At 40.9% G+C, this 57,671-nt stretch carries 54 protein-coding genes and 1 pseudogene (1 of these 55 running past the window's edge); 6 read left to right on the top strand and 49 right to left on the bottom strand.

Features of this window, described 5'->3' with window-relative positions; genetic code table 11:
- From ACTFWY_RS05150 to ACTFWY_RS05125, 6 genes are all read right to left on the bottom strand, one after another.
- Window positions 1-241: the beginning of an ROK family protein gene (locus ACTFWY_RS05150; RefSeq protein ID WP_311828168.1), read on the bottom strand. The gene continues 629 nt to the left of window position 1, outside the view; 241 of the gene's 870 nt are visible here — the first part of the coding sequence; the start codon lies at window positions 239-241; its stop codon lies beyond the left edge, outside the window.
- Window positions 242-253: 12 nt separating this feature from the next.
- Window positions 254-1,543 (bottom strand): glycoside hydrolase family 125 protein, encoded by a 1,290-nt coding sequence (locus ACTFWY_RS05145; RefSeq protein WP_311828150.1) that lies wholly within the window; start codon window positions 1,541-1,543, stop codon window positions 254-256.
- 207 nt (window positions 1,544-1,750) lie between these two features.
- Window positions 1,751-2,794, bottom strand: coding sequence for a glycoside hydrolase family 76 protein (locus ACTFWY_RS05140; RefSeq protein ID WP_311828149.1), 1,044 nt, complete (start codon window positions 2,792-2,794; stop codon window positions 1,751-1,753).
- Complete coding sequence (locus ACTFWY_RS05135; RefSeq protein WP_155853066.1) at window positions 2,791-4,050, bottom strand: ABC transporter substrate-binding protein; 1,260 nt, start codon at window positions 4,048-4,050, stop codon at window positions 2,791-2,793. The genes ACTFWY_RS05140 and ACTFWY_RS05135 overlap by 4 nt, the downstream gene beginning before the upstream one ends.
- 18 nt (window positions 4,051-4,068) lie before the next feature.
- Window positions 4,069-4,935: a carbohydrate ABC transporter permease gene (locus ACTFWY_RS05130; RefSeq protein ID WP_003125605.1), complete on the bottom strand. Its 867-nt coding sequence runs from the start codon at window positions 4,933-4,935 to the stop codon at window positions 4,069-4,071.
- 13 nt (window positions 4,936-4,948) lie between these two features.
- Window positions 4,949-5,836, bottom strand: a complete 888-nt coding sequence (locus ACTFWY_RS05125; protein ID WP_103300226.1) for a carbohydrate ABC transporter permease — start codon at window positions 5,834-5,836, stop codon at window positions 4,949-4,951.
- 200 nt (window positions 5,837-6,036) lie between these two features.
- Here ACTFWY_RS05125 and ACTFWY_RS05120 point away from each other — a divergent pair, with 200 nt between their 5' ends.
- Window positions 6,037-7,128: a GntR family transcriptional regulator gene (locus ACTFWY_RS05120; RefSeq protein ID WP_096710731.1), complete on the top strand. Its 1,092-nt coding sequence runs from the start codon at window positions 6,037-6,039 to the stop codon at window positions 7,126-7,128.
- A gap of 148 nt (window positions 7,129-7,276) precedes the next feature.
- Here the strand turns inward: ACTFWY_RS05120 and rbsK are convergent, their stop codons facing one another.
- From rbsK to xylB, 8 genes are all read right to left on the bottom strand, one after another.
- Window positions 7,277-8,188, bottom strand: coding sequence for a ribokinase (gene rbsK / locus ACTFWY_RS05115; RefSeq protein WP_113849332.1), 912 nt, complete (start codon window positions 8,186-8,188; stop codon window positions 7,277-7,279).
- 4 nt (window positions 8,189-8,192) lie between these two features.
- Window positions 8,193-8,693 (bottom strand): GNAT family N-acetyltransferase, encoded by a 501-nt coding sequence (locus tag ACTFWY_RS05110; protein WP_311828147.1) that lies wholly within the window; start codon window positions 8,691-8,693, stop codon window positions 8,193-8,195.
- A gap of 4 nt (window positions 8,694-8,697) precedes the next feature.
- Window positions 8,698-10,068, bottom strand: a complete 1,371-nt coding sequence (gene dcuC / locus ACTFWY_RS05105; protein WP_003125600.1) for a C4-dicarboxylate transporter DcuC — start codon at window positions 10,066-10,068, stop codon at window positions 8,698-8,700.
- Between the two features lie 11 nt (window positions 10,069-10,079).
- Window positions 10,080-10,997: a ribonucleoside hydrolase RihC gene (rihC, locus tag ACTFWY_RS05100; protein WP_113849331.1), complete on the bottom strand. Its 918-nt coding sequence runs from the start codon at window positions 10,995-10,997 to the stop codon at window positions 10,080-10,082.
- 233 nt (window positions 10,998-11,230) lie between these two features.
- Window positions 11,231-12,256, bottom strand: a complete 1,026-nt coding sequence (locus tag ACTFWY_RS05095; RefSeq protein ID WP_081131946.1) for a LacI family DNA-binding transcriptional regulator — start codon at window positions 12,254-12,256, stop codon at window positions 11,231-11,233.
- Window positions 12,257-12,552: 296 nt separating this feature from the next.
- On the bottom strand, window positions 12,553-13,359 hold the full coding sequence (locus ACTFWY_RS05090; RefSeq protein ID WP_135172073.1) for an alpha/beta hydrolase: 807 nt from the start codon (window positions 13,357-13,359) through the stop codon (window positions 12,553-12,555).
- A gap of 531 nt (window positions 13,360-13,890) precedes the next feature.
- Window positions 13,891-15,198, bottom strand: coding sequence for a xylose isomerase (gene xylA, locus ACTFWY_RS05085; protein WP_003125594.1), 1,308 nt, complete (start codon window positions 15,196-15,198; stop codon window positions 13,891-13,893).
- A gap of 96 nt (window positions 15,199-15,294) precedes the next feature.
- Complete coding sequence (gene xylB, locus ACTFWY_RS05080) at window positions 15,295-16,791, bottom strand: xylulokinase (RefSeq protein ID WP_103300222.1); 1,497 nt, start codon at window positions 16,789-16,791, stop codon at window positions 15,295-15,297.
- A gap of 250 nt (window positions 16,792-17,041) precedes the next feature.
- Here xylB and ACTFWY_RS05075 point away from each other — a divergent pair, with 250 nt between their 5' ends.
- Complete coding sequence (locus tag ACTFWY_RS05075; RefSeq protein ID WP_155853074.1) at window positions 17,042-18,208, top strand: ROK family transcriptional regulator; 1,167 nt, start codon at window positions 17,042-17,044, stop codon at window positions 18,206-18,208.
- 425 nt (window positions 18,209-18,633) lie between these two features.
- On the opposite strand, the gene ACTFWY_RS05070 is transcribed toward ACTFWY_RS05075, so the two are convergent.
- From ACTFWY_RS05070 to gnd, 15 genes are all read right to left on the bottom strand, one after another.
- On the bottom strand, window positions 18,634-19,557 hold the full coding sequence (locus ACTFWY_RS05070) for a DMT family transporter (RefSeq protein WP_003125591.1): 924 nt from the start codon (window positions 19,555-19,557) through the stop codon (window positions 18,634-18,636).
- A complete protein-coding gene (locus tag ACTFWY_RS05065; protein ID WP_003125590.1) occupies window positions 19,554-20,357 on the bottom strand; it encodes an AraC family transcriptional regulator in 804 nt (267 codons plus the stop codon). Before ACTFWY_RS05065 ends, ACTFWY_RS05070 begins: the two co-directional genes overlap by 4 nt.
- Window positions 20,358-20,600: 243 nt before the next feature.
- Window positions 20,601-21,995: a glycoside hydrolase family 1 protein gene (locus tag ACTFWY_RS05060; RefSeq protein ID WP_096710735.1), complete on the bottom strand. Its 1,395-nt coding sequence runs from the start codon at window positions 21,993-21,995 to the stop codon at window positions 20,601-20,603.
- The gene (locus tag ACTFWY_RS05055) at window positions 21,992-22,975 is read right to left on the bottom strand and encodes a LacI family DNA-binding transcriptional regulator (RefSeq protein WP_029486451.1); all 984 of its coding nucleotides are present in this window, start codon (window positions 22,973-22,975) and stop codon (window positions 21,992-21,994) included. Before ACTFWY_RS05055 ends, ACTFWY_RS05060 begins: the two co-directional genes overlap by 4 nt.
- Before the next feature lie 235 nt (window positions 22,976-23,210).
- The gene (locus ACTFWY_RS05050) at window positions 23,211-23,927 is read right to left on the bottom strand and encodes an HAD family hydrolase (RefSeq protein WP_138371153.1); all 717 of its coding nucleotides are present in this window, start codon (window positions 23,925-23,927) and stop codon (window positions 23,211-23,213) included.
- Window positions 23,928-24,001: 74 nt separating this feature from the next.
- On the bottom strand, window positions 24,002-24,634 hold the full coding sequence (locus tag ACTFWY_RS05045) for a bifunctional 4-hydroxy-2-oxoglutarate aldolase/2-dehydro-3-deoxy-phosphogluconate aldolase (RefSeq protein WP_103300216.1): 633 nt from the start codon (window positions 24,632-24,634) through the stop codon (window positions 24,002-24,004).
- 1 nt (window position 24,635) lies between these two features.
- Window positions 24,636-25,730 (bottom strand): mannonate dehydratase, encoded by a 1,095-nt coding sequence (uxuA, locus tag ACTFWY_RS05040; RefSeq protein ID WP_003125584.1) that lies wholly within the window; start codon window positions 25,728-25,730, stop codon window positions 24,636-24,638.
- 15 nt (window positions 25,731-25,745) lie between these two features.
- Window positions 25,746-26,201 (bottom strand): PTS sugar transporter subunit IIA, encoded by a 456-nt coding sequence (locus ACTFWY_RS05035; RefSeq protein ID WP_003125583.1) that lies wholly within the window; start codon window positions 26,199-26,201, stop codon window positions 25,746-25,748.
- Window positions 26,202-26,247: 46 nt separating this feature from the next.
- On the bottom strand, window positions 26,248-27,120 hold the full coding sequence (locus ACTFWY_RS05030) for a hypothetical protein (protein ID WP_325825458.1): 873 nt from the start codon (window positions 27,118-27,120) through the stop codon (window positions 26,248-26,250).
- Between the two features lie 123 nt (window positions 27,121-27,243).
- Window positions 27,244-27,750, bottom strand: coding sequence for a PTS system mannose/fructose/N-acetylgalactosamine-transporter subunit IIB (locus ACTFWY_RS05025; protein ID WP_138371155.1), 507 nt, complete (start codon window positions 27,748-27,750; stop codon window positions 27,244-27,246).
- A gap of 18 nt (window positions 27,751-27,768) precedes the next feature.
- A complete protein-coding gene (locus ACTFWY_RS05020; protein ID WP_003125580.1) occupies window positions 27,769-28,626 on the bottom strand; it encodes a PTS system mannose/fructose/sorbose family transporter subunit IID in 858 nt (285 codons plus the stop codon).
- Window positions 28,627-28,647: 21 nt separating this feature from the next.
- Window positions 28,648-29,478 (bottom strand): PTS mannose/fructose/sorbose/N-acetylgalactosamine transporter subunit IIC, encoded by an 831-nt coding sequence (locus ACTFWY_RS05015; protein WP_003125578.1) that lies wholly within the window; start codon window positions 29,476-29,478, stop codon window positions 28,648-28,650.
- A gap of 11 nt (window positions 29,479-29,489) precedes the next feature.
- Window positions 29,490-30,593, bottom strand: coding sequence for an iron-containing alcohol dehydrogenase family protein (locus ACTFWY_RS05010; protein ID WP_311828144.1), 1,104 nt, complete (start codon window positions 30,591-30,593; stop codon window positions 29,490-29,492).
- Between the two features lie 12 nt (window positions 30,594-30,605).
- Complete coding sequence (locus tag ACTFWY_RS05005; RefSeq protein ID WP_103300213.1) at window positions 30,606-31,610, bottom strand: D-isomer specific 2-hydroxyacid dehydrogenase family protein; 1,005 nt, start codon at window positions 31,608-31,610, stop codon at window positions 30,606-30,608.
- Window positions 31,611-31,626: 16 nt separating this feature from the next.
- Window positions 31,627-32,529 carry a phosphogluconate dehydrogenase (NAD(+)-dependent, decarboxylating) gene (gnd, locus tag ACTFWY_RS05000; RefSeq protein WP_103300212.1) on the bottom strand — a complete coding sequence of 301 codons (903 nt, stop codon included), beginning with the start codon at window positions 32,527-32,529 and terminating at the stop codon, window positions 31,627-31,629.
- Window positions 32,530-32,680: 151 nt separating this feature from the next.
- Here gnd and ACTFWY_RS04995 point away from each other — a divergent pair, with 151 nt between their 5' ends.
- Window positions 32,681-33,529 (top strand): MurR/RpiR family transcriptional regulator, encoded by an 849-nt coding sequence (locus ACTFWY_RS04995; RefSeq protein WP_003125570.1) that lies wholly within the window; start codon window positions 32,681-32,683, stop codon window positions 33,527-33,529.
- Window positions 33,530-33,790: 261 nt separating this feature from the next.
- Here the strand turns inward: ACTFWY_RS04995 and ACTFWY_RS04990 are convergent, their stop codons facing one another.
- From ACTFWY_RS04990 to kdpA, 5 genes and pseudogenes are all read right to left on the bottom strand, one after another.
- Window positions 33,791-34,477: a response regulator transcription factor gene (locus ACTFWY_RS04990; protein WP_021150372.1), complete on the bottom strand. Its 687-nt coding sequence runs from the start codon at window positions 34,475-34,477 to the stop codon at window positions 33,791-33,793.
- Between the two features lie 15 nt (window positions 34,478-34,492).
- Window positions 34,493-37,069: a sensor histidine kinase gene (locus tag ACTFWY_RS04985; RefSeq protein WP_081131958.1), complete on the bottom strand. Its 2,577-nt coding sequence runs from the start codon at window positions 37,067-37,069 to the stop codon at window positions 34,493-34,495.
- Between the two features lie 25 nt (window positions 37,070-37,094).
- Window positions 37,095-37,616 (bottom strand): potassium-transporting ATPase subunit C, encoded by a 522-nt coding sequence (locus tag ACTFWY_RS04980; protein WP_003125567.1) that lies wholly within the window; start codon window positions 37,614-37,616, stop codon window positions 37,095-37,097.
- A 24-nt stretch (window positions 37,617-37,640) separates the two neighbouring features.
- Window positions 37,641-39,677, bottom strand: a pseudogene (gene kdpB, locus ACTFWY_RS04975) (potassium-transporting ATPase subunit KdpB); the annotation flags it as partial.
- 10 nt (window positions 39,678-39,687) lie between these two features.
- Window positions 39,688-41,364, bottom strand: a complete 1,677-nt coding sequence (kdpA, locus tag ACTFWY_RS04970; protein ID WP_138371160.1) for a potassium-transporting ATPase subunit KdpA — start codon at window positions 41,362-41,364, stop codon at window positions 39,688-39,690.
- 280 nt (window positions 41,365-41,644) lie between these two features.
- Here kdpA and ACTFWY_RS04965 point away from each other — a divergent pair, with 280 nt between their 5' ends.
- A complete protein-coding gene (locus ACTFWY_RS04965; protein ID WP_231609092.1) occupies window positions 41,645-42,184 on the top strand; it encodes a VanZ family protein in 540 nt (179 codons plus the stop codon).
- Window positions 42,185-42,315: 131 nt separating this feature from the next.
- On the opposite strand, the gene ACTFWY_RS04960 is transcribed toward ACTFWY_RS04965, so the two are convergent.
- Complete coding sequence (locus ACTFWY_RS04960; RefSeq protein ID WP_003125563.1) at window positions 42,316-42,687, bottom strand: YccF domain-containing protein; 372 nt, start codon at window positions 42,685-42,687, stop codon at window positions 42,316-42,318.
- A 102-nt stretch (window positions 42,688-42,789) separates the two neighbouring features.
- Complete coding sequence (locus ACTFWY_RS04955) at window positions 42,790-43,830, bottom strand: DUF1002 domain-containing protein (RefSeq protein ID WP_156247722.1); 1,041 nt, start codon at window positions 43,828-43,830, stop codon at window positions 42,790-42,792.
- A gap of 242 nt (window positions 43,831-44,072) precedes the next feature.
- Between ACTFWY_RS04955 and ACTFWY_RS04950 the strand changes: the two genes are divergently transcribed.
- Window positions 44,073-44,804 (top strand): MerR family transcriptional regulator, encoded by a 732-nt coding sequence (locus ACTFWY_RS04950; protein WP_103300208.1) that lies wholly within the window; start codon window positions 44,073-44,075, stop codon window positions 44,802-44,804.
- Between the two features lie 16 nt (window positions 44,805-44,820).
- Complete coding sequence (locus ACTFWY_RS04945) at window positions 44,821-45,147, top strand: YbjQ family protein (RefSeq protein WP_029486440.1); 327 nt, start codon at window positions 44,821-44,823, stop codon at window positions 45,145-45,147.
- Between the two features lie 514 nt (window positions 45,148-45,661).
- Here the strand turns inward: ACTFWY_RS04945 and ACTFWY_RS04940 are convergent.
- The 13 genes from ACTFWY_RS04940 to ACTFWY_RS04880 all read right to left on the bottom strand — a co-directional run.
- On the bottom strand, window positions 45,662-46,666 hold the full coding sequence (locus ACTFWY_RS04940; protein WP_171917288.1) for an SIS domain-containing protein: 1,005 nt from the start codon (window positions 46,664-46,666) through the stop codon (window positions 45,662-45,664).
- 10 nt (window positions 46,667-46,676) lie between these two features.
- Entirely contained in the window at window positions 46,677-47,726 is a 1,050-nt protein-coding gene (locus tag ACTFWY_RS04935) for an SIS domain-containing protein (RefSeq protein ID WP_060813775.1), read from the bottom strand.
- A 12-nt stretch (window positions 47,727-47,738) separates the two neighbouring features.
- Window positions 47,739-48,560 carry a PTS system mannose/fructose/sorbose family transporter subunit IID gene (locus ACTFWY_RS04930; protein WP_156247855.1) on the bottom strand — a complete coding sequence of 274 codons (822 nt, stop codon included), beginning with the start codon at window positions 48,558-48,560 and terminating at the stop codon, window positions 47,739-47,741.
- On the bottom strand, window positions 48,544-49,329 hold the full coding sequence (locus ACTFWY_RS04925; RefSeq protein WP_311828142.1) for a PTS mannose/fructose/sorbose/N-acetylgalactosamine transporter subunit IIC: 786 nt from the start codon (window positions 49,327-49,329) through the stop codon (window positions 48,544-48,546). Before ACTFWY_RS04925 ends, ACTFWY_RS04930 begins: the two co-directional genes overlap by 17 nt.
- Before the next feature lie 17 nt (window positions 49,330-49,346).
- Window positions 49,347-49,817, bottom strand: coding sequence for a PTS sugar transporter subunit IIB (locus tag ACTFWY_RS04920; protein ID WP_029486434.1), 471 nt, complete (start codon window positions 49,815-49,817; stop codon window positions 49,347-49,349).
- A 10-nt stretch (window positions 49,818-49,827) separates the two neighbouring features.
- Window positions 49,828-50,247, bottom strand: coding sequence for a PTS sugar transporter subunit IIA (locus ACTFWY_RS04915; protein ID WP_005470492.1), 420 nt, complete (start codon window positions 50,245-50,247; stop codon window positions 49,828-49,830).
- 83 nt (window positions 50,248-50,330) lie between these two features.
- The gene (locus ACTFWY_RS04910; RefSeq protein ID WP_439926422.1) at window positions 50,331-53,105 is read right to left on the bottom strand and encodes a sigma 54-interacting transcriptional regulator; all 2,775 of its coding nucleotides are present in this window, start codon (window positions 53,103-53,105) and stop codon (window positions 50,331-50,333) included.
- Between the two features lie 358 nt (window positions 53,106-53,463).
- The gene (locus tag ACTFWY_RS04905) at window positions 53,464-54,174 is read right to left on the bottom strand and encodes a B3/B4 domain-containing protein (protein ID WP_086269014.1); all 711 of its coding nucleotides are present in this window, start codon (window positions 54,172-54,174) and stop codon (window positions 53,464-53,466) included.
- Window positions 54,175-54,358: 184 nt separating this feature from the next.
- Entirely contained in the window at window positions 54,359-54,811 is a 453-nt protein-coding gene (locus tag ACTFWY_RS04900; protein WP_003125551.1) for a MarR family winged helix-turn-helix transcriptional regulator, read from the bottom strand.
- Window positions 54,812-55,148: 337 nt separating this feature from the next.
- Entirely contained in the window at window positions 55,149-55,805 is a 657-nt protein-coding gene (locus ACTFWY_RS04895) for an ABC-2 transporter permease (RefSeq protein WP_171917291.1), read from the bottom strand.
- Window positions 55,805-56,653: an ABC transporter ATP-binding protein gene (locus ACTFWY_RS04890; protein ID WP_003125549.1), complete on the bottom strand. Its 849-nt coding sequence runs from the start codon at window positions 56,651-56,653 to the stop codon at window positions 55,805-55,807. The genes ACTFWY_RS04895 and ACTFWY_RS04890 overlap by 1 nt, the downstream gene beginning before the upstream one ends.
- Window positions 56,654-56,656: 3 nt before the next feature.
- On the bottom strand, window positions 56,657-57,028 hold the full coding sequence (locus ACTFWY_RS04885; RefSeq protein ID WP_003125548.1) for a GntR family transcriptional regulator: 372 nt from the start codon (window positions 57,026-57,028) through the stop codon (window positions 56,657-56,659).
- 165 nt (window positions 57,029-57,193) lie between these two features.
- On the bottom strand, window positions 57,194-57,671 hold a 478-nt coding region (locus tag ACTFWY_RS04880), incomplete at its 5' end, for an LPXTG cell wall anchor domain-containing protein (protein ID WP_439948469.1).

Here is a 57,671-nt window from a genome sequence, read left to right as displayed (position 1 = left end):
ATCTCGCTTTAGGTGTTGCCAAAACATGCCCATAGTTGGCTTGCTTGGGATCCAATCCGATTGGACCAAAGCTGCCGATCCCCATCGCGGCCAGCTCATACCTATCAAAAAATCGGAAAATTTCGGCCAGTGTTTCTGCGTGTTCTCTCGTAGCGATTCGCTGTGAAGCAATAATCTTCCCCTCTTGATCCGCTACTGCACAGTTCATTTTTGTTCCGCCTGCTTCTATGCCTCCATACATCATTGTCTATCCCTACTTTTCTACTCGAATATCGAAATAATCCATTACTAGCTCACAAAACATCATGTTTGCCCAAGAAAACCATTCACGAGTGTAATCCGTTGGATCATTGACATTGATACCCTCATGCATCAAATGCGTTCCTGCATCGATCGCTACCAATTGATCTAAAATTTGGGCTTTTTCTTCTTTGTTTGATGTCGTCAATCCAGTCATCGCCATCGCGATCGGCCAAACAAAATTATGCGGTGTATGAGATGAGCCGATCCCACTAGCAAATTCGCCTTGATAGTAATAAGGATTTTCGTCACTTAAAAGTGTTTTTCTCGTAGCTAGATAAGTTGGATCTTCCATGGAGCCATAGCCTAGATAAGGTGCAGAAATCAGGTTAGGTACATTGCTGTCGTCCATGACAGAGGCATTGCCTAACCCATCCACTTCATAGGCATAGATCGTTTCGCCAGCTTGATTCGTCGTATACGCATATTTTTCGATCCCCGCTTGGATCTCTTGCTTTAAATCGGCTGCTTCGGCCACTAATTCAGGCACATCTAAAATGTCGGAGAAAATCAGTTCCAAATAACCTAATATCACAACAGCGAACATGTTTGACGGAATCAAATAGCCATAGACACAAGCGTCGTCGCTTGGACGAAATCCTGACCAAGTCATCCCTGTTTTAGCAACTGGGGTTCCTTTGCCGGCGAACTTCAGCGTATCTTCTTGACGTTCTGTTTGGCGCTCAAATTGATATGGTGACTGCGCGTGATCTTGTTCTGTCCGAAAGACGGTTAGGACTTTTTTGACCCCTTCAATAAAGTTTTTATCAAAGTGATCGGTGCGCCCGGTGTTTTTATAAAGTAGATAGGCTAACTGGATCGGATAGCACAATGAATCGATCTCATATTTCCGTTCCCAGATCCAGCCGTTCATTTCGGTTAGATCATCTTGGTGTCCGGCAAAATTTTCTGTTTCATTGAAGGCATTAGCGTAAGGATCGATAGTGATAAACATAAATTGCTTTTTGACTAATCCGGCAATCATATCAGACAGTTCTTGATCATCTTTTGCTAAACACAGGTACGGACGGACTTGAGCGGTTGAATCTCGCAGCCACATTGCAGGAATATCACCTGTCAAAACAAAGGTACTGCCATCTTCTTGCTTCTTGACAGTGGTTAATACGGTATTGGCAAATGCCGCATTAAAGTTTTCCGCCCAATTTGCATGGTCTTCGCCACAAAGCAACGTGATTTTCTCCATAAAACTCTTAATTACTTTCGGTATTTCGCTGTATCCCATCTTCTTTTCCCCTTTTACAAAGAAGAGCCGACAAAAGTAGACAAAGCCGCTGGTCTTTCTGCAACGAGAAGCTTCGGGTAGTTGATGTTCAAGACTGTTCAATCCTCCATCCTATGCCCGATTTGCTAAGAATGAACCAACCTTTGCTGATCTTGAAAATCTGCTGCCAGTCCTTTCGCTTTGTCTACTGATATTTCTCTTCAAACTTTAAATGATTGCAGCACTTTCTAATGCCATGACCCCTGATAATTGGTCAGACAAGAAAACACTAGTTGGAATTTCTGCGACTAACCAGTCTCGGTAAGCTAACAGATGTCCTTCCTTCTGACTATGCTCTAACAAGCGTTCACAGCTGGATGTCACAAATCCTTTGATGGAGGCTATGTCTAAGCCCACTTTTTCTGCTTCTTTGACTAAGAGATTCAAATAACGGTATTCAATGCCTTTGAACAATCCTATGTCACCACCATCTCCTTCATCATTGAAGACCCCATCTTTACCAATAACTTCAAAGGATGTTTTGGCACAAGTGATTGCATCTTTTAAATAAGAAATATCGTCAGTCACATGATAAAATTCTATCAATGCTCCAATATAGACCCCTTGGTTGTAAGTAAATTGCCATTGCACATCGATTTTGCCATCGCCGTTACGATTGATACCATCTTCTACGAATTGTGTGTCCGGCTGTACCAAATATTTTTTCATCCATTCTAGTGTCTGTTGGCTTGTAGTCAGATAGCGTTCATTGGCTTCAACTTGATACAGACGTAATGCTAGAATAATAATTGGTGCATTTACAGGTGTATTCTTATAGTCAAGCTGCGTGCGTTTCCAAGCAAATCCGCCATTCATATGATCATTCCAAGCAGTATCAAAAATATCCAGACATACTTCTCGGGCGTCAGCTAGGTATTCTTTTTTCTTAGTCAATTCATACAAACGTAATCCAGCTAATGCGTTCCACAACATGTCATCATAAAATTCATGCAGCAATGTGTTATGGTTTCTTGCTTTATTGTAATGATAGGTTTCTTCTGCTTGCTGCAAGTAAGCCATATCGTTGGTCCGCAGATAAGCATCAATGCGTACATCCACTAAATGCGCGATCCACCAGTAATTGAATGTTTCATTTTCTTTCTCATCCCGCAATGGATAAACGTTGTTCATAAATTGTTCTTTGGAAGCTGCTTGATAGAAATAATCGATACTTGTTTGTGCAAGATCGGCATACTTGTTAAAATCGGTCATTCTCCTGATCCTTCTTTCAATATTTTGTCACCTTGTTGTTGAGCATTTTCTAGTGCTTTTTGCGGCGTTGTTTTTCCAGAAAAGACATTTTCTAATTGTGGAATAAGGGCTAGTTTTTCGACATCGGAATACCCCATAACAGTTGGTCGAATTTTAGCAAAATCCATGGTTTCCACAAAAGCTTTGTACTTCTCATTTTCAGTAAAGTAGGTATTTTGCGCTGCTTCGATATTTGCTGGTAGCCAAGTGGAAATTTTTGCAAACTCGACACCGATATCTGGGTTGGTCGTCCACCATTTAATAAAGTCCCAAGCAGCTTCTTGGTTTTTGGCCGTTTTGGGAATCACTAAACCAAAGCCACCCGTCAACGCCCCTTTGTCCCCATTTGGTCCAGTTACTGGAGGGACGACCCCATAATCCAAGCCATCCACTTTATCATAATCTGCTAATGCCCAAGGTCCGTTATAGGCCATCGCAACTTTACCAGCTGCAAATGCATCAGATCCATCATTAAATCCTTGTTGATAGACCTTCGCTTGATTCATTAATTGATCCCAGAAATCAAGAACGGTCATTCCTGCCTCAGAATTAAAAGCAGTGGCAGTATTATCAGCGTTCAGCATGGTTCCGCCAGCTTGCTGCAACCACATATTGAACAATCCAACGTCATCAAGAGAAAAACCAGCTTGCACTAACGTTTTTCCATCCCATTTTGTTGTTTTCTTCGCAACATCCAACAACTCATCCCAAGTCTTTGGTGGTTCTACTCCAGCTTCTTTCAGTAATGTTTTGTTATAAAAGAGAGAGCGGTTGTCTACTAAAAGTGGGATTCCATATTGTTTATTGTCGTATTGCATTTCTTTGACAGTTTCTTCATAAAAATCGCCCATATCTACATTGTCTTTTTTGATCAAATCATCTAGATCCAATAAGGCATTTTTTTTGGCATACATCGCTGTATTGACGCGATCCCACAAGATAACATCTGGAATTTCGCCACCCGCCATTCCGGTCAGCAGCTTTTCTTCAACGTTGTCTTGAACTTTATAGGTTACCTCGTATTTGTCTTGGCTATCATTGTATTGATCGATCAATTGATTGAGCTGATCGACTTGGTCACCACTCCAAGAACCCCAAAAAGTGATTTTCTGCTTTCCGCCAGCTCCATCATTGCTTGCCTGATCATTGCCTCCACCACATGCACCTAACACTGTCATCGCTGCTACTAACAGCAATCCTTTGATTATGTTTTTCATCACATTCACTCCTTCGTTTTATTTGATACCGGCATCTGCCATGCCTTGTACATAATTTCGTTGTGCAAAAATGAATAGAACTAAAACAGGTAGTGTTGCCAAAATCGTTCCTGCCATCAATGGACCATAATTTGTATTGTAGTTGTATTGGAAAGCTGCCAGTCCAACTTGGACCGTTTTCATCTCATCTGCATTCAAGACAATCATCGGCCACATAAAGGCATTCCAGCCTGCTTGAAAAGTCATAATACCTAGCGTTGTCAAAGCAGGTTTTGCTAGCGGAAAATAAACATTCCAGAAAATCTTGAACTCACTTGCACCATCGATTCGAGCACTTTCTCCGAGTTCTTTTGGTAATTGTTCGAAGAATTGTTTCATAAAGAAAATCGAGAACGCTCCTGCTGCTCCGGGAAGCAGGATTGCCCAATAGGAATTGATCAATCCTAACCCACCAGTACCAGTTAGATCATTCCCTCCAGCCAACGGGAATCCCCGAAGCACAATAAAGGTTGGAATCATTGTGACAATACTTGGAACCATCATTGAAGCTAGAAAAACGAGAAAGATTGGTTTCTTCCCTTTGAATTTCAGCTGACCAAAAGAATAACCAGCTAATGAACCAAAAAATAAATTTGTCGCTACACCCCCAAGTGCTAATATCAATGAATTTTTTAAATAGTTTAAGAAAGGCATCGTTTCAAAAACTTCTTTATAATGATCCCAAGTAAAGTGGCTTGGAATGATTTGCATCGATCCGCTGAGAATCTCGCTATCGGATTTAAAGGATGTCGACAAGGTCCAGATAAACGGCAGAACCGTTGTCAAACTGATCAGAATCACCAAGCAATACCAGATGAATGACTGCATATGTTTTGTTTTAGCCATCGTTTTTTCTCCTTTAGTTTGTTTCTGTATTGGTCAAACGCATATTCACCAGTGAAAAAATGAAAATGATCATGAACAAGATAAATGACAGCGCAGAAGCATACCCCATTTCTAGTCCACCAAATCCTTTATTATAAATATAGTAAACAAGGGTGATTGTGGAATTTCCAGGTCCGCCTTTTGTCAGCATATAGGCTTGGTCAAATACTTGGAAAGCGCCGATGATCAATTGTGTGCTAACTAAGAATGTTGTTTTGGATAATTGGGGCCAAGTGATACTCTTAAATTTTTGCCACGCATTTGCGCCTTCAATATCTGCTGCTTCATAAAGAGCAGGATTGATCCCTTGTAAACCCGCCAAGAAAATCATCATGTTTCCGCCAAAACTCATCCAGACACTCATAATGACGATTGCAGTCATCGCCCAATTGGAACTATACAGCCAAGCTGGACCATTGATTCCAATCAAACCAAGCAACTGATTGAGCAAACCATACTGTGGGTTTAAGAGCCAATACCAAATGGTTGCTGTAGCCACCGATGAACATAAGACTGGCAAGTAAAAAAATGTTCGGAAAAGACTGGTGGTCTTCATTTTGCGATTCAGCAACATGGCGGCTGCTAGAGAGACGACTAATCCCAATGGCACATACAGTAAGGTGTAGACGATAGTGTTCTTTAATGAAATAAAGAAAAATTCATCTTGAAAGATACGCGTGAAATTCTTTAAACCGATCCAATTGGGGCTTTCAATGATCGTATAATCGGTAAAACTATAGAAAAGTGCCATCACTATCGGGATAATTGCAAAAACAACTAGTAGAAGAACAGGAACCAGAATAAATACATAGGCAATGTTTTGCTGTTCATTGATCCCTCTCTTTTTCTTTCCTAACTCCATTTATTAACCCCCTTATTAAATATAATATAAAACTATTTAATATATTAAATATCTTTACAAGCGAATTATATAGAATTAAAAAGGATATGTCAACGGTTTCATAAAAAGTTTTTTTGATTAAACTGCTTGCTTTATTAATATAATATATTTAATATATACATAAATAGTTCTTTTATTTTTTGAGAAATGGAGGCGCATGCATGAGTAAACCTTTGTACCAAACGATTTATGAAGATTTGAAACATCAAATCGAAACAGGCACTGTCGCAATCAATGACACACTGCCTACTGAAAAAGAATTATCAACTACCTATAGTGTTAGTACGATCACGGTCAAAAAAGCACTGGATCTGTTAAAAGAGGATGGCTACATTGTCAGAAAGCCTCGAAAAGGTTCTGTCGTTGTCACAAATAAGAAGGCAGACATTGTTCCGAACAAACTCATTTTCGGATTGATCATCACCAACTTTACAGACTTTTTTGGTGCTCAAATACTGCGAACAGTTCTAGAAACAAATGCTGAAGAAATCAATTTCATCGTCAAGATCAGTTATGGTGATCCTGATCGCGAAAATGAGTTGATCCAAGAATTGATTGAAATGGGCATTCAGGGTTTGATCCTACTGCCGACATCATCAGAATATACCTCGCCAAAAATCTTAGAATTGATTTCTAAAAATTTCCCGATCGTTGTAATTGATCGTCTGATGGCAAATTTGCCGATCTGCAGTGTGCAAACGGATAGCTTTGCTGCTGCAAAAGAATTGACAAATTATCTCTTTGCCAAACACCATGACAAGATTGGCTTGATTACTTCCGATAGCAGTGTTTCAACGATTGATGAACGAGTCAATGGTTTTCTCTCTGCGCATGTGGATGCCAACCGGGCTGTCAGCCAAAAGCAAATTTTGTCGAGGATCGACTCTGTGGTCCCCAGTTCTTCTCGCAAGATCGAAGATGATGTGGCACTTATCGTGGCCTTTCTTCAAAAGAACCCAGAGATCACAGCTCTTTTTACCACAGAATACAATATTGCTTTACTTGCCAAGAGTGCGATTGAACAATTGGGAAGGCAAGTCCCACATGACTTTTCAGTTGTTTGCTTTGACCATCCTACCGTCAACATTTTTGACTTGAATGCTTTTATTTTCACTCATATCGAGCAAGACCAAACAGCCATCGGCAAGCATGCCATTGATCTTTTACTGACAAAAATTGCTCATCCTGATACGATTGAAAAGATCAACCTCGGCTATCGGTTGATTGAAGGAGATTCCGTTATTTCTAGATGATCGTCTGTTCCTCTATCGAAGCAGTACATTAGCGATCCGACTACAAATAGACAAAAAAACACACCTCCGTTCTGACTCGCTGAACGAGTCAGAACGGAGGTGTGTTTATTGGGATAGCTGTCATTCTTTAAACTAGACAGTCCTCCTTTTAGTTATTCTCGATGACTGCGACTTCTTTTCTTGTAGGCATCCCCGTTTGGGCACCTAATTTTTGAACAGAAAGTCCTGCACCAAGATTCGCTAAAACGACCGCTTCTTTAAATGGCACCCCATCACTTAATGCAGCCGCTAAGATACCATTGAAGGTATCTCCTGCACCGGTAGTATCAACGACGGTCACTTTCTTTGATGCCACGGTCACGATTTTACCGGAATCAACGAAACTTACCCCTTGACTGCCTCGTGTCACTACCAATTTGGTAGCGTGCGTTTGCTGCCAAGCTAGAATCGTTGCTTCGATTTCAGGTTCAGGGATCAATTCTTTACCGATCAATGCGGCAAATTCCGTCTCATTTGGCGTTAAGATATCGACATAAGGCAGTAATTCCCCTACGATATCATGATAAGGTGCGGGATTCAGTAGTGTTGTCACGCCATTTTCCTTTGCGAGCTGTAACGCATACCGAAGCGTATCTACCGGAATCTCAATTTGTACCAGCAAAACATCGCTTTCTATGATTTTATCAGCTATTTGATCTACATATTCACGATCTACCAGTCCATTGGCACCGGAGATTACAGTGATGCAATTATCTTGCGGTAATTTAAAAATACTTGCGATACCAGTAAAGATATTTTTTTCTTGTGCAACTGACTGGACATCCAGTTGCTCTTCACTTAAGTGTCGATAGACTTTTTCCCCAAACGTATCTTGACCAATTTTTCCTAAGAATGTCGTTGTTCCGCCAAAACGGGCGGCTGCAACTGCTTGGTTGGCCCCTTTCCCGCCGACAAAATAATCAATTTGATCTCCTATGATCGTTTCGCCAATTTTTGGCATTCGCCCAGTCGTGATAACAATATCCATATTCACACTGCCCAAAACTGCTATTTTACCCACTAAATCACCTATTTCTTTTGTATATATAGAACGGGCCAAACGCTTCGCGACCCGTAACAGAAGTTGTCTCTATCAAAGAAAAACCGGTTTTCTCAAATAAGTGCTGCATCGGCTTATTCGTATGGTTGGTCAGAGAATAAATGGCATCCCCTGCTTTACAAAAGTCTCTTAGACAAGTTTTCAACCAAGCCGAGCCCAACCCATTCCCCATTTCTGATGCTTTGGTCACGAGCCTTTGGATACATTTTGTATGTTCATTATACCCATGACTCTCTTCTTGCGCCAAAAATTCTGGACTAAGGGTTCCTGCACTAACGATTTCTCCTGATTCATTTTTATGAATCAGTAATTGTTTTTTACAGATATCTGTTTTGACGATCTCCTTATCAGGGTATCTGCTTGTCCATTGGCAGATCCCCTGTGTCTCCATATTTTTTTTTGCATCAACAAACAACTGCCAAATTTCATCCAGTTCTTCATTGCATGCATATATTAACTTATCCATCAAATCAATAAGGCAGTAACAACAGCGACAAGACAACTACTAGGATAATTCCTATGATCGTAGGAACACTGGTCCGTTTCAGCAAACGAACCGGACTCACACCAATCGATGACGAAACGATCATGACAACTGCTGCAACTGGTGAAATCGTCCGCGCTAAGTTAGCAATCATTTGCATTGGCAGCGCAATCAAGATACCATCGATGCCGGCTTTTTGAGCAATATTGGGAATCAGCTCGATCACAGCATAGAACATGGCTAATCCACCACCACTCAAAATACCAAATAACGCTGTCGCGCCACTGAAAATCAATGTGGTTAGAACACCGGCAGATTGAGAGTTTTCAACCGCACTCATCAAAGAATCGATCACGCCTAGACTTTGAATCGCTGTGGTGAATAAGGAACCCCCGACTACTAACATAACGACTTGGCTGAAACCTTGTCCCATTCCTTTGAACAGTTCGACTGCACTTTCTTGGGCAATCTTAAATGATTTCTTACGGAACCCTTCAATGATCAATGCTACGAAGAATGAGATCATTGTCAAAACAAAAATGTCCATCGTCACATTTTCTCTAAAAATACCAATAATTCCAACGATAATGATCAATACTAAAGGTAATAATGGCAAAATGGCATAAAATGTCGGGACAACTTTTTCATCCGCCGCACTTTCAACTTCTTTCATCTCGACAAACGCTTCTGAACCTTCCTTTTTATCGCAATACGTTTGCCAGAAGTAGTGGACAACAGCTAAAATAAGTAAGGTTGGGATCGAGACCTTCGCATGATACAGCACATAAGTCAGAATGTTGTAATCCAACGTTTGTGCAGCAATCACATTGTCTGCTCCTAATGGTGTTGGCATGATCGTTGCGGTCATTGCAATGACCCCTGCTGCTGTCATTGATGAAATTCCAATACCTTGTAAGAGCGGATACAAAATAGCCATTAAAATAATTGCTAAACTAGAGGCACTTGGAACAACTAGAGACATCAAATTTCCTAACAGGAAAACAATCGGTATAAACAACGCTTTGGATTTGATTTTGGTCATTGGCTTGACTAAGATATTGACCGCTTTTTGATTGGCACCAATCAAATTCATATAGCCGGAATAGCCAAATAAAATCATGATCACTAATCCTGCTGAGCTAACTTGTGAGATGATCGTGTCTTTCAGTTTCAGAAAAATATCAAAGAAAGCCAGACCAGTTCCTTCTCCTTCAGGATAAAGAGGATTTCCCAATGCCACCGACGCACCTAATAAGACAATCGCCCCGATAATCAAAATAAGCGCTGGATTATAACTCTTAATAATAAAATAACCAACGATACCTAAAACAACTAATACTAAAATTGCTTCAATCATTTTTTCCCCTCCTATTTACACTGACTGATTGCATGTAAAAACCATTCCTTGAATTTATTCTCATCGACATCGACACAGACACGGCAATTCTTTTCTTTGTCAAGTTTATTGTTCAGATCGATGATCGTAGCGCCAGAAGTATACTCCCCTTTTGTTTCTACTGCGACAAAGGTTTCTTTGATCTCAAACATTTCCGGACAAAGAACGTAAGCTAAAGCACAGCTGTCGTACATTTTTAATCCGGTACCAAAACTTCCACCTCGATATTTCTTGAAAAGGTGGTACATCATATCTCCAGTTTGATTCATGTCTTTGATTTTTTCGCTGTCTTCAGGATAAACCAGTGCTTTCAACCCGACATCTAATGGTGCGACTGCTAGCGAAAGACCGCTTTCAAAAACGATTTTGGCTGCTTCCGGATCAATCGCGATATTGAACTCTGACAAAATACCAAAGTTTCCTCTGCCTAGCGCACCACCCATTAAAACCAATTCTTCAATTCTTTCTTTGACTTCAGGATGCGTTTTAAGAAGAAGTGCAATATTAGTCAGTGGTCCGATTGCGATAATCGTCATCTTCTCTGCAGAAGCCATCAATGTGCGATGCATGGCTTCAACGGCACTCTCTTCCAATAAACAACTGCGATTTGGTGTTGGAAACTCGTACCCTGCCATTCCTGTTACACCATGAACATCGCTGGCATCTTTTACTTCACGAAGCAAAGGTCCAGCTGCGCCTTGGGCCACAGGAATTTTCAAGTTCCAAAAAGTCAGCAACTTCAACATATTTTCCGTCACATAATTGATCCCTACGTTTCCAGCAACTGTCGTGATTAATTTCACGTCTAACTGATCACTGAACAAGCCAATTCCTAATGCTACTGCATCGTCAATTCCCGGATCCGTATCAATAATTACTGCTTTGTTCATAAGTAAACCCCTTTCGTTTTTTGATAAAACGTTTTATCAATTGGCTAAAAATAAAAACGTTTGATAAAACGTTTTATCATTTGTTCTCCCAAAGAATACCACTTATGTAAAGCGCTGTCAATAACGAATACAAAAAAGCTTTCCATAAATTTGCGCTGAATTCTAACCTAGACAATCGTTGTGTTGATCAGTTAAACAGCTACCTCCTGATATAAACACAACGATTATCTTTTTCATTCTATCTTTGATTCCAACCGTTTGCCAACGCTTTTTTTTCGTACGATTTTTGGCGTCAATTGAAGATAACGCGGCGCTTGTTCTTTCATCGCTGATAATAAAGAGGTAACTGCTTTTTCTCCCAGAACTGTCACATCTTGTTCGACAGAAGTAAGTGGTACTTCTAATAAATCATTTAAAATCAAATTATCATAGCCAACGATGGACATTTGTTCTGGAATATTGATTCCTAACTCCTTGGCTCTTTTCATGATCCCTAAAGCAATCAAATCATTTCCCGCCACGATACCGGTGATTGCTTGATTGTTCAAAAGCTGGTCTGCTTTGTCATAAGCATCTTCAAACTGAAATTTTGTGACCACCCGCCAGCTTTCTTGCTGGGGCAGCTGCGCTTCTTTCAGAGCATCCAGATATCCTTGGTAGCGATAAATACAGTTGATATTTTTATCGGGGTTCATCATAATACCAATGTTTTGATGGCCATTATTGATCAATTCCATGGTCGCAAGATAGCCGCCTTGTCGATTATTATAAAACACTTGTCCAACCGGAAAATTATCCAACCCTCGATCAACCAGCACCAATGGCACAGAAATACTGCTTAAAAACTCTTTCAACTCTTCTTCGTAAGTATAAGATTCACTCGAAAGGGCTAGTAACAGTCCATCCACATTACGATCGATCAATAATTGAATCAATTCTTTCTCTGCCGCAAAGTGATCATCTGAATTGACTAAAATCAAAAGGTAACCAATTTTTCGCAACTGGTCTTCCAGTACTTTTGCTAATTGTGCAAAGAAAGGATTATTGATGTCTGGTATGACCAATCCGATCGTATTTGTTTTGTTTAGCACTAAACTTTTTGCCGCAATATTAGGCGAATAATTATTTTCCTTCGCTAATTGTTTGATCAAGCGTTTTTTCTTTTCCGAGATGCGAATCGGTTTGTCATTTAAGACTTGTGAGACAGCAGCGATCGAGACGCCTACTTCTTCAGCGATATCTTTCAAGCGGATCTTCACTCTTCTTCTCCTCGCTTTCCTGTTTTATTCTACGCCAGTCCTTAAGGTTCGTCCTTTCTCTATTCTATCATAGCTCTGTTTATGTAAGACATTCAGAGTCAAACGATTGGCTATTTTTTCTGACATGAGTATTTGGAATTCGCCTACGTAAAGAGCGCCTATTGCGTTTTTAAAATACAGCACCCATGAAACATAACAATGACCGGACGTTCTTTTGGGTTTCGAGAAGTCCGGTCCTGTTCTTTTACACGTTTCCTTAGTTTAATCATACTTAGCGTGAGTGATCTTGGTTCTAACTAAATATTAAATCGAACCCAATCGGCAAAAAGCTCGGGCCAACGAACCACCGATTCTTCAATGGCGTGTTCGCCACCACTGGCCGTTTCTTTGGTTCCGAGACTTAGACCATGCCCACCTCTAGGAAAAATGTGTAATTCATAAGGAATGTCAAACTTACGCAGTTGTTTTGCAAACAAGAGACTGTTTTCTGCCGGTACCAGACCATCTTCTAATGTGTGCCATAAAAATGTTGGTGGTGTGTTGCGACTTACTTGCTTTTCAAGGGAAAGCTGCGCCTTTTGTTCTTCATAACGGTTTCCTAAAAGAGCACGGAAAGACCCTTCATGAGCAAATTCACCGCTTGAAAGAACTGGATAACTTAGCAACAACCCATTTGGGCGCCATTCGTGATTGGCTCCTGACAATGTTTCTGTTAAAAAGTCTTCTTGCCAAAATACGCCCAAACTTGCTGCTAAATGCCCACCAGCCGAAAAGCCTGCGACAATGATTTTCTCCGGATCAACGTGCCACTGTGAATGATTTTGGCGAATCAATTGAACGCTCGCAGCAAGCTCTTGCAATGCTAATGGGTACACATGGGGCTTGATACTATAGTGGAGAACAAATGCCTGAAACCCAAAACTCATCATCTTGATTGCTATGGGTTCAGCCTCACGGTCTGATAAAAACTCATAGCCTCCGCCAGGACAAATAATGATTGCCGGTCGCAACCGATCCTGCTCCATCTCTTCAGAGTTGTCAATCGCATAGGTAGTAAGCGTTGCTTCACTTTTAGAAAACGGTTGGATCACTTCATGGATCATAGTAATTGCCTCATTTCATGATAATTTTGCTAACAACTGGTTCTTTGATTTGTAGATGAGTATACTAGATTTTTAGACCAGCTGTAGTTACTTGTCAAGTCAAGGAACGATCGATGGCGAATTTCTCTTGGTTTTTTCAAAGGGGTTGCCGACAATTTGAGAATAGGTATCCCAGATCGAAAGTCCTTTGCCCCTTCATTCCAGGCTCCTTCAATCTGGTACGCGGCAGCAATCGCCCCATGAAAATCCCGAGAAAAAAGAATCCCATTTGCTGTAAGACCTGTTCATAATCCTTCCCAGCAATCACAATAAAACGATTACATATGATCGTATCATATTTTCAATCATACATAACAGATTTTTGTTTTTTTCATAAAAAAAACTGTGGCATAAGTTGAACAAATAATTACCCGATCAGAAGGGTGTCTCCTGACGAAAATGGTCGATTTGCCTCAAAAAGCCATAACTTGCTGACTTCTCTGGTAGCAATTAGGTAGTTATCTGTTTCGGCTTATGTCACAGCCTATTTCATTAAATCAAGTAATCATTCAAACGAGATTTCACGTATTCAATGTGGCTAGATTCCAGCTCCACTTGATCATGTGCCAATGCGTAATCCGTTAAGCTTTCAAGATCCTCCTGATCTGCCACGATCTTTGCGCCGATCCCTACGTTAAATGAGGCATAGCGTTTTTCCTTCAATTCATCTAAGAAACGATCTTCTTTGATTTTTGCTGCGGCTTTCAATGCTCGTGCATAGGTATCCATCCCAGCAATATGTGCCAATAGCAAGTCTTCCATTTCAAAAGATGAACGACGGACTTTGGAGTCAAAATTGATCCCGCCTGGTGCGATACCGCCATTTTCCAATACTTCGTATAATGCCAGCGTTGAGTCAAAAACATTCGTTGGAAATTCATCGGTGTCCCATCCTAGAAGCATATCTCCTTGGTTAGCATCTAAAGATCCTAATGCATTATAGCTACGAGCAACAGCAATTTCATGTTCAAACGTGTGCCCAGCTAAAGTTGCATGATTGGCTTCAAGATTCAACTTGAAGTCGCCTTCTAAGCCATAATGTTGGATAAAGGCCATCGTCGTCGCGGCATCAAAGTCATATTGATGTTTCGACGGTTCTTTTGGTTTAGGTTCTAATAGAAATTGCGGTTTGTGACCAATTTTTTCTCCATAAGCAATTGCCATTTTAAATAGGCGGGCAATATTGTCTTGTTCGAATTTCATATCTGTGTTCAATAACGTTTCGTACCCTTCACGACCACCCCAAAAGACGTAGTTTTCGCCGCCTAGTTTTTTAGAGATATCTAACCCTTTTTTGACTTGGGCAGCTGCATAGGCATAGACTTCTGCATTGTTCGTTGAAGCAGCACCGTTGTTAAATCGTGGGTGAGAAAACATATTGGCTGTGTTCCATAACAATTTGATGCCTGTTTGATCCATCTTTTCTTTGATCAGGTCTGTGATCACATCTAAATTTTGGAAGAACTCCTCTAAAGTTTCACCAGCAGGTGCTACATCAACATCATGGAAACAGAAGAATTCAGCGCCTAGCTTCTCGCAAATTTCAAAGAATGCTTCTACTCGATTTTTCGCGGTTTCCATTTCCGTTTCACCGAACCAAGTGCGCTGATTGACCGGTGCTCCGAAAGGATCTGAACCATCTTGTGTCATAGTATGCCAGTAGGCAATCGCAAACCGTAAATGGTCTTTCATTTTCTTGCCTAGGACTACTTCTTCTGCATCATAATGCCGAAAAGCAAACATATTGGCCGTTTCTGGACCTTCATACTTGATTTTATCAATCGTTGGAAAATAATTCATTTTGGTTCCTCCATTTTTAGTTTTTTAACATAACAAACTAACTTACTTCTAAAATAAGTTACATGAAACCTTTAGTAGTGGCGATTCTTTCGTTGATTACTCTGACTGCAATGCTGCCAATTCGCGACAAAGAGGTGCTGTTTGTTGATACACTTTATGATAAACAGAATAGATCCGTTGATACTCCGTTACATTTTCTGCGATTGGCTGGATTACTGACCCATACTTTACAAAAGCCTTCACACAAGCCGCTTCGTCAGGATAAAGTCCGCTTCCGATTGCCGCTAACATCGCGGCCCCCATGCCGGGACCTTGCTCTGTGGATAATGTTGTGATCTCTGCAGCAAAAATATCTGCCTGCATCTGAAGCCACTCTTTGTTTTTCGCACCCCCACCAACAGAAACGATTTTGCTAAATTTCCGTTTTGCTTCTTCTTCCATGATCAGTTGAGAGTCTTTCAGAGAAAAAGTGATGCCTTCCAAGACCGCTCGGCTGAAATGCCGACGTCGGTGATGGGTATCGATCCCTATGAAGCTTCCTCTGACAGTGCTGTCCGTATAAGGAGTTCGTTCACCAACAATATAAGGGGTGAACAGCAGACCATCTGCTCCGGGAGAAACCTCCCCAATATCTGCTAGCAATTCGGAGAAGTCTACTCCTTCTGCGAATGTATCTCGGTACCAACTTAGTGAGTTACCGGCAGCTAGTGTGACACCCATCGAGTATTGTTTTTTTGCCACTGCATGATTGAAAACATGCAATTTCCCTTGGTAATCAACCTTCTGCGCTTCAAAAGATAAGAATACACCGCTAGTACCGATCGATACCATCCCAATGCCTTCGTCAATAATCCCAGATCCTAGCGCTGCACATGCGTTATCGGCGCCGCCAGCAAAGATTTTGACTTCTTTTTCAAAGCCAAATTCTGTTTGTAAATCAGGGACCAGTGTCCCGACTTCAGCTGCTGATTCAAAAAGTGTCGGTAAGATTTCTTCTGGAATAGCAAACTTGTTGAGGATTTCTGCAGACCAACAGTTCTTCTCACTGTCCAGTAGTAATGTCCCAGCAGCATCCGAATAATCCATTGAATAGGTACCTGATAACCACAATGCTAAGAAATCTTTCGGCAGCATCAAGTGCTGGACCTTCTGCCAATTCTCAGGCTCATGTTCTTGAACCCAACAGATTTTAGGTAATGTGAATCCTTCTAGTGCAATGTTCTTTGTGATTGAAAGAATCTCTGGCATCTCTTCCATGATTCGCTGACATTGCTTCGTCGTCCGAACATCGTTCCACAAAATTGCTGGTCGAATGACCTTGTTTTGTTCGTCTAGCAAGACTAAACTGTGCATTTGTCCTGAAAAGCTGATGCCGATCAATTCTTTGCGCAACTCAGGCACTTTATCGATCAACGCTTTAATGACTGCATGAGCCGCTTGACGCCAATGATTAGGATCTTGCTCACTGAATCCAGGTCGGGGGGACGACAATGGATAGTCTGCACTAGCAGTGTCAATCAGATTCCCTGAGTGATCAAAAACCAATCCTTTCAAAGAACTCGTTCCTAGATCCAGTCCTAGTAAATAAGCCATATTCTTCTCCTTTGCTACTGATGAAATTCTTATTTGTTATGGTTTACAAAATATTGCTTTTAGGTTAATTTGCTTAAAAAACTAACTAATTGGATAGTAAACGACCCATCCATTTTTGTCAAGCGCTTTCAACAGTTATTTGAGACTTTTTTAAGCACCTAACTGAGTAATATCTCCTTTTACAGATAAACTTGCACTTTATTAATTTGCACGGTAAACTAACATTACTATAGACGAAGAAGGAGATACTATGATTATTAACAAAATGGGCATCCGAGAGCAGAATGAAGCTGCCGTCCTGAAAACCATCATTGATAACGAACATATTTCTAGAGCTGAAGTTTCCAACTTAACGAATCTTAACAAAGCCTCTGTTTCGCAAATAATGAAAAAATTGATTGAAACCGATTTTGTCAAAGAAGTAGGAATTGGTGATTCCACATCGATTGGCGGACGCAAACCTATCCAGCTTCAGTTCAATCATCAAAGCAGCTTAGCGATTACGTTTGATATTGGGTATAATTATGTCAATGGCATGCTATCTTATATCAATGGTCAACGAATAGCCATTTTGGAAAAACAAGATATCTTGATTACAAGAGACAACGTATTCACCACGATTGATTCGATAATGGCTGAATTTACCCCCAAGATGCCTCCTACTACCCATGGATTGGTTGGTATTTGTTTAGCGATCCACGGTATCGTTAATCAGGAGAACATCACTTTTACGCCCTATTATGATCTGGAACACATTGATTTGGTCTCTCCTCTTAGTCAGAAATACCATACCGCAGTCTATATCGAAAATGAAGCAAATTTGACTGCATTAGGAGAGTATTGCTTTTCGTCTGATTCAACTAATCTGCTCAGTGTCAGTATTCATAGCGGCATCGGTGTCGGCATCATTGTAAATGGACGTTTACAGACAGGAACTCACGGAACAGCTGGAGAAGTGGGTCATTCTACATTGTTCCCTCATGGAAACCTTTGTCCTTGTGGAAATCGCGGGTGTTTAGAGCAATACGCTTCTAATAAAGTTTTATTCGATACCTACAGTCACTATACAAAAAAAGAGCTTGTCAATTCAGATATTTTTGCAAAGGCTATTCGTTCTGGCGAGAAATCAGCGCTTGAACTAGCACAACAAAATGTCGAATTTTTGAGTATCGGCTTAAATAATGTCATTACATTTTTCGATCCTGAAGAGGTTTATATCAACAGCTCTGTCTATCGCAAAATCCCTCAATTGACCAAAGACCTGCAACAAAAATTAACCAGTCAGTTCACTCAGAATACGAAAATCAAAAACAGTCGTTTGGGCGAACAGGCACCTCTGTTCGGTGGTAATGTTCTGATTGCCAAGAACTTCTTAAACATTGAAGATCTGCGCTTTCCAACGATTGATTTCCTTTAATCCATAAAAATTTTTTTCTGATACAGAAAATCCACTCATTCATTTAGCCACCGTATAACCTCAATAAGTGGCAACACAACAAATGGGCTGGGACATAAGTTTGGGTAGCTGACTGTCGCTGCGCTGCAGGAGTACTCTGTGCTCCTGCACAATTTCATACGTGTTCTCCTGTCAGATACTTTGGTTATCATTCTTTATTTTTCCTTATATCATACAGTGCCAGCAAGACAATATTGAACCCCCCCTCATCAATCCCTTCTCCCAGCGGCTTATCCTTTTATGTCTCCTGCAGTGACCCCGCCAACGATATATTTCGACTGCAATCATTTACTCCTATTCAAAATCAAAAGGTCTCTTCCCCTTCTAAAAAAGGAATAGACCTATAAAGTCAGAATTGCTTGAATTTTCCCCATTGCTTTTGATCATTACTCATCTTGGTTCTTTAGTTTTGTCTTTTTTAGTCTTGCCCTTATTGGAAGGCTTGATTTTCCTTCTGATACAAAAAGACCGAATAGCGTCAACGTCACGCCTAGTAGTTTCACTAAACTGATCCCTTCTCCTAGGATAAGAAAAGAAGCAAATAATGTCGTCACAGGAACCAAATAAATATAGAGGCCAGCCATAACAGCACCTAGCTGTTCGACGGTGTAATTCCATAGAACGAAGCACAACGCGGAAGCCCCCAGTCCAAGAAACAGCAGATAAAGCAGATTGTCCGTTTGAAGCAATTTATCTAACGAAAGGGAACTTTTCGTCAAAAAGAACAGCGGCATAATAAATAGAATGCCATATAGGAAGATCATTTTCGTCGTGTCGATCACGGAATGTCCCCAACTAGCGATCTTTTTGACCAACAGTGAATAGACCATCCACATCAGGGCGGCTGCTATAGCTAAAAAGTCGCCAAAGGGATGAAACGAAAGATTTCCTGCAAAGCTGATCAGAAAAATACCACAAAAAGAAAGTAAAAAACCAATAAAGAATGTTCCCTTTAATTTCGTTCGATAAATGAGAGCAGAGGCTAAGCCAATGAAGAGTGGAGAAATGGAAACAATCACCGCAACATTCGATGTACTTGTATAACTTAAAGCTATGTTCTCTAAAAAGAAATAAAAACAAACGCCAGATATTCCTGCTGCCATCAAATAAAGATGTTGACGAAAGTGATAGTGTATCCTGCTAAATTTGGATAACACACTCAACGCCACTAGTCCGATGATAAATCGTAAAAATAATATCGCCGTGGGTGAAAAATCAATCAGCAGCAGTTTTGTGGCAATAAAAGTCGTTGACCAGAAGAAAACCGTGATCAAGGCAGTGACATGGGGATTCTTAAATAAATGATTCATTCTGTACTCCTTAAATACATTTTTTGATATTGTTTTGGTGTCAGCCCAATAAAGCTTTTGAATACATTGGAGAAATGACTTTGATCGGAGAAATTCGTCATCAACGCCACTTCTGATAAGGACTGCTGTTTTGCCAGTAATTTCTTTGCTTCATCGATTCGGATCGATAACAGATACCGATAAGGTGTCATGCCATAGTTTTTTGTAAATTGATGAATAAAAGAACTTTTTTTCAAATTCGTCAACGCAACGAGATTCTCTAAACGAATGTCTTCTGTATAATTTTTTTGTAAATGATGGCAAACATTTTCTAACAGGACATTTTCAACGGGTTCATTCTGATACCCTTCTGCTGTATAGGCAAGTAAGTTTTCAATAAGCAAATACATCAATTCCTCTCGATATAGAGGTGATTTCTTTGAAAGAATCGCTTGGTACAATTCTTCGACTAGTTCTCCTGTGCTATTGTTTCGCAGGATGACTTGACTAAAATAAGGCAGATCCTTTTTGCCGGTAATTTCTTTTACCACTTGTGTCATTGCTTGCTTGGAAATGTTGAGGGCGTGGTAGGTGATTTCTTGGTTCTCCAGACTTTGGCAGCTATGAGGCTGATAGGGATTGAATAAATTCAGATCGCCTTTTTCGAGGATTTGTGTCTCTCCGCAATACAGCTTTCTTCTTCCTGCTAACAAAATACCCACTACATAATAATCATGAAAATGGAGGGGAAAGCTCTTTTGATACTTTTCTAACGCATAAGCCTCAATGCCAACTATTTCATCATAGTGAACCTTTTTCATACTGTTCCTCCTTTTCTATCTATTTTAGCATTGAACCTTTCGATTTCTTGTAAAATATTCCATGCTTTTCTCGGAATCATCCTACATTTAACCTTTCCAGATAACCTTTCCAGACCCTATTTATGAACCAACGAAAAAGCAGATAAAAGAAAGATCGCCTTTCCTCTATCTGCTTTAATTGTTTGATCCGCTCTTCTAGTTTGGATTTACCAGACATTTTATCGGCGCATGCTCACGGAAAAATCATCCCTCAAAGCCATTATTGTCAGAGACTTGCTTGAACCAATATCCTGATTTCTTGATACTCCGTTTGCGGTCATTTTCTAAATCAACAGAAATAAAGCCATATCGATTTTTGTAAGCATTGGTCCATGACCAGTTGTCCATGCAGGTCCACATGTGGTAGCCTAGGCAATTTGCCCCTTCTTGAATTGCTTGATGAACATATTTCAAATGCTCTGAGACAAATTCAATCCGATAGTCATCATGAATCATCCCATCTTCACCTAAGAAACGACGTTCATTTTCAACCCCCATGCCATTTTCGGAGATAAAGCACGGCAGGTTGCCATAGTTATCCCGCAGGTTGATCAGGATATCGTAAATGCCTTTTTCATAGATTTCCCAACCACGATAAGGATTCATTTTTTTGCCTGGCATATCATACACATCAAAATAATTTTCTGGCATTGGCTCTGCTGCAGGATCGACAGGCGTTTCTTTCGCTTTGATTCGCCGTGGCTGATAATAGTTGACCCCCAACAAATCGACAGTATTATTTTTGATGATGTCGAGATCGCTCGCTTGCATCTCAGGTACCATGTCTAATTCTTTCACGATTTTCACCAGTTCTTCTGGGAAAATTCCTTTGACCGCAGGATCAAGAAATGAACGATTGAAAAAAGCATCCGCGATTTCTGCTGCTCGAACATCTTCGGGATTATTACTGTCTCTTGGATAACTTGGAGTTAGATTCAGTATGATGCCGATTTGACCAGTTTGCCCACTTTCATGGTAAGCCTTGATCGCCAAAGCGGAAGCCAATGCTTCATTAAATCCGACTTGAATGGCATGTTTCATGTTACTTTCTTCTGGATAATGCAATTGATACAAATAGCCCGCCTCAACAGGAACGATCGGTTCATTATGAGTAAACCATTTTTTGACTTTATCCCCAAACAAGTCGAAACATGTCTTGGCATATCTGGCATATGCCTCCACAGTCTCTCGCTGGAGCCAGCCGCCTTTTTCTTGTAATGCCATTGGCATATCAAAGTGATACAGATTGACAAATGGTTCGATCCCATTGTTGATCAATTCATCAAAATAATCATTATAAAAAGAAACAGCTTTAGGATTGACTGCCCCCGTTCCATCCGGAATCAAACGGCTCCATTGAATCGAAGTCCGAAAAGAGTTATGGCCGGTTTCAACCATCAATTGGACATCCTCTTTGTAGTTGAGATAGACTTCCGATGCTTGGTCTGGACCTACTTGATCAAAAAATTTTTCCGGTTCTTTGGCATACCAGTAATCAAAAATATTCTCGCCTTTGCCGTCCCCGGCTACCCGACCTTCTGTCTGTGGGCCGCTTGCTGCGGAACCCCACCAAAAATTTTCTGGAAATTGAACCTTCATGTTTCTGCTCCCTTCGGTAATCCTAGTAATTGATTTTCCATTAAGACCACTTGTTTTTCAGTGGCCGCTTTTCCCATTTTGATTCGTTCTAAGACAAGTTCTGCGGCTTTCTCCCCCATTTTTTCTGCTGGCGGATTCACAGTTATTTGCGGCAACAAACTCTGTTCTGCTTCAGAAAGATAATCATAGTGACCAAAGGCGATATCTTTTCCAACGATCAGTCTCTTTTGATTGAAACATTCCAAAGCCCCCACTGACATGTTGTAGTTACTGACAAAAATTGCAGTCGCTCCCCATGCGACTAATTCTTCAGTTCCCCGATAACCGCTTTGTCTTGTGTAGTCCCCCACCACGATTTTCATTTCTGCTTCATTGTTTGCCATAGCAGCTTGCGCACCAAACAATCGTTCTCTCGCAGTGTGATCCGACTGTGGAGCGGAAAGATAACCGATTTTTTTATGTCCAGCTGCTAAATAATGGTTGATGACGTCAAAAACACTTTGACGGTCGTTCAATAAGAGAACATCGGCGATTCCTTGTGTTTCAGGATGATTCAAAAAGACAATGGGTATCTGAATGTCCTGCCATTTCGACAAATCAAACTTTTTTTCATCAGAAAAGAAAACAATCAATCCGTCGACAGCATGCTGCAATAAATAATCGAGTTTGTCATGGTCCTCTTTGCTATTCGTAAAACCACTCAGCAAAATACTATAGCCATTTTCTTCCGCGACTTTCTCGATACCAGAAACAACTTCCGAGCCAAAACGACTGGAGATGCGATTCATCAATAAGCCAAATGAATAGCTACGATTGTTCTTTAAACCCTTCGCAATAATATTCTCTTTGTAGTCAAGCGACTCAATAGCAGCAGCAATCTTTTCTCTATTCAATTGTTTCAGCTGATGTCCATTCAAATATCGGGAAACAGTCCCTACAGAAACACCTGCTAATTGCGCAACATCTCGAATCGAAGCCATGTTTCTCACCTTTCTCTGATGCCATTTTTCACGATCTAATAAAAATCATCAGCTTGTTAAAAAATTGAACCGGTTCAATTTCAAACTATAGCACGTTTTTCCAAAATTGCAATCTTTTTTGGATACGTATTCATTTTCCCTTTACATTTAATTACGCTAAAAATGTAAAAGATGAATGGCTGCTAATACGCTTCAAGAGCTGAATAGAACCATTCATCTTGATCGAACCAATCAATTACCTAAGTAATTGATTGGCTAGTAAAAAGTCTTTGACTTCGGTTAAATCAGTAAAACGCCGAACACCTTGAAAGAGCACCTCTTTGTCGATGATTGGTTGTTTGCTCAATGGGTATCTTCCTTTTCTTGTCGGTAAGTCTGTCAAATCATCTTCGACCATAAACGCTGAGATGCCCGCTTTTTCAGCAGCAGCTATCCCGGCAAACGAGTCTTCTAAGACTAAGGCATCTTTTGGGAGAACCTTTGCCTGACGACAAGCCGTCAAAAAAATTTCCGGATCGGGCTTTCCTTGCTTGACTTGATCGCCAGCTACGATGATATCAAAGATAGACGGCATCTTTTCTAGCTCAAAATAGGTGGCGATTTTTTCTCGGGAAGAAGAGGAGGCTAATGCGATTTGGCAGGTGTGCTGCTTCAGCTCCTTTAGTAAATCGAGCAAACCTGGCTTTTTGTAGACTCTTTTTTCTTCGGCTAAAATGGCTTCTTTGTATCGGTTCATCGAATCCCGCCATTGGTCGACAGGGACATCGCCGTATAACTCTTTCATTCCTTGACGAATCTCGGCTTCTCTTTTCCCGGTCAAATAATAATAGACATCATGGATCAATTCAAAATCGTGTTCTTCAGCAGATTTTAGATAGGCACGGTAGGCAAGTCGTCCTGTTTCAAACATTAAGCCATCCATGTCAAAAATTACTAGTTGGATTGTGTTCATTCGCTTTCTCCTACTTTATTTTAAAAAAGAGCCATGCGTCTAGCATTAGATCGCACCGCTCTTCGTTTTGATACTCAGGTCGATTCAAGAATTGCTTTTAAGGATGCTAAATGTGCATCCCCTTGCTCATAATCTCTGACCAGCTCTTCTGAAAGGATGAAAGAACCCCCAACTGCGATTACTTGCGGATGAGCAAGGTAGTCTTGGCAATTGTCCTTAGAGATTCCGCCAGTTGGCAAAAATCGAACATCATAGAAGGGACCGCTTAACGCTTTGATTGCTTGTAACCCGCCATAAATATCTGCTGGAAAAAATTTCACAGTTTTGATCCCAAACGATACGGCTTTCTGAATATCATTTGGTGTCGCTGTTCCTGGAAAAATCGGAATCTGATTCTTTAGACAGTGATCGATAACTTCTGGAACAATAGCTGGAGAGACAATAAACTGGGCCCCCTTTGCTACCGCTTGTTGGGCTTCTTCAAGTGTTCTCACCGTGCCGGCTCCCACGAGCAACTTCCCTGAGCGTGCTAAGTGTTCGATTGCTTTTAACGCCAGTTCGCTGCGGAAAGTCACTTCAATCAAACGAATATCATGTTTAATCAATAATTCTTCTAGTGGATCTAGCAACGACATGTCTGTGGCGGTATAAAGCGGTAAAACTTTCGTAGCCGCTAAATGTTCGGTCAATGATTCGACGTTTGCCATTCTATTCCCCCGCTTTCTGATCAATTTCTGCAGACATTTGCGATTTGACAACCGCTTCATGCAGTCCTTGCAAGTAACTAATCCCCAAAGCTCGATCATACAGACCATATCCTGGCATTGCTACTTCCCCCCAGATCGTTCGCCCATGATCTGGACGAATCACTCCAGTAAATCCTACATCCACCAAGGCTTTCATAATGGCATACATATCTAGTGAACCTTCTGTAGACAAGTGTGCAGACTCTTTGAATTTGCGGTCTCCCATAAAGAGAACGTTTCGGAAATGTACAAAATTAATTCGGTCGCCAACCTCATGGATGATCGACACTAGTTCATTTTTCGGATCGGCGCCTAACGAACCAGTGCATAGCGTCAATCCATTATAAGGAGAGTCAACAATAGACAATATTTTTTTCAAGTCAGACAAGTTTTTGGTGATTCGCGGCAAGCCGAAGATCTCCCAAGGCGGGTCATCCGGATGGATGGCCATTTTAACATTCATTTCTTCGCAAACAGGAATAATTCGTTTCAAAAAATAAGCCAAGTTATCGAAAAGAACCTCTTCTGTCACTCCGTCATAAGTCTTCATCAGCTGATTGAATTTCTTTAACCGTTCTTCTTCCCAACCAGGCAGCTTGAATCCTTTTGATTGGCTGTGGATCAATGTGTACATTTCGCTAGGTTCCATCCCATCAACCACTGCTTGGTCATACAGCAATGAGAAACTGCCATCCTCATTTTCATAAAAAAGATTGGTTTTTGCCCAACCAAAAATCGGCTTAAAACTATAACAAATCAGATGTATGCCACAAGCAGAAAGATTTTTGATCGTCTGAATGTAATGATCGATGTAGTGATCCCGTTCTTCTGTTCCTGCCTTGATCGCGTCATGGATCGCCACACTTTCGATTCCTAGTAATGTCAGTTCTTCTTTTTCGATTGATTGTTTTAATTCCTCAATTTCGGCAATTTCCCAAATATCTCCTGGCAGTTTGTTTAACAAGGTGCCGATGACCCCATTGATGCCAGGTATTTGACGGACATTTTGCAAAGGAATCGAGTCTCCTTCGCCATACCATCTAAAGCCCCATTTCATAGTCAACATCCTTTCTTAAAAATCATCATCGTCATCCTCATCGCCAGCAGCTGGCGTCTCATTCGAGATATGCCAAAAAGCAACACTATCTTCTCCTTGATCGATCACTGCTTGTGCCGCTGATGCAATTGGTGTTTGCAGTAATTGATGATTGATTGCTTCTAACACCATCGGCAAGTTGGTACCGCCAATAACGTAAACTTCTTCTTGCAGCTCTTTTTCTAACTGATTGATCGTCAAAACTGACTGGTTGTAAGGGCTAGCGCTCAGTAAGTCTACTAAGATCAGCACCCCTTCTTGTTGATTGACTTGATGTACCGCGGTACTGATTTTTTCTCCCAGTGCTTGAACATCATCTCCTTGATACAAATTGACTGTCGCTATATTTTCGACTGCTCCCATGATGACTGTTGCCGCATCTTTCAGTCCATCGCTTAATGTGCCATGAGTAGCAAGTACGATTCCCAACATTGTCATTCCTCCTTTGTCTCCCTGCATGGATTTCCATGCAAAACGTTTACTGTAACAAGGCAATCGTCTTGTTTACATTTTCCATATTGATGTCTTTTTGCTTTAATAATTGTTTAGGCAGATAATATCCCTCTGTTGATTCCTTATTTCCGCTGATCACATAATTGATTGTTGCATGGATTCCTTCTTCTTGAAGGATTCCGAGCCGTGCTAATTGTTTGCGATCAAACTCTGTTCCTACTACATGTAGAGGGGCTTTGGCACCAACAGAATCCAGATAATAAATCGTAGCCTTGCGTTTGGCTGAGTCTCGCAAAACTTCTAATCCTCGTTCGCCATAGCTTCCTTCATCCAAGAACGCAAACGCAGTGTTTTGTCGTTCATTTTCACTGATTAAAGCCAATAATGCCAAAACCGAAGAAGTATTTCTCGTTAAGTTTTTCTGGAAGACCGCCCCTTTTACCACTTTTCCCAATAAAAGAAAGTACGAACCAAATGCCAGAACTAAGAAAAATGTTTGCCAAGAAAAAAGTACAAAACCGTCAGCAGCGAATTGACTATAGAACCATGTCGCTACTGCGCCGATCCCAATCGTTATGAATGAGCTGACAAGAATAAAATTCATTGTTTGACGACCTTGCGCCTTTCGATCAAAAAAATGATAAGCGCCAAAATGTTGCGGCGGTGTATCATAATACGTACAAATGATTCGATCTGCTTGAGCAATATCTCCGATGTAAACATTTCTCGAAGCTGCTTTATGTTTCAAATCATATTCGATTACGCGAATATCTTTTCTTATTTGTGAGATATCTGTCACTAAAGCATTTAGGAATCTTTTTTTGCTGCGGTCACTTAAGCGAGAACGATAAATATAGCGGTAACGAAACAGCCAATCATTGAAGCGGTCTTTCTGCATCTTTTTCATCTCCCATTTTTCGAAGGATCCAGCACGTTTTCAACAGCCTTTGAGCTAGCAACCATCAAATGACCGTTGCTTTTTTGTTATTGATGGAACTAGCTCAGTTGCTGTATTTGGCAGTTATAATTCGAATTGTTTCAAGACCTCTTTTAAAGAGGATTTAGGAGCAGAAGGTGTTGCTTGGAAATAGATGTTTTCGACTCCATAGTGTTCATTCATTTCCTTTAATCTTGCGGCATCTGCTTTATTCAAGTAGACGGATTTTGTAACTAACAGATCTTTTTCTGGATCTTTCTGTGCGATCCCGCCAATGTTCAACTCTTTCATTGGCACACCATGGGTGACCAGATCATAAATCACACTGATGGTTTTTGCGATCAGGATGCAATTGTACTCTTTAAACGCATATTCATCCCAATAAAATTTTGCTTTTTCTGGTGTCACGACAATCGTTTTTTGTCCTGTGCGACTGCCGGCATTTTTGTATAGATCTCGCATGAATTTATCCTTAGCAACCACTTCATCAACGACGAAGATAGAGTTGACCCCGCTTTTTTGAGACAACGTCATCATGACTTGCCCATGAATCAACCGTTCATCCACACGTGCTAAATTTACTACACCCATTGTTTTCCACTTCCTTTTCTATAAAATCCCTACGCCGGCTAGAATGATCAAGATCAAAGTCAGCCAGAGCAGTGCTTGCGTAACTTTTAAGCCTTTTTTCGTATAGAACCAATAAACACCCATTACAACAGCCAATGGCAAGATACCTGGAACAATCTGGTCAAGAATATCTTGGATGATAAATTCTCGTCCTGAAATATCAAATTTCAGCGAAGAAGAAACATTGACATAGTTTCCAGCTAAGACCCCCATCATAAACAACCCGAGAACAGACAACGTTTCGATTGCTGTCTGAACACCGGTACTTTGCATCAATCCGGTCGCGTTTCGTCCCATTGCAAAAGCTTGTCGAGCAAAAAATACACCTAAAAATGCTTGGTATAAAGCGAAACAGACAAATGGGAACAATGCACCTAGCGGACTTCCCTGCTGGGCCCATGGGACAGCGATCGCAATAAAGATATACTGTACTGTTCCAGAATCGATCGCATCACCGATCCCTGCTAAAGCACCCATCAACCCTGCTTTTGTGTTGTACATCAAATCATCTTGCATCAGAACTTCTTTGTTTTCATGTTCTTCTTCTGCCCGCTGCTGTTCCATAGAAGACATCAGGCCTGTGATCACGCCGCCCCCCCAGCTCAATTGCGTGTTGAAAAAGAGCAGTTGCCGCTTATAGGCAGCCTTGAGGGCGTCTTCGTTCTTATATAATTTTCGTAAAATCGGCATCATTGCGTATAAAAGTGACGGTGCCAGATAGCGTTCAAATGAATGAGGGATCTCGTTGGCAAAGTGCCAGCGAAGATATGCTTTCGTGACATCTTTTTTTGTGATCTCCTCTGGAGCGATCTGTGTTGCTTTCACTGATTCTGTCATTTTTTCCTTCCTCCTTGTTTCTTAGAATCCATCATCGTAATCGTCCTCATCAAAGGATGCATTGGACGTATTCGTTTCAGCAGCTGGGGCTAATTTTCCTTTTTGTGATTGTACAAAGATCAATGCGATCAGAACACCAAAGATTGCGTAAGTAACCATAGTGATTTCCAATGATTTCAGTACGACACTCATAAAATAGGCAAGGAAGAAGAAAACCATGTAATCTTTCCGACCAATGACATAAACAGTCGTTGCAATCCCGATCGCTGCCAAGCCACCACCTACTACCTCCAGAATATGGATGACGACAGTCCCTTCAAGGGCATTGATGACATCGGCGATCAGTGGTGCACCCAGATAAAGTGCGATGAAAACAAGCGGTACAAATAAAATAAATGAGGCCAACGTTGGATACAAAATGATCGAACGAGTAATTGCTTTTGTATTCATGTCTTCCACTGCTTTATCCGTATACTTCCCTAAAAATGTATTGATAAAGAACCGGAACTGATACAAATAACTGCCTAAAAGTCCCACCGGGACAGCAACTGCGATCGCCGCTTCGGGCTTCAGATTACCTAATAATGCTACCGGTACAGCAATAGCCGCAGCAATCGATGGTTCAGCTGGCATTGAGCCGCCGGGAGAGAAGACCCCCATATAAATCATCTGTAGTGCAGCAGTAACGATCATCGCTTGCGCTACATCCCCCATCACGATCCCAACAACCAACCCAGTCATCAATGGCGAGAAACGAAGGGTTAGTGTTGCCCCACCACCAAGCCATCTAGACATGACTGCCGCAACCCATAAAGCAATCAGTAAACTCTGTGTAATACTTAAAGTTTCCATTTTTCCTCCTCCTAAACCTGCTCGATATAGTTTTCTAAATCTAAAAGTGCTTTTTTCAGCCGTTCTTTCGTTATAGAAACCGGAATCAGATGAACTTTCTCTTTTGAATCAACAAATGCCACCAACTGATCGATCACTTGCGGGTCTTCTGGATAGATCCCCATTTGATGCAGGGACATTGGCAACTGCAATTCTCGATAAAACGGCAATAACTGATCAATGACCGTCCATCTTTCTTCAATCGCTAATTGATAAAAAATGCCGTAAGCAACTTTTTCACCATGCAAAAACTGATGACTTGCTGGCAGATATTTGCTGATTGCGTCATGCATCGCATGGGCTGCCGCATTGCGGGCGTATTTGTCACCCAATCCACCAACTAAACCGGCAACTGCAAACACAATCTCTGACAAGTGAATGAATTCTTCTGTTACCTTTTGCTCTTCCATATCCTGGATTGCTTGTTTTGACTGAGATACAATCGCGTTCTCGCATAGTTTGGCTGTGTAGCCAGCCAAATGTAGAAAAGGCTCATGTTGAAGCTGTGGTTGCGCCAAAATTGTTTCTGATTCATACCACTTTGCTAAGGTATCTGCTAGTCCAGCAATAAAGTAGGAAACTGGCGCATCAATCACTAGTGTCGGATCTGTAATCAAAAAAGCTGCTTGCCGCAAGAAGTGCTCTGACTTTCCTTCAGATTCGCCGTTTTCTTTATACATCACAGCTAACGGTGTCCATGGTGCACAATTACTTGCTAAGGTTGGCACGACACCAAATGGCGTATTGGTCAGATGGGCTGCGTACCCGACCAAATCGGTCAATTTTCCGCCGCCGACACCGATGATAAAGTCAATGTGATGTGCTTCTACTTGATCTTTGATCAAATTTGCACCGTAGTAACTGCATTCCCCAGTATACTGATGATAAAAAACATCCTGGGGCGCCTCGTTGATAAAAGTCAATTTGGGTTGCGCTTTTTGCCATGAAATCGATCCATGAACGATTAATAATCGTTTGGCTTGATATTCTTGCAGCAGCTCTGGAATATGGGCTAATGCACCTTCATGGTAACGATAAAACTGAGGACCAACTTTTACTTTTAAATCAGTTAACATTTCCTTCCCTCCTTATGAGAAAACAAGAAAATCGCTTTGATCTTGAACAGCTCGTTCTGGTAATTGCCCTTGAATGATCTGTTCGATGTCCGTCACACATTTTTCTCCCATCTGTTCGAGACACTCCATTGTGTAAGCAGACGTATGAGGTGTCATGATTACGTTATCAAATGCCAGGTATGGGTGATCCTTGCGCCCCGGTTCTTCTTCTAAAACATCTGTCGCTAAGCCAGCGATCTTCCCGGATTTTAAACCGTTTACAATTGCTTGTTCATCTAAAAGTGCTCCGCGAGCACTATTTGACAAATATACTTGGTCTTTCATTTTTTCAATTTCTTTGGTTGAAATCATATGATAATTTTCTTCTGTCAAATTGGCACACAGACAAATGATGTCTGAACGAGTCAGTAACTCATCTAACTCAACTTTCTTCCCGCCATAACTTTGTATGTGGAGTGCTGATTGATAGGGATCATAGGCTAATACCTCACAGCGAAACCCATTGCGCAAAATCTCCACGACACAACTTCCTGTGTTGCCTACACCTATGACACCTACTGTTTTATTGAACAATGCTCGCCCGACGAATTTGGCTCGTGACTCCCATTGATCTTGCCGAACTTTCACAGATGACTCTACGGTACACCGCAAAAGCGCCAACAGATTCGTCACATTATTTTCTGCCACCGCATCTCGTTCCACCAATGCTGGGATGATCGAAACGATCGTTTGATGGTTACGTGCAGCTGCTAGATCGATATTGTTGTAGCCAATACCATGACGAGTGATCAATAATAGCTCATCTTTGTGTTCAAAAAATTCCTCTGTAAAGTGAGGCGTCACACTGGCGATGATCAGATTATAACCTTGTAAACGTTGCGCCAATTCCTTCCCGGAAATGTCACTTTCCACATCAAAATGAGTCACTGTGCCGATTTTTTCGAGCCTCTGGATATGTTGAGGAAATATTTTGCCAAAACTACTAGAGTTGACTATCGCAATCTTATACTCAAGCATCCTAAGTCTCCTTCCTTTATTCCGTTTTTGTTACGATTTCGTGTCCGCCAAATCCATTTCGCAGCGCAGACACCACTTTTGCTGAGAAGCTGTCTTGTTCTTGTGATAAATTTCTCATGAAAAGACTTAATGCAATCGTTGGAACGGCAACGTCCATTTCCAGTGCTGTTTCCACCGTCCATTTGGCTTCTCCTGAAGCAGCAACGATACCCCGATATTCTTCTAAGTGGGGGCTATTAGAAAATTGTGCTTCGGCAATCTCCATCAGCCAGCTGCGGATTACCGATCCATGGTTCCAGACATGGGCTACTGCTGCTAAATCAAAAGCATACTCACTCTGCTCAATCAGTTGGAACCCTTCACCGATTGCCTGCATCATGCCATATTCGATCCCGTTGTGGATCATCTTCAAGAAATGACCGCTTCCTGATGCGCCTGCATAAAGATATCCGCCTTCAATAGCAACATCTTTGAATACTTGTTCGATCGAATGAAAGGCATTTAAGTCGCCGCCGACCATCAGACAAGCATTCTTGCGCGCACCGGAGATTCCTCCTGAAGTGCCGCAATCCAAATAGGCAACCTCTTTGTCTGCAAATTGCTTCCCTCGTCGAATCGAATCTTTATAATTTGAATTTCCACCTTCTATCACGATATCCTCTGGTAAAACAAGTGGCAGCAAGTCTTTTAGTACCGATTCTGTGATTTCCCCTGCTGGCAGCATCAGCCAGATGACTCGTTTGCCAGTAAATGAAGCGACCATTTGGCTGATAGTCTCATATGTTTCTATTCCCTCCCTTCGTGCAGCAAGTCGTGCTTGTTCTGAAAGATCCAGCCCTTTCGTTCGATAGCCATGATCTTTTAAATTGCTTGCTAAGTTCAAGCCCATTTTGCCAAGACCGATAATACCAATCTCCATGATAGCGCCTCCATTTCTATCTTCATTATACAAAAAAATATTTTTTTGTAAATATAAATAATAAAAAATATTTTTTATTTGCATTTCTTTGGAAATCGTTGTACTTTAAAAATGAAGGCTTCGGAATGTATTGAAAAAGGAGAAAAACACTATGACTATATCGATTCGCTTAAAAATCAAGACCCTCTATAAAGACTTAAGCCCCAAAGAACAAGCAATCGCCGATTACATACTCGAAAACCCCAGTAAGGTTAGCCATAGTTCCATTAGTGATTTAGCAAATGAGCTAGGAATGGCGGATTCGACATTTTTTCAATTTACAAAAAAACTTGGTTACAACGGTTTTAAAGACTTTAAGATGGCCATGTTGATGCAAGAAAATGATTTATCCGCCATCTCTTTCCACGAAAATATTCAGCAATCAGATAACGAGCTGACCATGGCGCGCAAAGTCTTTGATTCCAACCTCACCACATTGACCGATACGCGAAAACTACTGCAAGAAGAAGATTTGAAACAAGCCGTCCAAATGATCGACAGTGCCAAGCGATTGTTCTTTTTTGGCGTAGGCGGTTCTGAAATCGTTGCAGCTGATGCATACCATAAATTCTTGCGCTCACCGATTTCTGTCGTTCACAGTGCGGATTATCACATTCAGTTGATGGAAGCAGCGTTACTGACCCCAGAAGATTGTGCCCTGTTGATTTCTCATACGGGTAAATCGAAAGAAACGATTGAACTTGCGCAAGTCGCCAAAGATTGCGGCGCCAAAGTTATCGTTATTACCAGTCACGCAGCATCTCCGCTAGCCAAATTAGGGGATGTCGTATTTATTTCTGTTTCCGAAGAGATCGAATTTCGTTCAGAAGCTCTTGCTTCCAGAATCTCTCAACTAAGTATCATTGATTCGCTCTATGTGATTTTGATGTTTATCAACCGCAACAAATCCCAAGACTCCATTGCGAAAGTTCGACGTACGATTTCTAAAATCAAAGAATAGCCTTCTTTAAATAGCGTAGCAGCCTAATCTTTAAACCCTTTCAATCATGTACTAATGGGTTATGTAAAAGTAATTTCCTCTGCTCTCCTTTCTTTGGACTTCAGAGGATTGATGGCTAGTCTAAATAAAAACCAAAGCTAACGATTAAAGTTCTGATACTGTCTAAGCATAAGCGTGTTCGATTTTTAGTCCATGATAATAGAAAAAAGCAGACTGTCTTTCCTCATAGAAAAACAGTCTGCTTTCTCTTGTTAAAAATCCTCACAAGTCGCGATGATCCCTTAAGCGATAACCGAGACCGATCTCAGTGATCAAGTATTCGGGACTGATGGTATTGGTCTCGATCTTTTTTCGTATATTTGACATATTGACCCGCAATACTTGCGGATCAGTGCCATAAGGTCCCCAAACTTCTGTCGCCAACGTTTGGTACGTTACGACTTTGCCTAGATGTTGGAACAAAACAGTTAAAATTCGGTACTCATTTTTGGTTAAATGGATCTCTGTTCCGGCCTTAGTCAAAAGCTGCCTTTCAGTATCAAGTGTTAATTCACCATTCTTGATGACTAGCGGCATTGGCTCTTGCTTCCGATGCCTGAATGCTGTGCGGATCCTTGCAAGCAATTCATTCATACCAAATGGCTTGGTCACATAATCATCCGCACCAAGATCCAACGCTTTGACTTTCTCGCTTTCATTGCTGCGAGCTGAAATCACGATCAATGGCACCGCCATCCGTTTGCGAATGATTTTCAATAACTCCATGCCGTCAATATCGGGTAGTCCTAGGTCAAGTAAAATCAAGTCAAAGGATTGTTCCTGAAAAATCGTCAGAGCAGCCATTCCAGTCTCTGCTACTCGAATATGATACCTTTCTTTTTCTAAAACGACTTCCATAAAATCGGCGATCGTCGGATCGTCTTCAATCAGCAAGACAGTTCTTCCCATGATGCCCACCTCCAGTTAATTCAAATAAATGCGTACGACCGTTTGACCATCTGCTACGGCCATCTCCAACTTGCCATGATGGGCATGAACAATGGTTTTGACGATACTCAGGCCGATGCCGAGACCATTTTTTGAGTCTACCGGCACTTCATTGTCTGAAGACAGATTTGATTGGATCCGTTCAAACTGCTTCATCGATATTTCCCCGGTATTTTTTATTTCACATACCGTTTTCGCTCCTTCTTGAAATACAGACAAGTAGACTTTTTCCGAGTCTGAACCATGTCGAAAGGCATTTTCTACTAAATTAAAAATCGCTTGTTCCATCAAAATCGGATCTACTTCTACGAACAGGACCGATTCCGGCAACTGAACGATCAACTCTTTTTCCGGATAGACTTTTTTTGCATGTTCATAGACTGCGCCAATGATCTCTTCGATTGGTTCTGGGGTTTTCTTGACTTGCATCGTGTCCATGTTGATGCGAGTGATCGAAAGCAAATTCTCCACCATGCGGATCAGCCATTGGGACTCACTTTGGATGTCTCTCAATAACTTGCTGCGAGTCGCTTCCTTTAAAGAGTTATTAGTTTGTAAGAGCGTTTCCGCAATTCCTGAAATTGCCGTTAAAGGTGTCCGTAAATCATGAGAGATGGCCCGCAACAAATTGCTGCGAACTTTTTCTCGTTCATTTTCTAATTCAATTTTTTCTTTTTCATCCTTCAATTCTGTTTGTTCTAAAATCACAGCTAACTGGGTCAACACTAAGCGCAGATAATTTAGTTGGCTGTTCTCAAGTGGAAAATTACGGCTTCTGCGAATTCCTAAAACGGCCAATGTTTTGCTGTTGGCAATAATCGGTAAATAAAATCCCTTTGCACCACTTAATGTATCGGTCCCATAGCCAGACTCTTTCTGATTTTTGGCAGACCAATAAGCAACAGCCGCTTCTTCCGGATGACTCAATGCGGATTGTTTTTTTGCTCCATATTGGCTTTGTTTTTGCGCTTGTGCATCATACAAAATCACTTCGCGATCTAACAAGCGGGCCAGATAGGTGGCTGACAAATCAAAAATCTGCTGCCGGTCTTCTGCTAGAACAAATTGCTTGTTCAACTCATAAAGTATTTCCATCTGCTGTTCTTTTTCCATTGAATGAACAGCTTGTTTTTTTAAACGAACCATTAGATTACTGATCATTAGTGCGACAAGCAGCATGATGACTAACGTAATCGGATAACCTTGTTTATAGACGGTCAAGGAGTACAGTGGTTCAACGAAGAACCAGTTGAAGGCTAGGACGCTCAGGATCGAAGAAAGAGCGCTCCAGAAATAGCCTGAAGTTAGACGCGCCACAAGTAGAATAAAAAAAATGTAGACGAGCATCAAATTCTGATCACCAAAATGCAAATACTGCATCACTTCAGTCGTCAGTGTCGCTAAGAAAACACTGATCAGGGCAATCGCTAGATCCTTTCCCCCTCCTTCGATGACTTTCTTAGAAAGAGAAAAAATAGAAGCACGCTCCTCTTTGTAAGGAATCAAATGAATCTCAGTGTCAGGCAACCGTTTCAGTAGCCGCACATCAAGTTCTTCCACAAACAGTTTCTCATACCATGGCTTGGCCAGGTTTTTACCCATGATGATATCGGTGGCTCCCACCAGCTTGGCATATTCGATGATTGTTTCAAAATAATTGTCTTCTTCAATGACAACGACTTCCGCGCCTAACTTTTCGGCTAATGTCGTTGCTTCATTTTTTTCTTCCGAACGTATGTAAAGCACAGTCCATTCAGCACCTAGGCCTTGCGCTAATCGCGCTGTCCAACGAATACTTTTTTCTGCCATTTTAGGGAATGCATCCTGGACAATCGTGATCAGTTTGCTCTGGATTCCATTGGTTCGGCCACTGATTCGATTGATGTGGTCAGAAGCCCGCTGAATCGCCAATCCCCGCAGTTGTTCCAGTTTTTTGGGAATAAAAAAATTCTGCAACGCTCGCTTGGCATTTTCGTTGGCATAGATTTTTCCTTGTGCCAACCGATCGATCAGCTCATCTGGCTCGACATCGATCACTTTCAATGTTGCTTGTTGGAAGAATGTATCTGGGACCGTCTCTTTGACTTCGATCCCAGTTACTTCTTCTACAATATCATTCAAGCTTTCAATGTGTTGGACATTGACCGTCGTATGCACATCAATACCGGCATTTAAAAGTTCTTCAATGTCTTGATACCTCTTGCGATTTCTTGATCCTTCAGCGTTCGTATGGGCCAACTCATCGATTAAGACAATCGCAGGCTGCTGCTGAATGATCGCATCGATATCTGGTTCAGTCAACGTGATCCCTTTGTATTGGATTTCTTTCAACGGAATCTGCGGCAAACCAGCCAGCAGACTATTGGTATCTGGACGATCATGGGGTTCGATGTAACCTATCACCACATCTTTGCCGAGGGCTTTTAGTTCCTGTGCTTCTAAAAGCATGGCGTAAGTTTTTCCTACTCCTGCAGCAAAGCCAAAGTACACCCGCAGCCGGCCTTTTTTTCGATTTTCTGCTTTCAATGTATCTACTGATGTTGGTCTATCCATGTTTGCCTCTCCCATCAACAATCACTTACAGTTTATCTAATGCTAAATTCAGTTCAAGCACATTGACAAATGTTCGATCAGAAAACCAATCTTTTTGTGTCTTTTCTTTTATTATAGCACGAATGGCTGTTTCCTTCTGTTTACGTTCTTTGGCGATGCGAGGTACTTGTATCTCGGCTGCAGCGACACTAATATGCGGATCTAATCCGCTGGCTGATGCAGTCACCAGATCAACCGGTACCTCTGTGATTTGATTTTCTCTTTGAAGCGCGGTCTTTCTGTCGGATACCAGTCCCTCTTGTTCCGCAGAGACCGGAGACAATTGGGAGACCGCATTGCTTCTGCCAGCAAAGTAGCCTGGTTGCAGGAACTGCTGACCAATCAGTGTTGAACCAACTACTTCTCCCTCTACCATTCGTTGACTACCATTGGCTTGGTTGGAAAATAACAATTGACCGACACCAGTGATCACAGCAGTATACACCCCGCCAAAAAACAAAATACTAAACACCAAGAAACGCAATTGAGTCCCTAGAATCTTTTTCATTTCTGCATCCTTCTTTCAATTTGTTCATAGTAGGAAAAAGCTTAGCACGATATCGATCAATTTGATAAAAATGAAAGGTGCGATCAATCCGCCTAGTCCATATACCAGTAAATTGTGGCGCAAAATTTGGCTGGCTGGTTTTTCTTTGTATTTGACTCCTTTTAGAGCTAATGGAATCAAAGCAACGATAATGACCGCATTGTAAATCACGGCTGACAAGATCGCCGTCAGTGGACTACCTAACTGCATCACGTTCAATTGCGCCAGTTCAGGATAGATGCCATAAAAAAGAACAGGGATTACGGCGAAATATTTCGCCACATCATTGGCAATGCTGAATGTCGTCAATGCACCACGAGTCATCAACAGCTGTTTACCGATTCGTACGACCTGCAGCAATTTGGTTGGACTGGAATCCAGATCGATCATGTTGCCAGCCTCTTTGGCAGCCTGTGTTCCAGTATTCATAGCCATTGCCACATCTGCTTGAGCCAATGCTGGTGCATCGTTGGTTCCATCGCCGGTCATGGCAACCAAGTGTCCTTTTTCTTGGTATTGCCGAATCAATTCCATTTTGTTTTCTGGCGTTGCTTCAGCGAGGAAATCATCGACTCCCGCTTCTGCTGCAATCGCTGCTGCGGTCAACGGGTTGTCTCCTGTGATCATGATAGTTTTGATACCCATTTTCCGCATATCGGCAAAATTTTCCTGTACACCGTTTTTGACGATGTCCTTCAAATAGATGACCCCCATGACTTGGTCATTTTTGACAACTACCAACGGGGTACCCCCAGAGTGCGCCACTTTGGCTACGATTTGGTCACACTGTGGTGGGTAGGTACCGCCACGAGCGAGCACATATTTCTTGATCGTATCCGCCGCACCTTTACGAATTTGATCGCCACGATAATCCATGCCGCTCATCCGTGTTTTGGCACTAAAATCGATAAATTTCACTTCGGATTGTTCAAAAGCGCGTTCTCGAATCCCAAATTTTTCTTTGGCTAGAATAACAATACTGCGGCCTTCTGCCGTTTCGTCAGCTAATGAGGAAAGCTGCGCGGCATCTGCTAATTGTTCTTCACTAATACCGGCTACAGGTAGAAAGGCACTTGCCCGACGATTTCCCAGTGTAATGGTTCCTGTTTTATCCAATAACAAAATATCGACATCACCAGCCGCTTCGATGGCACGACCGCTCATGGCAATAACATTTTCTTTCGTCAGACGGCTCATTCCAGCAATCCCGATCGAAGAGATCAGTGCACCGATGGTCGTTGGGGCTAGACAAACGAGCAATGCAATAATTACAATACTAGAAAGCGCGGTTCCTTTTTGCGAAAGAATACTGCTTAATTCCGTAAATGGGACTAATGTTACTGCCACCGCTAAAAAGATGATCGTCAATGTGATCAGAAAAATCTGCAGCCCAATTTCATTAGGCGTTTTTTTGCGTTGTGTCCCTTCTACCATTGAAATCATTTTATCCAAAAACGAATGTCCATTTTCAGACGTCACTCGAATGACCAAGTAATCGGAAACCACCGTTGTCCCGCCAGTGACTGCACTGCGGTCTCCGCCTGATTCTCGAATTACTGGCGCTGATTCACCCGTAATGGCACTTTCATCTACCGAGGCAGCACCTTCAATGACATCGCCGTCTGCCGGAATCTGTTGTCCAGAAACGACATAAACCAAGTCACCTTTTTTCAAATCTGATGACTTCATTTCGATGAACTGCTCTGATTGGATATCTTGTAAATCATTGATTTTGTAAGTCATGACGTCTTTTTTGGCTTGTTTTAAGCTATCTGCCTGAGCTTTCCCACGACCTTCCGCGACCGCTTCAGCAAAATTTGCGAACAGTAATGTGAGCCAAAGTAAGCTGGTGATCGTGATGGTAAACCACAATGGAATGTCAGATTGTTCAAAGCAGAGAATCGTCGCTGCGATGGCACCAATATAAACCACGAACATCACTGGATTTTTTATTTGTTGCCGCGGATCTAGTTTGAGAAATGCTTGCTTGATTGCCCAGCGATATATCTTTTTCATTTTATTCTTCTCCTTTTTATTTCAGTGTAAGAAAATCTGCGATCGGACCTAATGCCAATGCAGGTAGAAAACTTAATGCCCCGATCACTAAAATCACAATCATCAACATCGTGACGAATGTCGGATTGACGGTAGAAAGAGTACCGTCATTCACAGCTACTTTCTTCTTGCGTCCCATGTTTTCAGCCAAAAATAAAACGGCGATGATCGGAATATACCGAGAGAAAAGCATGAGTCCACTACCTAAGACATTCAAGAATGGGGTATCTGCTAACAACCCATTAAATGCACTTCCGTTGTTATTAGCCAATGATGTTGCTCCGTATAACAGTTCACTAAATCCGTGAGCCCCTTTGTTGGTCAACCATTCCAAAATATCCGGGTGCATCGCAAGCGCCATCGCCCCAAACAGCGTCAGCAGAAGCGGCGTCAAAATGACTAAACTTGCCATTTTGATATCAAAGGCTTCGATTTTCTTGCCTAAATATTCTGGTGTGCGTCCAACAAGCAGTCCGGCAATGAACACTGCTAAAAGCAGAAATGCTAACATCCCATAAAGCCCGCTACCGACACCACCAAAAATGATTTCCCCTAGTTGCATGAGAAACATCGGCACTGCACCGCCTAATGGAGTGAAGCTATCCAACATCGCGTTGACCGATCCGTTGGAAGCTGCCGTGGTACTGACTGCCCACAAACTCGACCAGCCAATCCCAAAGCGAATTTCTTTGCCTTCCATATTGGCTGAACCAACGACATCGTTGAAAATCGGTCCATAGTTTTCACTGATCAATACACCTAAAAAAGCGGCAAATAGGAAGAACAGCGAAACAAATAAAATCGTTCGTCCTTGTTTCCAGTCTTTTACCCAAAAGCCAAAAGCAAAAATCAGCGCAGCTGGTAAAAGGAGAATGGCTAAATTCTCGATAAAGTTTGAAAAAATCGTCGGATTCTCAAATGGATGGGCCGAATTGGCCCCAAAAAAGCCGCCACCGTTTGTCCCTAACTGTTTGATAGCCACCTGACTAGCAACAGGGCCAAGATATAACCAAAGATTTTCTCCTTCCAAACTGTTGTAGGCCATTCCGCTACTGAAGGTTTGAACGACTCCTTGAGAGATCAATAAAATCGCAATGATCGTGGACAGTGGTAATAGGATATACAATAATCCGCGAACCATGTCTTGCCAAAAATTGCCTAAATAGGATTCTTTTTTCTGAACCAATCCACGAATGAATGCACAAAGAACAGCCAATCCAACTGCCGCCGACAAGAAATTTTGGACAGTCAAACCAAAGACTTGTGTACTATTGGATAGTGCCAACTCGCCAGAATATGCTTGCCAGTTCGTATTAGTGATAAAGCTGACAGCTGTATTAAGTGCTAAATCAAAAGACAGATTATCAACCTTTGCTCCACCCGGCAGCCAACCTTGAACCATTAAAAGTACCGTCAAAAACAGCAGCGAACTGATTCCTAGCCCTAATACACTGATCAAATAACGTTTTGCGGACATTTTTCGCTGACTTTCAGAACCGATCAACCGATAGAAACCACGCTCGATCGGTTGGATAAAGCGGACGAAACGGGGCGTCTCCCCCGTCATGATCATCTTGATATAAAACCCTAAAGGGGCTGCTAAAATTAGTAATACAAAAAAGAAAAACAGCCCTTGAAAAACAAAACTCATCATAACTCTTCCCCCTTGAACAGAAACCAAAATAGATAAAGCATCAATCCAAAACTCAAACATCCTAAAAGTAGTAACATCTTCTTCCTCTCCTTTGATCTTATCTTAAAAAAAATGTTGTAAAGATAGTATCAAGGTTCGCTGGATTTCTTTATATCTTCTTTATACGATGAGCTGTAACACAATCTGTCTGTTTACAGCGAATTAGCGGATTTATCTTCTTGCCCACCCTGTTATATTTGGTTATACTTGTCTCACTTAATCTAGAAAGGAGCAATCAATAATGCAGTTTACGATCTCGGGTCTGGTCTTAATCCCGTTTTTTCTTGTTACTTGCTATTTGATTCTGCGTTACAATGCTGCTCAGCTTTCACTTTTTCAAAAAATAACGGTTGGAGCCTTTGTTTTCTATAGTTTCGCTGTCCTTTACTTGACTTTTTTCCCTTTTCAAATCCAAACAGGGGTCTATGCCAATCAATCCGATTGGCTTAGTCGCATCAACTTCTCCTTAGCAGCAGATCTTTCGATACTCCCTAATCTTATTATGTTGGCGCCATTAGCTGTTTTTTATTATTTGATGGTTAACAAAACTTCTATTTTTCGAGCTGTTCTGCTGGGATTTTCGGTCAGCTTTAGTATCGAAGTACTGCAGTTTTTAAGCAATTATTTCCTAGGCGGCTGGCGAGGGGCAGATGTCGTGGATTTAATTGCAAATACCGTTGGGGCATTACTTGGTTATTTACTCAGTCGCTTTCTTTTCACTGTGCTGCCTGAGCGATCCTTTCTTAGAAAATTTATGCTTCATTCCCCTAGTGAGTCGTAAATCAACTATCGGAGCAAGCAAAAAAGAGCCCGTCAAAAGGCTCTTTTTCGTATCTGTCTATTCGAAAAGAAAATCTTGCAGTTTTACTAGATGGGTATTGCTGTTGCCGGAAATCAAGCAGATCACTTTGTTTAGCGATTTGTTGAAACGATCGTGGCACCAAAAGGCATCAATGCTAGACCCGCTAGTTTCAGCGACTGTTTCGCAAAAGGAATCCCAATAATCGTAATCGTTAAGAGAATGGCACTCATCAGATGAGCGATTGCCAAAGGTATTCCTGAAAAAATCAGCCACAGGATATTCAATAGCAAAGAAACCCCTGAACCACTATAGACAACTTCTTTTCCAAAAGGAGCCAATGATAAAGAAGCGAATTTAAAACACTGCAAACCAATCGGGATACCGATGATCGTCACACACCACAGACAACCGGCCAAAAACCACGAAATTGCACCAAGCAATCCACCAAAAATCATCCAAATCAGGTTTCCTAAACAACTCATACTCATCACATTCCTTTCCTTTGAAAAAAGCGGCCATCATAGATGACGACCGCCTTGCATTATCCTTCGTTCGTTTTTGATTACATTCATTTAGCCAACTGCTTATTCGTTAGAATTTCCGCCAAATACACCCGTGATCGAAGACCAAAGTCCACTGAAGAAGTTTTTAACATTTTCCCATAGTCCTTTGGATTTTTCTTCAATTTGTTTGCGGGCTTCTGAAAGATCCAACTCTTTGACAAAATCTTCAAAAATATTTTTGTCTTTCATGTCGCTCATCAATGTTGTCAATTCAGTAACTTGATCCGAAGTCACGATTCCCTCTAAACCATTGTCTTTCAATGCTTTTTCAACAGTTGCTTGAATATCGGATTGGGTCAATTCTGAGCCATCAGCTGTTTGGGCAGCTAGCTCTGTTTTCGCTTGTTCTTGTGCAGCATTCAGAGCTTCATCAGAATAGCCTTCTTTGTCTTTGTTTTCTTCTGTAATGGTTGATAAGACATCCATTTCATCTTGCGCAACACTGACACGATCTTGATTGATGATGCCGCCGGATTCTTCAACGATTTTGTAGACTCCTGCCAATGCCCCAGAACCGTCAATCGGTACAGCAGAAGCTACTGTTAGCTTAGCATCTGTGATCCCAGCAGTCAGTGCGGCATTTTGGTATTGTGCGGCAGTGATGCGGGTGATATTTTTAGGTGTCGCAATATCCACCGTGATTCCTTCGCCACTATCAAGGGTCTGCATGCGGACAGAACTATACACCGCCCAATCTTTAGTAAAGCCACCATCAGGGATATATTTCATTAAATCGGAACCTGAAGTCGTATAGATCGGTGTTTCTCCTTTGATCCCCAGTTGATCCAGGGTATAGTTTTCTTGCTCTTTTGTTAATGCATTACCAATGGCTACCGCATTGATCTGCAATTTTTCTTTACTATCCGTCGTAGAAGTCGCAGTTTCTGAGCTTGCTGTCTCTGAAGCTGCCGAAGACGAGGTTTCGATCGTTTGTGAGATTGCTGAGCTCCCTTCACTTGAAGTTGATTCTTCAGCAAATGCTAATGGTGCGGCAACTAAAACTTGGCTAGAAACCAAGAGAGTGGCTAAAATCATTTGTTTTTTTCTGATATTTTTTTTCATAGTATCCTCCATCTAACTATTTTCCTGTTTCTATTATTGTACTATAAGAGATACGTTTCGACCTACGGCTAGGGTCGGATTTGAAGGGAAATTTATGATCTACTTGTTTAATGAAAAAATTAAAATGTTTTTTTATCGCAATATTGAGGATACTGACTACAAACGTATTTATTATCTTTATTACATTTGTTATTGACTGTGTGGTTACCCGACACTATATACTGATTATTAGGAGGCGAACGATGAAATTACTGACAACAAGTGAACTAGCAACCTTATTTTCTATTTCAAAACACACAATCCGGCACTATATTGATATTGATTTGCTGACACCTAAGGAAAGGAGAGACAATGGTTATTTCTTTTTCGATGAAGAAAATGTTTATAGATTATATCAAATTATCGTTCTTAGGAACATTGGCTACTCTCTTAAAACAATTAAAACGGTTTTAACTGAAGAGGATGTAGCCCACTATTTTTTGGAAGCTGAACAAAATCTTCAAAAAAAAATCGACGAATTACTTGCTATAAAAAATACCGTGCAGAACATCATCCAGGCTCAAGAACGCTACAAGCTAAATGAAATAACTTTCTTTGAAAGAACGGATCGCTACTTCCATCCTTTTCCGGAATCGGTTATTGATAATTCCGAGATTGATTTGATCAAAGCAACAAAAATGAACTTCTCGTCCCTCGATCAACTATTCTATGTTCATAATGAAAATGAAGTGATTCCTTGCTTTCAAAGCAAAAATAAAGAGGATGATCTTTTCTTTGCTAAAGGGACTTATGCCAGTATGAGCTTTATCGTTAATACGGAAGACTGCATTAAAAAAAATATTGATCTTTTTTTAGCTGATAAATTACTGGCTATAAAGGATACTTCACCACATCATTTCTTAGTTTTTGAAAATATCTATTGTTCATTAGCCTATAATAATGCCACCATTTTTACTGTTGAGATTAAATTATAAGAAAAGGGGATTGGACATGTTTACAGTAACAACGGAAACAATTGCGGATAAAAGAATTCGTGAAGTAAAAGGAGCTATCTTTAATGAACAAGTCATTTCAATTAACATTGTGAAAGATACAATCAGTGGTATTAAAGGGATATTTGGCGGAAAATCTACTACTTATTCTAATGAATATTCAAGCGGAAGGAAATTGGCTCTTTTAGAATTAGAATCACAAGCCCGTAGTCTATCTGCAAACGCGATAATCAATACCCGTGTTAGTTATAATCAATTTGTAAATTCTGATATCATGCTCATCGTTGTAACAGCTAGCGGAACAGCAGTTGTTGTTGAAGAATAGATGCACTAGGCTCTCATCTATAAAAAATCAGCTTACTAAACAATGTAAGGCAGCATTATGCCGTGATAGCTCATTCTTTCCACATTAATTTTTCTCCTGAGAAAAAAGTATGTTTTTTTGAGAGTCTAGGTATAAGACCCTTTTAATAACTCACAACTCCAATCAAGCGGCACTATTTTTTCCCAGCAACAATTATAGGAAGAAAAGTCTATCATTTACACTATGCACAATTAAAAACAAAAAATCACCTGTGACAAAGTGATTTAAATAGAAAATTTATTAGAAAAAAGAAAAAAGCCTTCGCTTCTATTTGTCTATTAATATATCTTCAATCGCTAAACACATAGACCTCTTAACAAGTCAAAAAAGTACGGCCTATCGATCAATCCTGAGTAGATTGACCAGTAGGCCGCTTGTTCATAATTGAATCTATTCCTGCTTCTTCATTATGAAGTAAGCGTTATATGCCTCGTTTCTTTGAAACTTATAAGAGTTATCTAAGGTCTGTATGCTATCAATACTCAAACTGGCGATAGTAGCGTCGTATCTCCATTGGGTGGCAATTCATTTGCTCGACATAGGCATCAATACGTTGTGTCACGCAATGCATCAATAAATGAGACAGTACACGGCCACGATATTTCTCACTGATTCCTGAAACAGGATAGTCTTTCGTGTCGATCAATGTATAGTCGCCACAAATTCTTGGCAATAATTTAGCTACTCTTTCTGATAATGGCCGCTGTTCATCTTCGCCTAAAAAGACGGTCACAGGGGTTGTTTCATCAACGATTTCCAACGTCCCGTGAAGAAATTCAGCGGCGTGGATTGATTTAGAACGCAACCAGCTTTGTTCTTCCCAGTAACACATAGCGTAAGAATAAACAGCACCCCATTGATTTCCCGCACCGATGAAATAGTGCATCGCATCATGACGATGTTTTTCCGCAAACGATCGGCCAAATTCATCCGCTTGTTTCTCTGCTTCTACTAATCCTTTTGCTAGATGCTGATCCAATTCTTGATAATACTCTTCGTAATCAGGAAAATCCCCATGATTTTTCATTAAACGATCCGCAACCATAAAGAATTTGATTTGTTCTGTTCCTGGTGCAGGATACGTGATGACATGGTCACACTGTTCTGCCAAGACACTGCCTTTTGTATCAATAAATCCTAGCAATGTCGCTCCTACTTTTTTGATTTCTGCGACAGCCTTTACCACTTCTTGTGTCGTACCAGTGACAGATGACAAGATAACTAATGAGTCTTTTGTCAAGCGACGGTTCCCTGTTGTATAGTATTCCGCCGCATGCTGGACATAAACAGGCAGATCACTTTTTCCATTGATATAAGTAACTGCTTGCATAGCAGAAGCATACGTGCCGCCAATTCCTAGATAATAGATCCCATCAAAGCCTTTTTCGTCAAGGGTGTCGATCAACTTTTCAATTTCTGGGCGCAAGTCTAACATTCCTTGGATATCGTCAATTTGTTGTTGTTCATTAAATTTAAGCATTTTTCCACCTCTAAATTTTACTTTTTAACACTTGATCAAAATCGTCAAAAATACGTTTACTTAAATCGATTCCTTTAGCAGCTGCCCCAAGATAGGAGAAAATTTGAAACGGAATAACTAAGAGCAACGGAGAAAAAAGTTCCTCACATGCAACATCCAGCCCAAGTGTATCGGAGTCAGCCGCTGCTGCTACAGTGATTGTATAAGCTTTCCCCACATGAGAAGTCATATAATCACGCAATAACTGAGATCTTGTTTGATTCGAGCTTGGCGCTTCAATAAAGAAAAGCACATGTTCATGGTTTGCTTCAAGATAAGGACCGTGCATATACGCTTCTAATTCCACGCCTTGAGAAGGTACTCGAACAGTTTCGGTAAATTTCGTTTCAAATTCTTTTGCGGTTCCCCAGTTTGGGCCGTAACCAATTGTCACAAACCGATTGGCTAGTTTAAAAGTACTGACGTTTTTCTCAAAAAAAGCTATCGTTTTATCAATGACTTGAGGAACAGCCTCAATCATCTTCTCTAACTGGCTTTTGATAATCGACACTTGGTCATCGGACAATAAGCCTTTGCTGTAGCCAATCGATACGCCTAACAGATAGAGTTGCAATACCGTTGCGACATATCCCTTCGTCACGAATCCAACGGTCTCGATCCCGGTTCCTAGATCAATTCTTTCGTTTACTTTTTGCACAAGGGGGCTTTCGAGATCACTGCTCAAACCGATGGTGTAAAGACCTTGCTCTGACAAATGCGCCACGGCATCTATTGTCGAGGCACTTTTTCCACTTTGAGAAACCGCCAGAACTGTCTCAATTTCTTTTGAAAGATGACCATAGTGATTAAAGTGGTATGGTTCCTCGATCGTGACAGTGATCTGCGCCAACTTCTCCAGTGCGTACTTTGCTGCTAAACAGGCATTGGCAGAAGAGCCTGTTGCCAAAATCATTAAATGTTCAATCGCTGATCTTCTTTCTTCTTTTTTAGGAACAAATCCCTGCAATATCTCAACTAATGTTTCTTGCTCTTCCTGAATATAATCCATCATCGTTGCCACAACAATTCCTCCTTAAAAAAGTCCAATCAAAGATCCCAAAATACCAACTACTGCTAATCCAAGCAGAATAATCAACGGCTTGACTTCTTTTTTCAGCAGATAAAAGACAGCCCCAAACGCACCTAATGATAAAATTTTCGGAACGATATCATCAAAGATACGTTGTACTGTAACAGCATTTTCACCCGAACCGATCTGTAATGGGATATTGATATCGATCATCGTAGCTGTCATTCCTCCCACGACCATCAATCCAATGATCGCGGCGCCGTATGTTAAGCTTTCCATCATACCGTTTTCCTGGATTTTCTTTAAAAATCCTGTTCCAAGCTTATATCCCCAACCAGTAGCAAAATAACGAAACAGTAAATGAGGAATATTGAAAATCAGCAGAAAGAGAATCGGTCCCAATATGTTTCCTTGTAAAGCCAATGAAGTTCCTACTCCAGTGGCGATCAGCCGTAACGTTCCCCAAAAGAAGGAATCCCCAATCCCAGCTAAAGGTCCCATCAAGGATGTCTTGATGTTATCGATCGCTGAGGAATCAAAATTTGGATCATTCACATTTTCTTCTTCCATCGCTGCATTGATTCCTAAAATAAGTGTCACGATATGAGGGGTCGTGTTGAAAAATTCCAGATGACGTTTCAATGCATCGGCCATCGATTCTTTTGTTTTGTACAGTTTCTTTAAAATCGGAATCATCGCATAGACATAAGCCAGGTTCATTTGCCGCTCATAGTTCCATGAGAACTCCATTTGAAACGAACGCCAGAAGACACGATTCAATTCTTTTTTGGTAATTTCGGCTTTCTCATTAGAAGTCTTCATCATCATCTAGTACCTCCCCTGAAGTCGTTTGAATAGATTGCCCTTGTCCGCGTATGTTTCTTAGATTCACAACTACAACGGCTGTTATCGCACCAAAGATTGCAATTCCTGTAACAGGCAGCTCTAAATAAGCTGCTAATGCAAACCCTAAAAAGAAATAAGGAGCAACTTGTTTATTGATCAGTAACCTAGCCAACATGGCAAATCCAAGGGCTGGGATCAAGCCAGTTGCTACTGATAAACCGTTCTGAACAAAGGTCGGAATCATATCCAACAATTTACTAATCGTATTACTGCCTACCATGAAGGAAATCGTAACTACAAGAGCCAACATCAGTGATAAGCCAAAACCTGCCAATAAGTGCATTCTTTCCACACCTTTGTAGTTACCATCTGCCGCGTACAAATCGGCTTTTTGGTTCATCATAGGAATGAGCAGTCCCAAGTAAACATTTTTCAAGATAAGTGTCAATGTTGCGATCGGGAGTCCTAACAATAAAGCCGTCTCCGTTCCCGCTCCTGCTGTAATTGCAAAGGCTGTACCAAGAATCCCACCAGTTACGACATCGGGCGGAATAGACGCACCAACAGAAAAAGAGCCGATAAACGCTAGTTCCAGTGTTGCACCCATAATGATTCCGGTGCTGACATCCCCTAATACGATTCCTGTAAACAATCCAGTAACAATAGGACGCGACAGTAATGACGTTCCTAATGCATATTCAGATTGCGCGATAAATGCAACAATTCCAAGTAATATTGCTTGCAGCATCTCTGTTACTCCTTTCTTTATAAAACATCTTCGACAGCGACTTTTTTATCTGAAGGTACTTGCCGGATATCGACAGCGATTCCTTTAGCAACCATTTTTTTCAGAAGTTCTTCTTCAAACGGTAAAACATTGACTGCTTTGCCAATATTCTTGGTGCCTTCTTTGGCTTTGATCCCGCCCAAATTGATTTTAGTGATCTCTGGATAGTTTTCCGCTAACTTATAGGCATCTTCAATGGATTCCACCACGATGAACAACTTGTATTTATCGGTCACACCGCTTTTCAACGCATGAATAGAATCTTCGATTGTTTTGATTACTAGCTTAACGCCTTGTGGTTTAGCTAGTTTGATCGTTGTCTTACGAATGTCATTTGTCGGCACATCATCATTGGCGATCAAGATACAATCTGCCCCTAAACTTTGCGTCCAAGAAAATGCAACTTGTCCATGTAAGAGTCGGTGATCGACTCGTGTCAAAATAATCATGTCGTTCCTCCTAAAATTCTTCTTCTTCGATTTCTTTTGCTACACTCTCATTGCAGAACTGGATCATATCTTTCGAATTAGCCAACGTTTGGTGGATCGTTTCTGAGATGGCACCTCCTCCTTGAAGTTGTGTTGTCAATTCAATCAACAATGGCAAATTCAATCCTGCGATCAAGTAGAAATTCGGTTGTTGGATATAACGTAAAAATTCATTGTTCACACTGCCACCGAAAATATCTGTGATAACGATCATTTCGTGCTGTTTATAGGTTTCCATCAGTGTATCTATAGTTGCTGTTAGATCGAATGCTTCTTGAACATAACAATCAATGGCAATGACTGATTGTTTTTTTCCACAAATAAGTTCTAAAGAATGCAAGATTCCTGATGCAAATTTACCGTGTGATGCTAAAATAATGATTTGCTCCACTGCTTTCACCTCTCTTTGCGCCAAGTTACACTTTATTAAACGCAAAAAGCGTGCCAAAAAAAGTGGCACGCTTTCCTTATCGATTAAAAATCCGCTTCAACCATTGAAGAATCCGTGTTTCCAAATAAAACATCATAGATATAGCAAACTTCAGATTCTGGTATCGCGACACTGTAAACCTTTTCAATGACACTAAACGCCTTTTTGATCTCTTTCAGCTGTTTTTCATGACACTGAAGCAGTGTGTCGCTGGCATGATAATTCTCAATGGCTTCATTTCGAATCAGTCGTTCGATCAAACAACTTGTATGGACAAACAACGCAAGCTTGCGGTCATTAGTGATTCTTTGCTGCCATATACGTTCCAGATTCCCCACAAAGAATTCCATTTGAGAAATCACTTTCTCTGTATCTAGAATCGTCACAGATTGAATCACTCGATCCAGCGAAAAGTTTCTTACTAATTGATTGTTCACATAAGCAATCATCTCTTCATCCAATTCTTCTTTCAGCCAACTTAATAGCACTGCTGTACCTGCGCCAGAAATCAGTTCTTCTAAAGAAATAAAAGGAGCCAGCTCTTGACGAGGTTTGTTGGTTCCTACAACACCAACAATGTCATACGATGTCAAAGCCTGTTTGACATGTTCCCTATTGTCCAACTGATTGAACTCATAAGGGAGAATTCGAATCTGTAAATGATCTGGAATGCTCTTTTCTAATAAATTTGAGATTTGAACCGCAGTTCCAATCCCTGTTGAACACGTTGTGATGACAACTTTCTCTTTTTTCGTTTGCGGAAGAATAATCTCCCATTCATTTTGACTGTAGGTATTTACCCGTTCTGGAATTTCCCTCAGCGAAACATTTTGCTGGATACATTCCCCCACAGCGATGGCTACACTTGTCGTTACATTGTTCATCATGACGATTGGAACCGTCAATTCTGGAATATACTGATAGATTTCTTTCAACGAACCCATGTCGAACAAGACCACTAGTCCATTAGATACATCATTTTTCTGAATATATGCAGTGACCCTTTCTGCAATTTGCTTGGGCGTGACATCTAATGGCATATCGAAAGACTGAAAAACCGATTCATTCAACAAACGATTCGCTACATTCGCAATGCTGCTGGCAGTTGCGTAGCCATGAGCCACGATGATACTTCTCGGAAGCAATGAATCTTTGGTATACCCCATATCGTTGATATAGAGTGTAAAGATAATGCGGTCCATACTGGTTAGCTCGATATCCAATGCTTTTTGTACTAGCCCTAACAGATTTTCGGTGTAGCGATCACTTGTCGAATAATGCTTTTTAACGCTCTTCAGTAGGTTCTCTGTCAATAAAAGTTTGTCTTGATCATCCGGCAGCCACTCCACGTTTCGCCGCAGCCATAAATAATAACTGATCGTATAAACCATGCTGCCGTTAAAGCTGATTTGGAAGGAATGTTCAATCTGTTCCATCATTCGCTGGACATGCTCGGTCACAAAAATCATCGTCCGCTGCTTTTGTTCTTGCTTATGATCAAACAATAAATTTTCGAATAGTCTTTCAATCACTTTAGAAATAGGATCAGCTGCAGCTGTAAAATCCTGTCCTGCCTGGACATAATTGAGCAGGATCTGTTCATATGTTTGAATGATCTTTTGTTGTTCTGGCTCACTTTCGGCAGTCAGCTGCTGGATTTGCGTTTGCCCATCGATAAGAATCGATTGCGTCGTCGCTGACTCATTGGGTTCATCTGTCAATTGCAGTAAATGTTCTGGTAAATGATAGACCGTGACTGCTATTTTTTTGGCTTTCCGCTTTAGACTAGCAGTATAGCTTTTGGCAGTAATAATCTTGATCGTACTTTTCAATTCACCGACATTCCCAGAAAAATGACTCGTCGTTAACATTTCGATCACTTGAGGTGAGAGTTCTAACGGCAAACCGATGCGCTTTTGCTCTTCAAAAAATGCTTGCAAGATCAGTTGCTTCCGTTCAGAAATCGTTCGTTCTTCCAAAGCAGGCAATGTCGCTTGGATCGGGATTCGCCGCAAAAAAGTTGTTAGAAAAGTTTGTTTAAAATCTTCTGTCGTTGCAAACACCAACCGACAATCCACCGTGACTGGTCGTCTTGTATCCCCCATTCGATAGATGACACCTTGATCCAGAAAAGTGAATAATTTTTCCTGTCCTTCAGCATTCAACCGATGAACTTCATCGAGAAACAAGACACCGCCATCTGCTGCTTCAAAAGCACCAGCACGATCTTCCTCTGCACCGGTAAAAGCCCCTTTGACATGTCCAAATAAATTACTAGTCAATAGCTCTTGGTTGTTGGCGTACTGTGCGCAATTGATGGTGATCAAAGGCGCATCGACTTCCAATAATTCATTGGCCACACAATAGTGATGGAACATTTTTACCAGAAAACTCTTCCCCGTCCCACTTTCCCCCGTCAATAAGAAGGGAAGCCCACCATTTGGATAGAAGGCGGCCATCTTGATCTGTTCAATGACTTCTGCCAGACTGCCTTTGCTGCCGATCACACTGGAAAAGAAATCTTCTTTTTGATCAAAAAAAGGTTTTTCCGCCGCAACAGCAGCCAGACTCTCGTATACGTTTTGTGTTAAGGGGTAGTTTTGGCTCTCAAATGCCTGCTTATGAAAAAAATAAACGGGTCGGGTCGCAATTTTCACTAAACGACCTTCTTCCGTTAGCTGATTCAAATAGTGACTGATCGTGTTTCTCTTGACTGAAAACTTCTCGGCAATATCTTTCGCTGTAAAGACATCGCTTACATTTTCTGCAGAGAAAAAAGCCGTCTGGTTTTGCAAGTAAGCAAGTAATTGTTCTTTCATCGCTGTTCTCCTTGTCCTCTTTCTCCGTTTATCATAGCTTACGATTCTTAAAAAGCCAAGAGGTGACAGAGGAAGTTGCTTGGAATGAATAATTTCGAGGATATTTCCCTCGACTATAGGTCATCTTGAAAAGAGTCCTTAGCATAAAATTTATGATCCAATAAAAATCACTCAAGGCAGTCACATTTTTTTTAGACCGTTCACAGATCTTGCCCTTCCGCTAGAGACTCTTTTCATTTTCATAGATACTTCTATTTCTTGCAATCTAAAGTAAATCATCAAAGCTGACGGTTCCGCAACAAGTCCTCCCTTTTTATTCCTTTACAATACTCTCTACTTATTGCATTCTATTCCTTTCTTAAATCGTTACTTCCGTATGATTCCGGCTCAAGGTATATAGGCTGGTTTCGACTTTGAAGTAGTCTTCGACTAATTTTTTCAACTCAGCCATTGCGGCATCAGCCCGTAAATGTTGTTCTTCATTGATTGATTCAATGAACAATACTGCGTTGACGGTCTCTTCTTTTAACATCGTGCGTTGCGCTTCTCGCCAATTTAAACAGCGGCAGATGGCTCCTTGCTCGTCATAGTAAATCAATTCTCCTGCTAGAGCTGGCGCATCCGCCTCGGCGCCTAATGGGAAAAATGACTCCCCACCCTTGGCTAGTCCAAGGTGTAAATCACCTGCGATTGCAGCCATATCTTCTCCACCTAAAGGCATCCCATACTTCATAGAGACACTATTGTAGAGATCTACTAATGGATTGATTGGAAAAAAAGTTCGATCTTGATTAACACGCTTCAACAATGCTTCTATGGAAGAACGGGCACCTTTTTTTGTTTTAAATTTTTGGAAAGCTTCCCGCCATTCTTGGACAACTGGATTTTCACTGAAGGTTGCATTCGTTAAGAATCGCTTAGCTTCGCGCTTACCGTTTTCCAGCAATTCCGTAAAATAACTTTCTTTTGCAGGATCTATTGAATTGTCGATCCCTTTCACAACGAGACAACTAATTTGTGCTTGGGGAAAGATTTCCCAGAATGCTTGATCAATCACTATTTTCTTCATTACTTTCACACTCCAAATGTATTAATAAAAAAGCGGCAAAACAATATTTGCTAGTTCCGCCAATTGATTCCAAAAGTTGATCATTATTTAAACCTGTCCTTTTAAACTAGGGAAGGTTGATCACATTTTTGAAAAAGAAAACGATTTTCTATCCTACAGTGCCGATTTCTCTTGCCCTATCTAATTAGTAGTCTCTTTTTCCACCATTCTTTACAATCGCCCAATCCGATTCAATAGATTCTCTGATCTTTGAAAGTAAATTTGACACCGTTTCTATTTCTGATGCGGATAGTTGAGTGGTAGCGATTTTGTTCGAGTATTCGTTTTCTCTTAAGATAAACTGCACAACATGCTTTCCTTTTTCAGTTGTGTATAAATGTTTGATTTTTTTATTGAACGGATCGGATTCTTTTAAAATGAATCCATTCTCTTCCAACTTTCGGACAGCTCTTGACAGCGTTGTCCGATCGACTTTAATCACCTCTGCTAATCGTTCAGGGATAATCCCCTCATTCTCAAAAATACGAACCAAATAAATATACTGCCCTTTGTTCAGCTTTAACTCTTTAAATTCAATATTGGCAATGGCATCAAGCATTCGGCTAATCGAGCCAATTTCTCGTAAAATGTCATTCATTCTTCTTTCTCCTCTTCTATCATTATCCTACCTTTTTATTGTTGCAAATGCAACATTTTTCCAGAATAAAAAAGAGCGAAACCAATGTTTCACTCTTTTAAAAAATATTTATATCACTTATACGTTCTGTTGCTAGTTGATCATATTTCGCCAACCACATGACTAACAACAAAGATTGTTTCATTTGCTCATTGCTTGGAGGAAGAGAGCTAAACCATTGATCATTCACTAGAACCCGTCAGAGGTATCCTCTATCTAAAGACTAGCTGATTTTTTCCTTCAGTTCGTTTTGTCTGTTTTTCTGACACGTATTCTCTTTTATTCAAAAAAGAACTCTTTAGAATTGCTTCTTTTTCATAATCGAAATACTGATCCTCACAGAGAGTGCAAAAAGTAGCATAGCAATCACTAATGCAATAAGAAAGAGCATACCCATGCTGACAATGGGCAATGTGTTCAATTGAGCAATCAGATCAACATTAAAGAAGAGCTTTGCCCCTTTTACAATCACAACACCAGCGACTATCAGAAGTCCAACAGCACCAATAATGGCAATTCTGCCCTTTTCGCCGCCAAACTTTAGTTGGAAGGGAATCATAATAGATTGGATGATGATCATAACAGGCAGAATCATTGCTGCAATCTGCCAGATCTCAGTGAGAGAAGTAGTATCTCTAACAACTGTTGCAATCAATCCTAAGAAAGTTGCCAAAAGCCATGAACTAAATCCCAGTAGAAATCCTAGACAATATTTTTCCAGCACATAGCCCACTCGAGTAATAGGTAAAGTGAATAAAAACGCATACCCATTGTCAAATTCATCATAGCTGATAGTGCTTAATGTGAATAAAGAAAGCGCAAAGGTTAAGAAACCTAGTGGGAATGATACATCCTCTGTAAACGAGATCATTCCTATTACAATCAAAAGAATAACCAAAAAGAAATTTTTTTGTGTGGCCATCAATTTAAAATCTTTTACCAACAAACCTGTCATTATTCACGCCCCCTTACCATCATCATAATCACTTCATCAATTGATCCTTTTTCAATGACTATTTTAGGAAAATTCTCCATATAAAATTGTTTTTGATTCGTTAAACAACTATACCCATAGCTTTCTTCTTTGTATCGGAGAATAAATTGTTTATCCAGTTCTTTGTATTGCTCCGGATCAACTTTCAATAGTGCATAATCACTTAACAAGACATCGGTCTCTTCGTGTAAGATCATTCGTCCATCATGGATCATATAAAGATCATCACAAAGTGTTTCTAAATCACTAGAGATATGGGAACTGATCAAAATCGCACACTCTTCATCTTTTTCCATGAACTCTCTCAACATCAAAAGTAATTCATCTCTGGCAATCACATCCAAGCCAGCTGTCGGCTCATCTAAAAGCAACAATTTAGCGTGATGCGATATAGCTACTAATACTTTTAGTTTTGCTTTCATCCCTGTTGAAAAGTCGTTGAGTCTTTTATCCACTGGTAGTTGGAATCGCTGAATTTGTTCGGTAAAAAAGTCTTCGTCAAATTCGCTATACATTGTCCGTAAAATAGGAACAATATCTTTAATCCTTAAATAGCCGCTGAAGCCAGAATCGGATAAAACAACACCTAACTTTTCCTTCTCTTTTGGGGTGAGTTCTTTACTATCCTTGCCTAAAAGTGTGATCTTCCCACTGTCAAAAGGAATTAAACCAAGAGCTGCTTTAAACGTAGTACTTTTACCTGCTCCATTTTGACCAATCAACCCTGTGATAGTACCTTTTTGAACTTCTAATGAACAATCAAGAGAAAAATTATCATACTGCTTTTTTAGATGCTCAATTTTCAACATGTTTCAACCCTCCAATATCAATTCAAACAAACTTTTTATCTCTTCATCACTAATCCCGCAACGTCGCCCTTTTAGAATTGCTTGTTCCAAGTCTTGTTCCAGCTCCTTTTTTTGCTCTTCCAATAAAAGCTCTGTATTGGTAGCAGCTACATAAGTTCCTTTCCCGTGAACCGTTACTGTAAAACCTTCAGATTCTAACGTATCATAGGCTTTTTTGACCGTTAAAGCACTGATCTTTAATTCTTTTGACAGTGTGCGGACAGATGGCAACGGATCATTCTCATTCAGCTCCCCATTTCGAATATGCCCTTTGATTTGATCGACAATCTGCTCATAAATCGGCACCATTAAGGAAGTATTAATAATCAATCTCACATTTTCTTCCCCCTTCTCGTTACAAACAGTATATAACAGTACACAACTGTTATCAAGTGTTATATACTGTTTATTAAAAAATTTTTGAGTTTTTACTGAACATAAACAAAAAAAGCTAGGCAAAAGCCTAGCTGAGAACACGATTTAATCGTGAAAGATAGATAGTTATTTCATGCGTATGATAATTGTCCCACCTATAACACTCACAATCATTATGCCGAGGACAAGCATCCAACTCGCCTTCTCATCATTTGTCTGTGGAAGTTTTTTATCATTCGTTTTATTTGAAGCGTTTAAGGCAGCAGAGTGACTTGATTCTGATTGATTGTTCTGAGTCCCTAACATGGACGAATCAGTTGTGTTTGGTTCTGTCGTACTTGGTTCTGTCGTACTTGGTTCCGTTACGCTTGGTTCTGTGACACTTGGCTCTGTCGTGCTTGGTTCCGTTGTGCTTGGCTCTGTCGTGCTTGGCTCCGTTACGCTTGGTTCGGTAACACTTGGCTCTGTCGTACTTGGTTCCGTTACGCTTGGCTCTGTCGTACTTGGTTCTGTCGTACTTGGTTCCGTTACGCTTGGTTCTGTGACACTTGGCTCTGTCGTGCTTGGTTCCGTTGTGCTTGGCTCTGTCGTGCTTGGCTCCGTT

Origin of the sequence: Enterococcus sp. 125944 (genome assembly GCF_051909435.1) — a bacterium.
GTDB classification, from domain to species: Bacteria; Bacillota; Bacilli; order Lactobacillales; family Enterococcaceae; genus Enterococcus_D; species Enterococcus_D gallinarum.
The sequence above is the reverse complement of the archived record's forward strand: the minus strand, read 5'-3'. Positions and strand labels throughout refer to the sequence as shown.

Coding starts and splice junctions, on each gene's coding strand:
- ACTFWY_RS04890 (WP_003125549.1), bottom strand. CDS start 56,653: ATGTTGAAAATTGAGCATCTAAAAAAGCAGTATGATAATTTTTCTCTT.
- ACTFWY_RS05050 (WP_138371153.1), bottom strand. CDS start 23,927: ATGAACACAATCCAACTAGTAATTTTTGACATGGATGGCTTAATGTTT.
- ACTFWY_RS04950 (WP_103300208.1), top strand. CDS start 44,073: ATGAAATTACTGACAACAAGTGAACTAGCAACCTTATTTTCTATTTCA.
- ACTFWY_RS05030 (WP_325825458.1), bottom strand. CDS start 27,120: ATGCAGAAAGACCGCTTCAATGATTGGCTGTTTCGTTACCGCTATATT.
- ACTFWY_RS05020 (WP_003125580.1), bottom strand. CDS start 28,626: ATGACAGAATCAGTGAAAGCAACACAGATCGCTCCAGAGGAGATCACA.
- uxuA (WP_003125584.1), bottom strand. CDS start 25,730: ATGAAATGGGGCTTTAGATGGTATGGCGAAGGAGACTCGATTCCTTTG.
- ACTFWY_RS04965 (WP_231609092.1), top strand. CDS start 41,645: ATGCAGTTTACGATCTCGGGTCTGGTCTTAATCCCGTTTTTTCTTGTT.
- ACTFWY_RS04925 (WP_311828142.1), bottom strand. CDS start 49,329: ATGCTGCAAGCAATATTACTTGGAATTGTTGCATTTATCGCGCAATCT.
- ACTFWY_RS05090 (WP_135172073.1), bottom strand. CDS start 13,359: ATGATCCATGAAGTGATCCAACCGTTTTCTAAAAGTGAAGCAACGCTT.
- ACTFWY_RS04985 (WP_081131958.1), bottom strand. CDS start 37,069: ATGGATAGACCAACATCAGTAGATACATTGAAAGCAGAAAATCGAAAA.
- rihC (WP_113849331.1), bottom strand. CDS start 10,997: ATGAACAAAGCAGTAATTATTGATACGGATCCGGGAATTGACGATGCA.
- ACTFWY_RS04940 (WP_171917288.1), bottom strand. CDS start 46,666: ATGCTTAAATTTAATGAACAACAACAAATTGACGATATCCAAGGAATG.
- ACTFWY_RS04945 (WP_029486440.1), top strand. CDS start 44,821: ATGTTTACAGTAACAACGGAAACAATTGCGGATAAAAGAATTCGTGAA.
- ACTFWY_RS05145 (WP_311828150.1), bottom strand. CDS start 1,543: ATGGGATACAGCGAAATACCGAAAGTAATTAAGAGTTTTATGGAGAAA.
- ACTFWY_RS04995 (WP_003125570.1), top strand. CDS start 32,681: ATGACTATATCGATTCGCTTAAAAATCAAGACCCTCTATAAAGACTTA.
- ACTFWY_RS05005 (WP_103300213.1), bottom strand. CDS start 31,610: ATGCTTGAGTATAAGATTGCGATAGTCAACTCTAGTAGTTTTGGCAAA.
- ACTFWY_RS04990 (WP_021150372.1), bottom strand. CDS start 34,477: ATGGGAAGAACTGTCTTGCTGATTGAAGACGATCCGACGATCGCCGAT.
- ACTFWY_RS04980 (WP_003125567.1), bottom strand. CDS start 37,616: ATGAAAAAGATTCTAGGGACTCAATTGCGTTTCTTGGTGTTTAGTATT.
- ACTFWY_RS05065 (WP_003125590.1), bottom strand. CDS start 20,357: ATGAAAAAGGTTCACTATGATGAAATAGTTGGCATTGAGGCTTATGCG.
- ACTFWY_RS05015 (WP_003125578.1), bottom strand. CDS start 29,478: ATGGAAACTTTAAGTATTACACAGAGTTTACTGATTGCTTTATGGGTT.
- kdpA (WP_138371160.1), bottom strand. CDS start 41,364: ATGATGAGTTTTGTTTTTCAAGGGCTGTTTTTCTTTTTTGTATTACTA.
- ACTFWY_RS05010 (WP_311828144.1), bottom strand. CDS start 30,593: ATGTTAACTGATTTAAAAGTAAAAGTTGGTCCTCAGTTTTATCGTTAC.
- ACTFWY_RS05060 (WP_096710735.1), bottom strand. CDS start 21,995: ATGAAGGTTCAATTTCCAGAAAATTTTTGGTGGGGTTCCGCAGCAAGC.
- ACTFWY_RS04930 (WP_156247855.1), bottom strand. CDS start 48,560: ATGATGAAGACTTCTAATGAGAAAGCCGAAATTACCAAAAAAGAATTG.
- ACTFWY_RS05130 (WP_003125605.1), bottom strand. CDS start 4,935: ATGGCTAAAACAAAACATATGCAGTCATTCATCTGGTATTGCTTGGTG.
- xylB (WP_103300222.1), bottom strand. CDS start 16,791: ATGGCTTATTTACTAGGACTGGATCTAGGAACGAGTTCTTTGAAAGGA.
- ACTFWY_RS05120 (WP_096710731.1), top strand. CDS start 6,037: ATGAGTAAACCTTTGTACCAAACGATTTATGAAGATTTGAAACATCAA.
- dcuC (WP_003125600.1), bottom strand. CDS start 10,068: ATGATTGAAGCAATTTTAGTATTAGTTGTTTTAGGTATCGTTGGTTAT.
- ACTFWY_RS05035 (WP_003125583.1), bottom strand. CDS start 26,201: ATGTTGGGAATCGTACTTGCTACTCATGGCACATTAAGCGATGGACTG.
- xylA (WP_003125594.1), bottom strand. CDS start 15,198: ATGAATTATTTTCCAACGATTGATAAAATCAAGTATGAAGGTCCAGAA.
- gnd (WP_103300212.1), bottom strand. CDS start 32,529: ATGGAGATTGGTATTATCGGTCTTGGCAAAATGGGCTTGAACTTAGCA.
- ACTFWY_RS04910 (WP_439926422.1), bottom strand. CDS start 53,105: ATGAAAGAACAATTACTTGCTTACTTGCAAAACCAGACGGCTTTTTTC.
- ACTFWY_RS05055 (WP_029486451.1), bottom strand. CDS start 22,975: ATGGCTTCGATTCGAGATGTTGCGCAATTAGCAGGTGTTTCTGTAGGG.
- ACTFWY_RS05025 (WP_138371155.1), bottom strand. CDS start 27,750: ATGGGTGTAGTAAATTTAGCACGTGTGGATGAACGGTTGATTCATGGG.
- ACTFWY_RS04955 (WP_156247722.1), bottom strand. CDS start 43,830: ATGAAAAAAAATATCAGAAAAAAACAAATGATTTTAGCCACTCTCTTG.
- ACTFWY_RS04920 (WP_029486434.1), bottom strand. CDS start 49,817: ATGATTATTTTGACACGAGTCGATCACCGACTCTTACATGGACAAGTT.
- ACTFWY_RS05140 (WP_311828149.1), bottom strand. CDS start 2,794: ATGACCGATTTTAACAAGTATGCCGATCTTGCACAAACAAGTATCGAT.
- ACTFWY_RS05110 (WP_311828147.1), bottom strand. CDS start 8,693: ATGGATAAGTTAATATATGCATGCAATGAAGAACTGGATGAAATTTGG.
- ACTFWY_RS04905 (WP_086269014.1), bottom strand. CDS start 54,174: ATGAAGAAAATAGTGATTGATCAAGCATTCTGGGAAATCTTTCCCCAA.
- ACTFWY_RS05135 (WP_155853066.1), bottom strand. CDS start 4,050: ATGAAAAACATAATCAAAGGATTGCTGTTAGTAGCAGCGATGACAGTG.
- ACTFWY_RS04895 (WP_171917291.1), bottom strand. CDS start 55,805: ATGACAGGTTTGTTGGTAAAAGATTTTAAATTGATGGCCACACAAAAA.
- ACTFWY_RS05075 (WP_155853074.1), top strand. CDS start 17,042: ATGATTATTAACAAAATGGGCATCCGAGAGCAGAATGAAGCTGCCGTC.
- ACTFWY_RS05125 (WP_103300226.1), bottom strand. CDS start 5,836: ATGGAGTTAGGAAAGAAAAAGAGAGGGATCAATGAACAGCAAAACATT.
- ACTFWY_RS04960 (WP_003125563.1), bottom strand. CDS start 42,687: ATGAGTTGTTTAGGAAACCTGATTTGGATGATTTTTGGTGGATTGCTT.
- ACTFWY_RS05070 (WP_003125591.1), bottom strand. CDS start 19,557: ATGAATCATTTATTTAAGAATCCCCATGTCACTGCCTTGATCACGGTT.
- ACTFWY_RS05045 (WP_103300216.1), bottom strand. CDS start 24,634: ATGGCAAACGTCGAATCATTGACCGAACATTTAGCGGCTACGAAAGTT.
- ACTFWY_RS04900 (WP_003125551.1), bottom strand. CDS start 54,811: ATGAATGACATTTTACGAGAAATTGGCTCGATTAGCCGAATGCTTGAT.